The organism is Janthinobacterium sp. (assembly GCF_009923995.1).
Classification (GTDB): Bacteria; Pseudomonadota; Gammaproteobacteria; order Burkholderiales; family Burkholderiaceae_D; genus Janthinobacterium.
In genome coordinates this window covers 57,013-110,690 of sequence record NZ_RFSK01000013.1, presented here as the reverse complement: position 1 = coordinate 110,690, position 53,678 = coordinate 57,013, and the positions used below count along the sequence as shown (strand labels likewise).

Sequence of the window (53,678 nt, the reverse complement as noted above, 5' to 3'; positions counted from 1 at the left end):
ACACGCGCCTGATCTGCCACGTGCCCATCCGCACGGCGCCAGACTGCACGCTGCGCGTCTCGCTGCCCACGCGCAGCGTGCAGTCTGGCGCCGTGCGGATGGGCACGTGGCAGATCAGGCGCGTGTTGAGCATGCCCGTATGCGGCGCAATGTGCGTACCGGGCTTCAGCCGTGACCACAGGGCATTCGGCGCGCGGCCGGGAATCATCGGCATGGGCGCGAACGCCAGCGCCGCCATCGTCGCCGGGCAGCGGGCCGCATTGCCTGAAACTGCAGCGCCATCCTTCCAGAAGTAGAACGCACCCCACGCCGGATCACCCAGCAGAGGGTTGTTCGGCGCAGGCCGGTCCTGCGTAGCCGTGACATAGGGCGCGAACGTGTCCGCCGCCTCCTCGGCCACCACCGCGGCAAGCTCTGCCTGCATCGCGGGCAGCAGATCCAGCACGGCCTGCATCCAGCCAAACTCCGCCGGATCATAGAACCGCCGCTGCGGCAGACCGGGATAGTAAAACAGCGAGGGTTGCTGCAGATCGATCTCCCGCGTGCCGCGCAGCAGGCCGAGTGCCTCTTCCATCGCCGGAGAAAGCCCACCCGCCATCACCGCATCGAGATGGCGCCGAAACGACCCCTGAGCCTCGCTCATGAACGCCTGCGCGGCGGCTGCCATGCCTTCCATGCCGCGCGGAACGCCGCTTACCGGCGCCTGCGCCAGTGCCGTGGTGTAGAAGCTCGCCGCCGCGCGGTCGTCGCGCGCGCGCTGGCGCAGCTGCGCATGCAGCAGGGCCGGCGTGGCGTACACGGCGACGCTGCCGATGGCCTGTCCGCCCATCGTCACCGCGCGCCGCTGCACCAGCAGGCCGGCATCGCCGGGCGGCGCGGACAGCGTCTCGAAACCGCCCGCCGCAGTGCGGCGCAGGACCAGCGCCTCCTTGCCGATGCCCGGCGCCAGGGTGCTGGCCACCAGTTCGCCGTTGCCCAGGGTGCTGCGCATTATGGCCAGCATCTGCCGTTCATCGAGGTTCCACAGGGGCAGCTCGATGGCCACGGCCAGCTGGTCCGCGCTGAGGGACAGGCTGCGGTGCAGCTGCTGCCAGCGCTGGTCGCGTTCGGACTGGTAAAACAGCACGGCAAACACCAGCAGCAGCGCGGTGACGGCAAGGGTCAGGCCCACGCTGAGGGCCAGCACGACGGAGACGCGGTCCAGGCGCGCCCCCCGGTGCGCGTGCACGCTCATGCGTCCGTGCCTTGCGGCTCGCCGGCCAGCTGCGCCAGCAGGGCGCACAGCGGCTGGTACTGGTGCTGTTCCAGCATGGCGGCCAGATGCGCGGCCAGCTGCGGCCAGCGGGTGGCCACGCCGGCCAGCACGATGGCGCTGCGACGCAAATCGAGCGCCTGCACCGATTCGAGCAGCGCCTGCCGCTCGGCCGCGCCCAGGCGGCCCATCGCCTGCGCCAGGTCAAGGGCGGCGCCGGGCGCCCCTGGCGCGGAGGGTGCTTGCGCCTCGGCGCGCTGGAAGCGCAGGCCCAGCTGCTGCTCCAGCATGGCGAACAAGTGCTCCTGTTCGATCGGCTTGCGCAGGAAGCCGTCGGCGCCCGCCGCCAGCGCTTCCTGCTTTTCTTCCTCGAAGGCGGAGGCCGTCATGATCACGAGGCGCGGCTGCGCCAGATGCGCCTGGGCGCGCAGCCAGCGCGTCAGCGCCAGGCCATCCATGTCCGGCATGCGCCAGTCGCTGAGCACCATGTCGTAGCGCTGCGCCGCCAGCATGGCCTGCGCCGGCGCGCCGCCCGCCGCCTCGTGCAGCTGGAAACCGAGCGGCGCCAGCAGGCCGGCCAGCAGCTTGCGGCAATTCTCGTCATCGTCCACCAGCAGCACCATGCGTCCCCGCTGCGCGGGCGGCAGGCGCGCCACGCGGCCCGGCGCCACGGGCGCCGCGGCAGGCTGCAGCACGCGCGGCGCGCGCAACTCGAAGCGGAACACGGAACCTGCCCCCAGCGCCGACTCGACGCGCAGCTCGCCGCCCATCAGGCGCACGAATTCGCGCGAAATCGTCAGGCCCAGGCCCGTGCCCGCCTGCGCCACGGCGCTGTCGGCCTGCACGAATGGCTCGAAGATGCGTTCCAGGTCGGCCTCGGCGATGCCGCTGCCCGTATCGCGCACGGCGAACGCCAGCGCCACCTGGCCATCGTCCTGCGCCTGGCAGTGCAAGGCCAGGGTCACGCTGCCCTGCTCGATGAACTTGAGCGCGTTGGACAGCAGATTGAGCAGCACCTGGCGCAGCTTGGCGCCATCGAGGCGCACCAGCGGCGGCACGCCCGAGCGCTCCAGCCGCAGCGCGATGCCCTGGCCGCCGGAGCGCATGCGCACCATTTCCAGCACTTCGTCGAGCAAGCCGTTCAAGTCCACGGGTCCCGTTTGCAGCTGCATGCGGCCCGCCTCGATCTTCGACAGTTCCAGGATGTCATTGATCAGGGTCAGCAAGTGGTGGCCGGCGCGGTTGATGATGGCCAGGTTATGCTTTTCTTCCTCGAACATGCTGCTCGAATCGGCCATCATCTGCGAAAAGCCGATCACGGAATTCAAGGGCGTGCGCAATTCATGGCTCATGTTGGCGAGGAAGACGCTTTTCGCGCGGTTGGCCGATTCGGCCTCGGTGACGGCGACGGACAGGGCAGCCGTGCGCTGCTGCACCAGCTCTTCCAGGTGGTCGCGGTAGCCCAGCAGTTCCTGCTCGCTGTGCTTGCGCTCGGAAATGTCGACGATGCCGCTGCGCACCAGGCGCCGCCCTTCCATCGGCAGCTTGACCAGCCGTACCTCGCAGGGAAAGACGGTGCCGTCGGCGCGCCGCACGTTGCGCTCGACGAGGATGGGCTCGCCCAGCATGGCGCGGCGCAAATGCTCCTCCACCATCAGGCCCAGCGGCAAGGCGTCGGGCTGCTCCGCGCTGTACAGGTCGAACGGCCCCTTGCGCAGCAATTCCTCGCGCGACAGGCCCAGCATGCGCTGCGCGCTGCTGTTGGCGTCGATGAAGCGGTCCAGGTCCAGGTCGTAGACGACGATGGCTTCGGGGGCGTGCTCGACGAGGATGCGGAAGCGCTGTTCGCTTTCGCGCGCCTCGCTCTCGGCGCGGCGCAGGCGGCGCCGCTGCAGCAGCAAGGCGCTCAGCAGGCCGGCCATCACGATGAACACGGCGCCCACGGACAGCACGGCCACGCGGTGCTCATGCCACAGCTGCGGCGGACGGTTGACGAACAGGGTTTGCGGCGGCAGGCGGCTGACGTCGGCATCCCAGCGCTGCAATTGCTCCCAGTCATACATGGGCACGGGGCGTGCCGGCGGCAGCAGGGTCCCGGGCGCGCCGGGCGATTTGCCCGCCAGCAGCGCCAGCGACAGCTGCGCCACCTGCTGCGCGGCCCGTTCGATATGCAGGATGGAGCCGCCGAGGATGCCCTGGCCCACGCTGGCGTTGTACATGCCGAAGGCGGGCACGTTCGCCAGCCGCGCCAGCTGCCCCGCAAACTGCACGGGTGTGGCGAGGTTGCCGGCCACGTCGCGGTTGACATTGCCCGCCACCAGCAGCGTGTCGGCAGGCAGGTGCGCCACCTTCACGCGCATCTGCGCCAGGGTGAGGTGGTCGAGATACTCCATGGAAACTCGCCCCTGCCAGGCCAGCGCCGCCTGCTCCATGCTGCGCTTCAAGGCCTGGTCGGCCTCGCTGGCGCCGACGGCCATGACGATAGTCTTGGTATCGGGAAACAGCGCCATCGCCTGCGCCAGGGTACCGGGAAAGTCGACATTCGCCTTTTGCTGCCAGATGACGCCGGCACTGCCGGCCGGCAAGGCCTTGCCCGAGGTATTGATCGCCAGCACGGGCACGCCGCGCGCCAGAGGCGCCAGTTCCGTCAGCAGATAGTCGAGCGCCGGCTGCTGCATGGCAACGATCAGATCGGCCTTGCGCCCCATCATGTGAGTGTATCTTAATAGCAACAAATCGCGCATCTCGCCGCGCAGGGCCGGATCGCCCTGGGTATTGAGGCTCAGGTGCTCGACCATGACATTCTCGCTGGCCAGGCCGGCCGCCGTCATGGCCGCGACATAGGTGCGCGTGTACGATTCCACGCCGGCGCGGCCGTAATCGTAGGCGTTCAGGAAGAGCACGCGCTGGCTGCGCAGCGGCGGCGCGGCGGCGGACACCGGTGCGGCAACGGCGGCGGCGCACAATAGCCACAGCAATGCGCGGCGGCAGCGGCGCACCGCTGCCCTGCCCACCCCGCCGCCAGGCCGCAAGCCGCCCGGCACGTCACGCATCATTCGCCATGCCCATGCTCGCTTTCGCCTGTCATCCCGTGTCATCGATGCGCCGACTGCGCGGCCACCGACACTTACAAAAACATGATAACGTCAACTGGCGGGGCAAGTCTATTGCTTAGGGCAAACATTTGACAATACACCCGCCCGCCACCCATCGTTACGCAGCGGTGCCGCTGATGCCGAACAATTCCAGCTTCAGCCCTTTTATGCCAGCCGGCACGTAAATCGCAATCGCCTGTGCCTTGATCATGCTGTCATAGATACTGCCCTTGCTATCGATCGAAAAGTAGTATGTATTGGGCCGCACCGGCACTTCGGCGGGCACCTGGGCCATATGGCGCAACTCGGCACCGGGCAGCGCCCGGCCCAGCAAGAGTTCGATATTGTCCGGAGATGAAATCTTGAACTGCAAGGGCACCGTGGCGACCAGTTCCAGCGCCGGCATATCGGCATTGACCGCCAGACAGAGTTCGGTCTGACGGTCAATCCGCGTCGCATCGAGCACGCCGTGATAGTGGGTGTTTTGTTGCGCATCGTTGGACAGCGCAATCGGGAAGTAACGCGACAGGAGCACGGTATCGATCAGGTCACGAATGATGCCATCGAGCTTGCCAAACCCGGGAGCCGCGTCCTCGTGAGCATAGGCAGGCAAGTCACTCAGGGTGTATTTTTTTGAGAACGTCATCAAGCCACCGGCCAACGCCATCAGTTTTTCAAACAGATACACGGGGTGGTGGCGCCGGTAGCTGGCGCAATGACTGAGCATGGCGCTGGCGGTGCTCAAGGTATGGAGCATCCAGAACGAGGAAACATCGCCGCCATGAAATTCAACCGCATTGTTACCGGGCTGACGGTGCCGGCTGTACAAGGCTTCGATTTTCGCGCCCATGCGGTCGATCAGCGAATCGAGCATTTTCTGCAGTGCAGGCTCGGCGCTGATGCTCAGGCCGGGCGGGATGAAGGAGGTATCGATTTCAAAGCTGCCATTGCCGGCGCGGTACAGACGGATCACCGGAATGGCCAGGTAATCATTCAGGGGGTCCAGCTGCGACAGCAGATACACGCGTTTCTTGAGGTAAGCGACGTCTATGCTGACTGCCTCGCTGTACAGATCCGGGGTTTCGATATCCGCCTGGACATAGCGCGCGCCTGCGGAGCTCACATTGCCGCCATGTGCCTGCAAGGCGGGCAAGGCGGCATAAAAAGTGAAGCCATGTTCGCTGGAGGGCAGCTTGGACAGGTCAACCGCACTGGGCAAGACATCGCCAAGCGGCGCGTCGAAGAGCTCCCCGTCCTGAAAGACGAGCGACATGGTATCCGCCCGCAGGCTATTGTTGGCCAGTGCATCCGCATTCCAGCTGACGCCATGCACACCCCATAAATGGGGATTAATCAATGAAGCCAGACATTGCAGACGTGCTTCATGGTAGCGGTCCAGCTGCTGAAATTGCTGGGGGCCGATGGCCAGGCCTTCGGACCAGAGTAATTTGGATGGCAGTGTCATTGCGTTCTCCGTGTTGACCGTTGGAATCTTGCTGCCTTGCCAGTCTGATGTGGCCAGCATGGACGTCGTTGATGTTGCGCAGTAACGCTGTTCAATTATTTGCGCAAACGCAATTTACCTTTAGACAAACACCCGGATACTGAGCATTCCACCGCAAAAACACAGGAAAAGAGAGATGGAGGATTTGCTGCCGTATTTCGAGCGCGAGCTGGTGATGCTACGGCGGCATTGCCGTGAATTCTCCGAACGCTATCCGAGAATCGCCGGAAAATTACACATGTCCGGCGAATCTTGCGAGGATCCGCACGTCGAACACTTGATCGAATCGGTGGCCATGCTGGCGGCGCGCATTTCGAAACGGCTCGATGACGACTATCCGCAATTTACGGAAGCCCTGTTCGAAGCCCTGTTTCCGCATTATCTACGCCCCTTCCCATCGTGCAGCATCGTGCAGCAGCCCGCGCCAGCCGCCGGGGCGGGCGTCTTGCACCTCCCGGCCGGCAGCGAAATGGACGCAACGCCTGTGCGCGGCGTGCGCTGCCGCTTCAAGACTGTCTACGACATGACGACAGGAGCATCGGTAATAGAGCGCGTGGATTTCGATACGATGATCATGGCACCGCCAGGCGTCCGTGTGCCGGCATCAGCCAGCTCCTCGCTGAACATCGGTATCCGGCATCTCGACGCGGCGCCGGCATCACTGCGCGTTTTCATCGATGGCGAAGCTTCGTTTTCCGCCGCCTTGCGCGATGCCCTGTTCATGCATGCAGTCTGCGCTTTTGTGTCGATCGACGCGATGCCATGGATGGCATTGCCCGCCGTGCCTTTGACGCCCGTCGGTTTTGCCGACTCGGACGCATTGATACCCTTCGGTGCACGTTCCCAGCCGGCCTACCGTATTCTGAGCGAGTATTTTGCATATCCGGAAAAATTCAATTTCTTTGACATCGATATCGCGGTGCTGAGTGCTGTATTGCCGCCCGGGTGCCAGCGCTTTACCCTGCATCTGTGCATGGCTGGTTTGCGCCCCGACTCCGCTGCGGCGCGCATGCTGTCCAGCACTTGCAGCGAGAACTTAAGGCTGGGCTGCAGTCCGGCCGTCAATCTCTTCCGCCAGGAAGGCGTACCGATCTCAGTCACCCGGCAAAAGACCGACTATTCCGTGCTGCCCCACGCTACCCATGCCCATGGTTACGAAGTCGTCTCCGTCGATGCGGTGCGCTTGCTGCGCCAACGCGGCAGCGAAAGCACGCTGACTGAATTTCGCCCGCTGTACAGCCTGCGCCATGGCGAAGGCGCGGCGCAACAGGGCCATTACTGGATCATGCGCCACGATAGGGCTTTGGCCGCCTACAGCCCTGGTCATGAAAAGAAAATCACGCTGATCGATGGGGACTTCAATCCCTTGATCCATGAAAAGGCCAGCATGTCGCTGTCGCTGACATGCAGCAATCGCGATCTTCCCCTTGCGCTCAAATACGGCCAGCCACAGGGGGACTTGCAACCGTGCGGTGCCGGACCCGCGCTGCACATGCTGCGCCGCCCCAGCCGGACGCAACGCTTTTCAACGGGTGCAGGCTTGCACTGGCGCCTCATCTCGCACCTGGCGCTGAATCATCATGCACTGGTGCAGGAAGGCTTGCCGGCCCTGCGCGAAATGCTGACGCTGTATGACCTGTCCCAATCGGCAAGCTCGCAGCGCCAGATCAGCGGCATCGTCGCGCTGGCGCACTCGCCGACCACGACATGGTTGCGGCACAAGCGCGGCACCTCGCTGGCGCATGGCGTGGAGGTGCGCATCACGCTGGACGAGGAGGCGTTCGTCGGCAGCAGCATGCACTTGTTCGTGCAGCTTATCGATCATTTCCTGGGGCTGTATGTACAAATCAACAGCTTCATCGAACTGGTGGCGCTGTCACTGCAAAACGGAGAGGAGCTGATCCGATGCAAACCAAGAAGCGGACTGCAGAATCTGGTGTAATCCAGCACTTGCTGGCCGAGCCATATCGCTATCAGTTCGTGCAGGCAGTGCGCATTCTGCTGTGCTGGCTACATAGGCAGAACGTGCCCCATACTCAAGCCTTCAGCCAGGTGTTGCGCTTCAAGAACAGCTTGTCGTTGGTTTTTCCAGCCAGTGAAATCGAGGAACTCTCGCTCGACGAGAATGAACAACTGACCCTGATACCAACGTTCATGCGTTTTCTGGGCGTCGGCGGCACCCTGCCCCTGCACCACTCGGAACGCATCGCCGCCCACCGCTTGTCGGGCAAGGACGCTGGCGTCTCGGCCTTCATTGACATCTTTTCACACCGCATGGTTGCGCTGTATTACCAGGCGTGGGAAAAGTATCGCCTGGAATCGACGCTCCAGACCCAGGCAAAGGATACGCAACGCCCCCTGCTGACGGCAGTGGCCGGCATACGGCGCCATGCGCTGCCGCCGGGTGCGGAACCTGAAATCGTGACGCAGGACGTGGCGGCCTGGTACGCGGGTCTGCTGCGTTGCCGCCCCGTCTCCGCGCAAGCGATCGGCCCCGTGCTGGCCGAGTACTGCGGCGTGCCCGTCTCCCTGCAACAATTTGTCGGTGGCTGGGACTATCTGGAAAAAAATCGGCGCAGCCTGCTGGGCAATGTCAACTTTAGCCTGGCGCGCGGCGCAACCATAGGCCTGCGACTGTGGCGCCAGGACATGCGCGTCCGCCTGCACATCGGCCCGCTGGACCCTGCCGGTCTGCAACGCTTCCTGCCGCGCAGCGCCGGCGCGGCGGCACTGGCAACGATGCTGGCGCTGTTTGGCGCACCCGACTTGCAATATGAAGTGCGGCTGATACTGAGTCCGCCATGCATTTCCCCCTTGTTCCTGAGCGCTGTCCCGGCAGAAAGACGGCGCCTTGGCTGGACGACGTTCCTGCAGACGGCACAAGGCAAGGTCCGCGGCGCCGAAGTGCGTTATTTGCTGCAACTGGCTTGAGCAGTTCAACCCTGGAAAACGAGGCAGGCATGAAACATGCAGGACGCGGCGTCATCCGGCTCGGCGATGCAACCGATCACGGCGGCAAGGTTACCAGCGCATCGTCCGGCAGCACCGTCATGGGGAAGACGGCGGCGCTGGCCGACGATACAACCTTCTGCCCCAAGTGCAAGGGCAGCTTTCCCATCACGCCGGACGGCGCAGGCGCAAAACACATGGGCAAGCCGTACGCCTATGACGGCGATACCACGGCCTGCGGCGCCCGCCTGATCACATCCCTGTAACGGAGGCAGGCCATGCATGCAAGCATACAGGCGACGCTATCGGTCTTCGACCTTGCCGCGCAAGAACGGCGCCTGCTGAAGATCGACTTCCCCAATTGTGTATGCTCAGAATAAGGTTTTATGGACTTGGCCTCGCGACAAGGCGACGGCACTAGACAGTATTTATCTTCAGCCACCCAATGCGTGGTAGAGGCTAATCAATCCAAACTGGATAAATCCCGCAAACCTCCCTCGGAAAAAAGGTGGCGAAATAGAAAAAAACAATGCGGCGAATAAAAAACGCCGCAGAATTCTTATCCTCCATAGAGAAAAATTTCCATCCAAACACTTATGCAAGCTATTGCGCCTCACGAAATTTCTTGAGTTACGGAAAAGTCGTATTTAAATTAATTGACGGCCTTCACAGTGGCTCAAATGATCCCTGGAATAAATTCGAGCCGTTACCTGAAAAATGGAAACTACTTGAAGATGATGCCAAAGGGCAATTCTCGGTTCAGGCAGGAGGGAATATATTAAAATTAAGGCTACAGCCAGCCAGTGCACACGGTGATGGGACGGTACCGTCAGACCGTTCTGCCCGACATATTACAGGCACACTTTTCGTACATGGCATGGCAGAAGCGAATGGTTATGAACATCAGAACAGCTACGCCGACACAAATGTAATGGCATCCATGCTGTATTCCATCGTACAAATTGCCAAGACAGCAAAATGGGAGTAAGCCATGAATAATAAGACAAAGAAAATAATTTTCTTCGCAATCATAATTATTTCGATGACATTCCTTTCCACCTACGCGAAAAAAAACACAACCAAGGAAACCATAATGTCTGGACATATCAAACTTAGCAAGCGCCTGGAAACATTATTTTCCAAGACAAAACTTGTATGCTTTGGACGCTACGCAGTAGAAGTTCCTCAAGAAGCACAACTAATATCAGGAGGAACAATACTCCTTTCGGAAATTAAAACCATTCCAGGCGGAATAGAAGAAAAGAATGAACACATCAAAGAAGAAATTGAGAAGATAAGAAAAAATAACCGAACATCTGAAATTACATACAATGGAAAAGGTCCAGTAGAAAATAGTTGGCAACTTCAATACTATGATGGAGAATTTTCCAAGAAAGACGGACGCTTGACATTCAAGACATATATAATTAAAGAAAAATACATTTTTATTCTTGATGGATCAACAAGAAAAGGCGAAACAATAGCAGACTCCATAGAAAATCAAATGATTCGCGCTAATAATTTACGTTTGCGCAAAGAAAAAGAAGTTCCCAAGGAACCTGGCTATTGCGTCGAACAAGGCTTCATGAGCGACAACAAGTATGAGAGTCAGGAAATGGCAGATGCCGGCCTATATTTCCCCAGCTTGCCAGATGTGACATTTTCCATCACATCAAATAAAAATGCCTACGGCGATTATCCTCCTGCCGAATATGATGCAAAAGTACGCGGGAAATTATCATTGCTTGCCCGCATCCAGCAGGCGAAAGACCAGCAAGGCAAGAACTACCCTCCTCGTACTCTGCTACGCGAAGGCAAGCGTGACGTGCAGCACTGGCATGGCGAGGAATCGTTGATACGGCGTACCGATGGCGTGCATGATTTTGAATGGACGCTGGTGGGGACGCCGCGCGATGTCGCCTATCCAGCGGTGCTGGAAGCATCCATGTACACCAAAGTCGCCCACAACATGGTCGGCGCCGCCGACGCCGCGTCGCTGAGCGACGAGGAGGCCATCGCCTTGTGGGACAAGCTGTTGTCGGGCCTGAAGTTCCGGGTGAAGGTGCCGGGCGCGCCGCCGGGGTCCTACTATATCGATCCGGACCAGCCGGCACAGTGACGGCTGGACTAGCCCCTGCTGGCGCCCAGCCAGCCATTGCGCTAGCATGGCCTTTTGCCCGAAAGCTTGCATGCCCGTCACCCTGCGCCCCGCCCTGCCCTTAGACATAGCCGCCCTGTGGGCCTTGCGCACCGTGGCCGTGCGCGTCAGTTGCGCCACGCACTATGCGCCGGAGCAGATTGCCGCGTGGACGGCCTCGCCCGTGCCGGACGGCTATGCCGCCATGCTGGCAGCCGGCGGCGGCATCGTCGCGCTGCAGGACGGTGTCCTTGCCGGCTATGCCATGCTCGATGCGGACAAGCAGGAAGTCGATGCCGTGTTTGTCGATCCCGCGCGCGCGGGCCTCGGTATCGGCAAGCGCCTGCTGGCGGCGCTGGAGCAGTTGGCGCGACAGCGCGGCATGGGGCGCCTGCGCCTGTCCGCCTCGCTCAATGCCGTGCCGTTTTACCGGGCGGCAGGATTCGTGGCCTTGCGCGAGGAAGCATATGCCCACCCCAGCGGCATCAGCCTGGCCAGCGTGGCGATGGAAAAGGCGTTGACGCCCGCCTGAAGCTTCACTCGGGTACCGCGCCCGCCTCGGACTCGGCCAGGCATTGCTGCAGCTTCGCGATGAGGGCGCGCACCTCGTCGTCGCCCAGGTCCAGCGGGTCGCCGTGCGCGCCGACGGCGATCAGGCAGATGGCCGAGCCGTCATACCAGGCATCGAGGCGTTGTTCACTCATATTGTCCGGCCTCCTCTTTCAAATCAGCCAGCAAATCGCAAGGCGCAGCGACGCTGACGCTGCCTTGCGGCACGGGAAAGACGAAAGCCAGCTGGCCATTGCCCGTCATGCCGGGCAGCCACTTGTGCAGGAAATCGCCGAGCGCGATGGCGCGCGGCTGGAAATGTTCCCAGTCGCCGCTGGCGCACGCTTGGGCAAACGCCGCTTCCGGCCAGAACGGTATCGCCACCTTGCCCTCAAGCTGCGCCGTGGCCCAGCCCGCTTGGTACAAGCCCCACACTTCCTGCGTGTCGGCCACCTTGCGCACAAAGTAGGCATGGCGTTCGGCGCACGACAGCCCCGCCACTTGCTTGCACTTGTCAGGATGCATGGTTTTCCTCTTCCCATACCCGCAGCTGCGGCGCGCACCAGCCCGTCACCATGTCGAGGGCGTCCAGTATCGTGTCTTCCAGCGCCTCATCCTGCGTGGCGGCGCGCCGCTCCTGCAGCAAGGCGGCCACTTGCGCCGCCGTCACGCCGCTGGCGTGGTAGCGCAGCAGCATGGCGCGCAATGCGAGCAAGCCCGCCCTGGCGTCCAGCGCGGCCAGCAAGTCCCGGTCGATATCGGCGATGATGGTTTGCGGCATCTCAATCCGCCTCCCATTCGATGCCAGATGGCCGCGCGCCGCCCGTCCTGAAAAAGGCGAGCAAAGCCCGCTGGCACTGTTCCACGTCCACGCACCACGCTTCCGGATATTCATCCACCTGGCCATTGCTCAGCAGGTAGCTGCACGTCCCCTCCGCCTCTTCGTCGCCCAGCGAGTGAAAGCTCAGGTCGTCCTGTCCCGACAGATACATCAGCCAGGCATTGCCGCCATTGCGCAGCATGCACAGGGCCGGGCCCTGCTCCGCGTCCGTCGCCCGGGTCAGCCACAGCTCGCACTGGGCCAGGGTACGCGCCTCCTGCAGCGCCTGTTCCAGCGCCAGGATGTCATCAATCACGCGCGGCTCGCCATGCAGATTCAACTCCATGCTCATGCGTTTCCTCCGCTGAGGTCTATCGTGGCCAATGCCGTGCTCAGGTAGAGCTTGCCGCTGAGGTCTTTCAGCAGGCTGCTCTGGCGCAGGCGGTCCATCACGGGGCCTTTCACTTCGGCCAGGTTCAGGCTGATGCCGCGCTTGGCCAGCGTGCTGTTGAGCTCGATCAAGCCCAGCAGGGCCGTGCTGTCGATCTGGTTGACGGCCGACAAGACCAGCACCAGGTGGCGCGCCGTCGGATGTCCGCGCAGCTCCTCTTCCACCCGCTCGGTGACGGCTTCGACATTACCGAAGAACAGGCCCGCATCGATGCGCAGCAGCAGGACGTCGGGCAGGGTCTGCGCTTCGTAGCGCTCCACGTTGCGGAAGTGCTCGCTATTCGGGATACGCCCCAGCACGGCGATGTGCGGGCGGCTGGCGCGCCAGATCAGGGTGCCCATCGACAGCAGCACGCCGATGACCACGCCCGCCTCCACGCCCAGCACCAGCACGCCGGCCGTCGTCGCCAGCAGGGCCAGGGCGTCGCTGCGGTCGTAGCGCCACGACAGCTTCAAGGTATCCCAGTCCAGCAGGCTGGCGACGGCAAAGATGATGGTGGCCGCCAGCACGGGCAGCGGCAGCAGGGCCAGCCAGCCCGTGGGCGCCACCAGCGCCAGCGCCAGCAGGCCCGCCGTGATGATGCTGGCCAGCGGCGTATTCGCGCCCGCCTGGAAATTGACGGCGGAACGGGAAATGGAACCCGTCACGGGAAAGCCACCCGACAGCGCGCTGGCCACGTTGGCCGCGCCCAGGCCCAGCAGTTCGCGGTTGGTATGCAGCTTTTCACCGCGCTTCTGCGCCAGGGTCTGGGCGGCGGACATGCTCATCAGGAAGATGATGAAGGCGATCAGCAGCGCCGGCGACAGCAGGGTGCGCCAATGGGCGCTGGAGGTGGCCAGGTTCAGGCCCGGCAAGCCGCTGGGCACGTGGCCCGTCGTCTGCACGCCCAGGGCTTCCAGGCCGCAATAGGCCACGAGCATGATGCCCGTAATCACCAGCGCCATGGGCGCCAGGCGCGCGCCCACGTCGGCGGCCACCTTGTTCAGGCCGCAGCGCTGCAGCAACCGCGACAGGTAGCGCTTCGCCAGCCACAGGAAAACCAGGCTGGACAGTCCCAGGACGAGGCTGGGCACGTGCCAGTGGGGCCAGGTGGCGCCCAGCAAAGGCGTAATCTGGCCCCAGATGATCAATATCGCGGCGCCATTGCTGAAACCGCTGATCACGGGACGCGACAAAAAGCTGGCCATGAAGCCCAGGCGCAGCACGCCACACAGCAGCAGGACGAGGCCGCTGATGAAGGCCAGCTGGGCGGCCAGCACGATGTACAGGGAGGAACCGGGGTCGGCCAGCGGCGCCAGGGCGGCGGCCGTCATCAGCGACACGATGGCCATGGGCCCCACGGATTGCGTCATGCTGCTGCCGAACAGGGCGTACAGCACGGGCGGCAGGATGCTGGCATAGATGCCCACCACGGGCGGCAAGCCGGCCACCAGCGCGTAGGCCATGCCTTGCGGCACCATCATCATGGCGACAACGATACCGGCAGTGATGTCCCCGGCCAACAGAGGACGCCGGTATTGCCTGAGCCAGAGCAGCATGATGAAATCCCAAAATCTGAAAACCGAAGCCTATCATGCGACGAGGCCGGCTGACAGGGGGTACGTGGGCAGCGGCGCTCAGTCTTGCAGCAATTGCGCCTTCACGGCGTCGAGGATTTCCTGCGACAGCGCGCCGTCATCGACGGCGCGGGCCAGCACCATGGCGCCGACCATGGCGGCAAAGGTGGTGATGGCCTGCTGGCGCCGCGCTTCCGGCCTGCCGTCCGGCATCAAGTCTTCCAGCAGCGCAAACTGCTGCCGCGTCGCCTGCGCAAAGGCGGGACGCGCGCCAGGCGACACGCGTGCCACATCCACGCCCATGGCCGCCGCCGGGCAGCCCGTGCCGGGCGCGTCGCGGTGCCGGGTCGTCAGATAACTGTCGACAATGGCGGGCAGCGCGCCCTGCGGGTGGCTGGCGATCTTCGCGCGCCAGCCGTCCAGCGATTTCTCCAGCGCATGCTGGCACGCCTCGACCATCAGGTCTTCCTTGGAGGCAAAATGACCATAGAAGCCCCCGTGCGTCAGGCCCGCGTTCTTCATCAGGTCGGCCACGCCGATGCCGTCGTAGCCCTTTTCGCGGAACAGCCTGGCCGCCACGTCGACGATGCGTTCGCGGTTCAACGCCGCCTGTTCTCTGCTCACTTTCATGTCGCCTCCCACAATAATGTCAACCATCATATAACTTTCGCCCGGAATGTGCCACTCTGTTAGCAAGCGCACCGTTTGGCGCCCCTGCCGCGCCGATACTGGCTTGTCGTTTCCACGGAGGCCAGCATGAACGAGAACAAGGACCAGTCCTCAGGCAACTTGCAGCGCAGCATACAGCGCGAGCAGGATCAGCACGATCGGCAGCGCGATGCCGCCAAGCCAGCCGAACAGAAAAGCCGCCAGCCCGTGCAGACGAGCGCCCGCAGCCAGCCCGGCACGCCCCTGCCCGCCCAGCACCTGGACAAGCCCGGCATCGAGGCGCAGATGCAGCTCAAACCCCGCTTCCTGGCGCCCGACTATTGCGGCAGCGGCAAGCTGGCCGGCATGGTGGCCGTCATCACGGGCGGCGATTCGGGCATCGGCCGCGCCGTGGCGGTGCTGTACGCGCGCGAAGGGGCCGATGTCGCCATCATCTACCTGAACGAGCACGAGGATGCCAACGAAACGAAGCGCTACGTGGAAGCGGAAGGCCAGAGCTGTCTCTTGATTCCCGGCGACGTGCGCGACCAGCGCTTCTGCCAGGAAGCCGTCAGCCAGGTGATGGAACAATTCAGCCATATCGACGTGCTGGTAAACAACGCCGCCTTCCAGGAACACGCGGAATCCTTGCTCGACCTGAGCGAGGAGCGCTTCGACCTGACCATGAAAACCAATGTCTATGGCTACTTCCACATGGCCAAGGCCGTGCTGCCCCATTTGCAGCGGGGCGCGTCCATCATCAACACGGGTTCCGTGACGGGCTTGCAGGGGTCGAAACACTTGCTCGACTATTCCACCACCAAGGGCGCCATCCACGCGTTTACCATGGCGCTGGCCGGCAACTTGCTTGACAAGGGCATCCGCGTCAACGCCATCGCACCCGGCCCCGTATGGACGCCGCTCAACCCGGCCGACAAGTCGCCCGAGGACATCCGGCAATTCGGCGCGGACACGGACATGCGCCGCCCGGCCCAGCCCGAGGAATTGTCGCCCGCCTACGTCTTCCTCGCCTCGCCCGCCTGTTCCAGCTACATCACGGGCATCGTCCTGCCCGTCACCGGCAAGGTGGGGGAATAGGCGATGGCGCGCGCACTGTGGAAAGGCGCCATCAGCTTCGGCCTCGTGCACATCCCCGTCGAGCTGATTTCAGCCAGCCTCGACCATGAACTGGACCTGTCCATGCTGGATCGGCGCGACTTCGCCCCCATCGGCTACAAGCGCTACAACAAGCAGACGGGCAAGGAAGTGGAGTGGGACGACATCATCAAGGGCTATGAATACAAGACGGATGAATACGTGGTCCTGTCCGACGAAGATTTGCGGCAAGCCAACGTAAAGGCCACGCAGAGCATCGATATCCACGCCTTTGTCGACGCGGCGGAAGTGCCGCTGACTTTTTATGAACACCCGTATTACCTGCTGCCCGCCAGGGGCGGCGAGAAAGTCTACGCGCTGCTGCGCGAAACCCTGCGCAAGGCCAATAAAGTGGGCATCGCCAGCGTGGTCATGCGCACCAAGCAGCATCTGTGCGCGCTCGTCTGCGTCGCCGATGCCATCGTCCTGAACACCTTGCGCTATGCCGATGAAATCCGCCCCACGGACGACCTGGACTTGCCGGGCAACACGTTGAAGGCGGCCGGCATCAGCGACAAGGAACTCAGGATGGCCCTGTCCCTCGTGGAAGGCATGAGCGAAGCGTGGGCGCCGGCGCAATACCACGACAGCTATCGCGAAGACGTGCTGGCGCTGGTGAAGAAAAAGATCAAGGCGAAACAGACGAAGACGATCACGCCGCCCTCGCCGGAGCCGGAAGAAGAACGCGGCAGCAACGTGATCGATCTGGTGGCCCTGCTGCAGCAAAGCCTGGGCAAGCGGGTGCCCGCCGCGCCGCCGCGCAAGCGCGCGAGCGGGGCCGCACCACGCAAGACGGCCGCCGGCAAGCGCAAGGCCGCCTGAAGCGCGCATCCCGGCCAGTAATTACATAACAAAAATGCATTGACTTTGATCATGCTTCTCGCTACGTTATGCACACAGCCTGCCGCCCGGCAAGCCATGTCATGCGTGCGGGAAAAAATGGATGCCGATTTAGATCAGCTTATCCTCAGCGGCGCCCCTGGCGGCGTAGTCATCACGAGCGAAGACCATGCCGTCGTGCGCTGGACGGCGGGGGCGCAGCGGATTTTCGGCTATGCCAGCGACGAAGTGCTGGGCCGCAAGCTGTGGGAACTGATCTCGCCGCCGGGCCAGGCCGAGGCGGCCCCGCTCATCGCCGAGCAGCTGGCCCTGCACGGCAGCTACGACCGCGAATCGCTGCGGCGGCGCAAGGATGGCGAACTCATCTATGTCGACGTGGCGTGCCAGGCCGCCAGCGCCGCGCCGGACGGCCCCCGCTACCTGATTTCCACCATGAAGGACACGACCTTGCTGAAGGCGGCGCGCGACGCCCAGTTCGTCGACGCGCGCTACCGCGTGCTGTTCGAGTCGACGCCGGACAGCGTCATCATGGTCAACGCCACGGGCGCCATCGTCCTGGCCAACCAGCAGGCGCAGCGCCTGTTCGGCTATGCGGAAGGCGAACTCAGCGGCAGGCAGATCGACAGCCTGCTGCCGCAGCGCCTGCGCCATGCGCACGTGGGACACCGGGCGCGCTATTTCGACCAGCCGCGCACGCGCACCATGGGCGCCGACCTGGAATTGCTGGGTTTGCGCAAGGACAACGTCGAGTTCCCCGTGGAAATCAGCCTGTCGCCCATCCAGACGGAGATCGGCACCTTCGTCATCAGCGCCATCCGCGACGTCAGCGACCGCCGCCGGGCCGAGCAGAAGTTCCGCGGCCTGCTCGAATCGGCGCCGGACGCCATCGTCATCGTCAACGGCGATGGCGAGATCGTGCTCGTCAATTCGCAGACGGAGCGGCTGTTCGGCTATTCGCGGGCGGAGTTGCTCGGGCGCAACGTCGAAGTGCTGATCCCGGCCCGCTATGCGATGGAGCATCCGCGCCACCGCCAGGCCTTTTCCACGGCGCCGCGCGCCCGCTCCATGGGCGCGGGCCTGGAACTGTACGGCTTGCGCCGCGACGGCACCGAGTTTCCCGTGGAAATCAGCCTGTCGCCACTGGAAACGGATGAAGGCGTGCTCGTCTCGTCGGCCATCCGCGACATCACGGAACGCAAGCGCATCGAACACACGCTGAACGAACAGAAAATCGAACTCGAACGGGCCAGCCAGGCGAAGGACCGCTTTCTTACCAGCATGTCGCACGAACTGCGCACGCCGCTCAACGCCATCCTCGGCTTTGCCCAGCTGCTGGCCAACGAGGCGCTGCCCGCCACCGTGCCGCAAAAACGGGCCTTCGTGCAGAACATCGTCACCTCGGGCCGCCATCTGCTCACCCTGATCAATGAAATCCTCGACCTGGCGAAGATCGAATCGGGCAGCCTGAGCCTGTCGATGGAAGCCGTGGCGCTGCCCGCGCTGATCGAGGAAGTGCGCGTGATGGTGGAAGAACAGGCGCAGCAGCGCCAGATCCACCTGGCGTTCCCGCCCTGCGACCGGCTGATAGTCAGGGCCGACCATACGCGCCTCAAGCAAGTGCTGCTGAACCTGCTGTCGAATGCCATCAAGTACAACCGCCCGGCCGGCAGGGTGACGCTGGAAATTTCGCAGCCCCATGCGCAGCGCGTGCGCCTCGCCATCCGCGACACGGGCAAGGGCCTGGACGAGGCGCAGCTGGCGGAACTGTTCCAGCCGTTTAACCGCCTGGGCCAGGAAGCGGGCAGCGAGGAAGGCACGGGCATCGGCCTGGTCGTCACCAAGCGCCTCGTCGAGTTAATGGGAGGCAACATGGGCGTGCACAGCTGCGTCGGTGCGGGCAGCGTGTTCTGGATCGAACTCGACACCATGGCCGCACCGCCCGCCAGCATGCAGGCCGAGCTGGAAAACCTGCCCGTGCCGGCCGGCGAGGCGGAAAGCGAGACCGGCGGCCAGGCGCTGCTGCTGTACGTGGAAGACAACCCAGCCAGCCTGCGCCTGGTGGAAGACATCGTCAGCTTCCTGCCCCACCTGCGCATGATCTCGGCCACGGACGCGCGCCACGGCATCGCGCTGGCGCTGGAGCGCCGGCCCGACGTCATCTTGATGGATATCAACCTGCCCGGCATGAATGGCAACCAGGCGCAGCGCATCCTGCACAACGATGCGCGCACGGCGCACATCCCCGTCATCGCGCTGACGGCCAACGCCATGAAGGGCGACATCCGCCACGGCCTGGCCGCGGGCTTCTTCCGCTACCTGACCAAACCCGTCGAGATCGCCCTGCTCAATGCGGCCATCGACGAAGCGCTGCAGCTGGCGCGCGTGGCCCAGCCCTTCAAGCCGGCGGACTGAAACCGAGCTTCTTCATGGCCCCGTCGATGCCCCTGGCGCTGCGCGCATAGCCCGCCCATGGCGCGTTGCCCACGTCGAGACGGCCGTGCACGTTGCTCACGTTCCATTCGTCGCCCGCCTTCAGCTTGTCGAGCTCTTCCCAGGCCAGCGGCACGGAAATGCCCAGCCCGGAACGGGTGCGGGCCGACCACGCGCACACGGTGGTGGCGCCCCGGCCATTGCGCAGATAATCGATGAAGATCTTGCCGACCCGGTTGGCGGGCCCGCTTTTCAGCACGAAACGCTGCGGAATGTGCTGCGCCATGTGCGCCACGATGGCCTGTGAAAACGCCTTGACGGTGTCCCAGCCGTGTTTCGGGCGGATGGGCACGACCACGTGCAAGCCCTTGCCGCCGCTGGTTTTCAGCCAGGCGGGCAAGCCCAGCTCCGCCAGGAAGGCGCGCAGCAGCACGGCCGCCTCGCGGATGGCGGGCCAGGCCACGCCCTTGCCCGGGTCCAGGTCGAACACCAGGCGGTTCGGCGTGTCATAGGCGCTGGCCAGCGCGTTTTGCGTGTGGAACTCCACCACGTTCCACTGCGCCGCCGACAGCAGGCCCTGCATGGTCGCCACTTCCAGCAGGGGCGCATGCTGCGGGTCGAGCGCCGCATCGAGCTGCCGGACGCCGGGCATCGCCGAGGTATCCGCATGCTTCTGGAAGAACAGTTCACCGCCCACGCCGGCCGGCGCGCGCACGAGCGACACGGGCCGGCCCCGCAAATGCACGAGCATCAGCTTGCCTACCAGCGCGTAGTAGCGCACCAGGTCGATCTTCGTGGCGCCGCTGTCCCGGTCGATCACCCGGTCCGCATGGCTGACCTTGAAACTGGCGGGCAGGATGCCCTCCAGCGCCGATTCTTGCTTGTCTTGCATCTTGTTCTCCTTGGCAAGCGGCCGGGGCTGCTCGCGCACGATGGCAGCGGCCTGTTTATCCAGGCGCAAGCCAAGAAACACGGCATGGCGGATGGCGCCGCCGCTCGTCCACTGCGCAAAACCGACTTCGGCCACCAGCACCGGCCGCACCCACGAGGGCTGGCGCACGCCGCCCGCCTTGCCCGCGAACGGGCTCGTGGCCACGGCCAGCGCCGCGAGCCGGCGGCGCAGCCCGCGCAGGGTGGCATCGTCAAAGCCGCTGCCCACCTTGCCTGCATAGCGCAGCTTGCCGTCCCTGTCGTACACGCCCAGCAGCAGCGCACCGAAGCCTTCGCGCGCGCCCTGCGGCGCCGTATAGCCGCCGATGACGAATTCCTGCCGCTGTCCGCATTTGAGCTTGATCCAGTCGCCGGAGCGGCGCGCAGCGTAGGGCGAACCGCGCCGCTTGCCGATCACCCCTTCCAGCCCCAGCCGGCAAGCGTGGGCCAGCAGCTGCTGCGGCGGCGCATCGAGCGACGCGCTGAAGCGCACGAGGGGCGATGCCGGCAAGCGCTGCAGCAGCTGCTCCAGCAGCGCCCTGCGCGCCTCGACGGGTTGGCCCCGCAGGTCGTGGCCGTCGAAATACGGCACGTCGAACAGGTAATACACGATCTCGCTGGTGGCCTGCGCATCGAAGGCGCGCTGCAGGGCGCCGAAGTCCGGGTGGCCGCTGGCATCGTTGACGACGATTTCGCCGTCATACCAGCCAGGCGGCAAGCCCAGCTTTTCCAGCGCCTGGCGCAACTGCGGCAGTTTCGCCGTCCAGTCATTGCCATTGCGCGTGATTAAGGCAATATGCTCGCCATCGCAACGCGCAAGGATGCGGTAACCGTCGAATTTCACCTCGAAAATCCAGTCTTGCGCCTCCGGCGGCGGTGCATCGACAAGCGTGGCCAGCTGCGGCGCCAGGCTGGCGGGCAGCCTGGCGGCCGGCGCTGACGCCGGCTCCGCCCTCTTCCCGCGCTTGGGCATGGGCTTGTCCCTGACGCTGTCGGGGAACTCGTCGACGACAGAAAATGCCAGCGCCGGCCGGGCATAGTCGTCTTTTTCCTTGATCAGCAACCAGGCGGGCTGCTTTTCGCCCTTGCCCTTCATGCGCACGAGCACCCACTTGCCGTGCATCTTGTGGCCATGCAGGGTCAATTTCAGCTCGCCCGCCGCCAGCGCCTTGCGCGCGTCCGGCGTGGCCGGCTGCGGCTGCCACGTACCCTTGTCCCAGATGATGACCTTGCCCGCGCCATACTGTTTTTCGGGAATCGTGCCTTCAAAGGCCGCGTAGGACAGGGGATGGTCTTCCACCTGCACCGCCATGCGCCTGTCGCGCGGGTCGTAGCTGGGTCCTTTCGGCACGGCCCAGCTTTTCATCGTGCCGTCCAGTTCCAGGCGGAAGTCATAGTGCAGGCGGCTGGCCCAGTGCTTCTGGATGACGAAGGCAAGCGCCGCGCCTGCCGCCTCGCCGCCGCCGGCCGGCTCGGGCGTGATGGCGAAATCGCGTTTCGCGCGGTAGGTCTTCAAGGCGGCTTTCATGGCGGACCCATGCAATGACGATGGCATCGAGTCTAGGCCGCCGCCTGCCATGGCGCGGTACGCCAGCTAACAGAGCGGCGGGATGGCCCGCAGGCCCGCATGCACGCGGGCGTGACAACTAAATGTAAGTGTTTGTAATCGGCTGTCAACCTGATGACCTCACCGCGCGTTTTTGGCTCAGTGACAGGGGAAATGCATCTCCTGAACTACAACCCCACTTCTCGAGGAACTGCACCATGAAAAAAGTAATCGCTACTCTGATCGCCGGCTTGTTCGCTACCGCAGCCTTTGCTCAAACGCCAGCCGTGCCTGCCAAGGCCGAAGCCAAGCACACCAAGGAAGTGGCTAAAGCAGAAGCGAAAGAAACCAAGGCCGTCGTCAAAGCCGACGCGAAAGAAGCTGCCGTTGCCGCCGATGCCAAGGCTGATGTTGCCAGCGCCAAGGCCGACGCCGCCGCAACCAAGGCCAAAGCCCATCACAAGGCAAAAAAAGCCAAGGCCAAGGCTGACGAAGCCAAGACTGAAGCGACCGCCGCTGCAGCCAAGTAATTTCCCCGCGCGCCATTTTGGCGCCACGCAAAAAGACAGCTTCGGCTGTCTTTTTGCGTTTTCACGCCTGCATCACGCAGCAACAGCGCTTAACACGCCTGATTGTAAGAAAGTGTAAACAAGGTCAACTGTATGCTTCCCGGCCGCGTTTTCTGCTCAGTGACACGGGAATCATCCCGGCACCAACAGACACACCAGACAAACCACCACCGAGGACTGCACCATGAAAAACCGCCTTTTCAACCTGAGCGCCACCCTGATCGCCGGCCTGTTCGCTACCGCAGCCTTCGCCCAAACCCCTGCCGCCCCGGCAGCATCCGTTTCCGCCAAGGCGGAAGCGGCCCACACGAAAGCCGTCGTGAAAGCGGATGCCAAGGAAGCCCAAACGGCCGTGAAAGCGGACGCCAAAGAAGCCAAGGCTGTCGTTGCCGCGAAAACGGACGTGGCCAGCGCCAAGACGGAAGCGGCCGCCACCAAGGCCAAGGCCCACCACAAGGCCAAGCACACGAAAGCCAAGGCCGACGCCGCGCCAGCGCCTGCCGCCGTGAAGTAATCCAGCACATAAGCCAGCACACCACCTTCGACTGCCACTACCAAGGATTCCATCATGAAAAAAGTTATCGCCACCCTCATCGCCGGCCTGTTCGCTACCGCAGCCTTCGCCCAAACCCCTGCCGCTCCGGCAGCATCCGTTCCCGCCAAGGCGGAAGCGCACACAAAAGCTGTGGCCAAGGCGGAAGCGAAGGAGAGCAAGGCCGTGGTGAAAGCCGACGCCAAGGAAGCTGCCGTTGCCGCCGATGCGAAAGCCGATGTCGCCAGCGCCAAGGCCGACGCGAAAGCCAGCAAGGCCAAGGCCCATCACAAGGCAAGCAAGGCGAAGGCCAAGGCCGACGCGGCCAAAGTGGAAGCGACGGCCCCGGCCAAGTAATCCGCCCCTTGCACCCAAGAACAAAAGACAGCTTCGGCTGTCTTTTGTGTTTTGCGCCGTGCATGCGCTGTCCACCGGCAAGCGGCCGGCATGTAAAAGCAGGTAAAGAAACGAAAAACAACGCTTTTCGGTCACAAAAAATTTGCCTTCCAGGCTGGCGCCACAATAGAATTGAGAATTATTCTCATTCTCATTCATATTTCAGGAGCCGTTTCATGCCAGGTCGTGCCGTTCCCTCTTCCCATCCCGCGCTGCCGCTGCGCCCGCTGGCCCTGGCCATTTCACTGGCGCTCGGCGCCGGCATGGCGCACGGCGCCGACAGCGTTCCGGCCGATGCCGCCGCCGACGATGCACCCGTGATGCAGACCATCGTCGTGACGGGCAGCAGCGACGCGAACGCCTACACGGCGCGCAAGAGCAGTTCGGCCAGCAAGTTCGACCTGTCGCTGCGCGACACGCCGCAAGCCGTCTCCGTCGTCACGCGCGCGCAGATGGACGATTTCAGGCTCGATAACGCCAGCAAGGTGCTGGCGCAAACGACGGGCGTGACGGTGGAAGCGGTGGAAACGGACCGCACCTATTACACGGCGCGCGGCTACGACATCACCAATTTCCAGTTCGACGGCGTAGGCATTCCTTTCGTCTTCGGCAACGTGATGGGCGACCTCGATACGGCGCTGTTCGAGCGCGTCGACGTCGTGCGCGGCGCGAACGGCCTGATTTCCTCCACCGGCAATCCATCGGCCACCGTCAATTTCGTGCGCAAGCGCCCGACCGCCGGCCTGGCCGCTTCGGCCGGCGTCACCGCGGGCTCGTGGAACACGCGCCGCCTCGACGCCGACGTGTCCACGCCGCTCAGCGCCGATGGCAAGGTGGCGGCGCGCTTCGTCGTGGCGCACGAGGAAGGCGATTCCTACTTGGACCGCTATTCGCCGCGCAAGGACGTCGCCTACGCCATCGTCGAGGCAAAACTGACGCCGGACACCACCCTGACCGTGGGCCACAGCTACCAGGGCAGCGTGGCCAGGGGCGGCATGTGGGGCGCCCTGCCCGTCGCCTACGCGGACGGCACGCCCACCGACTACCCGATTTCCACCTCGACCTCGGCCGACTGGTCGCGCTGGAGCATCATCAACAACAGCACCTTCGCCGAACTGGCGCACCAGTTCAATGCCGACTGGCGCGTGACGGCCACCGCCACCTACAACCGTTCCACCTCCGACTCGAAGCTGTTCTACGTCTACGGCACGCCGGACAAGGCCACGGGCGACGGCCTGTTCAGCTATCCGTCGCGCTATGCCTCGGCCAACAAGCAGCGCCTGCTCGATGTGGGCGCGACGGGCGCGTTCACGCTGGCCGGGCGCCGGCACGACCTGAGCATGGGCCTGGCCTGGTCGAAATCCACCCTTGACGACGTTTCCTACTATGGCCGCGGCATCGGTACGGCCCTGCCGAACGGCACAGCGTTCGACGGCTCCTATCCGGAACCGCTGTTCGACGCATCGACCGATGGCAGCGCCTACAAGGACGAACGCAAGAACGCCTACCTGGCCGCCCGCTTCAACCTGGCCGACAACGCCAAGCTGCTGGCCGGCGTCAACACCGTCAAGGCCGACAGCTCGGGCAGCGCGTATGGCGTCAGCCAGGCCAAGTCGCAAAGCGACACCACGCCCTACGTGGGCCTGGTCTACGACATTGGCCGCCATGTTTCGGCCTACGGCAGCTACACGGAGATCTTCAACCCGCAGAGCAGCATCGACCGCACGGGCCAGACCCTGGCGGCGGCCACCGGCAAGAGCCTGGAAGCGGGCCTGAAAAGCGACTGGTTCGACGGCCGCCTGAACCTGTCCGGCGCCCTGTTCAAGACGCGCCAGAAGAACGTGGCAGAAGCGGCCGGCACCACGCCCGACTTCAAGACCTTCTACAAGGGCGTCGACTCCGACTCGCAGGGCATCGAGCTCGATGCCTCGGGCGAACTGGCGAAGGGCTGGCAGGCGAACGCCGGCTATTCGCAGCTGCGCATCAAGGGCGACGACGGCAAGAATGCGCGCACCTTCATCCCGCGCAAGCAGTTCCACCTCGCCACCACCTATCACGTGCCGACCCTGCCCAGGCTGAAGGTGGGCGCCAGCCTGGCCTGGCAGGACGCCATCTACAACCGGATCGACGACAGCACCACCCTGCACCAGGGCGCGTATGCGCAACTGGGCCTGATGGCCAGCTACGACATCAGCCGCAACGTCAGCCTGTCGCTAAACCTGAACAACGTGACGGACAAGAAGCACTTGACCAGCCTGTACTGGACCCAGTCGCTGTACGCGGCGGGCCGCAACGGCAGCGCCACCCTGAGCTGGAAATACTAGGGAGCCGCCATGCGACTGCGTCCTCCCATGGTCATGCTGCACCGCTGGTTCGGCCTGGCGGCGGCACTCTTCCTGTTCGTGTCCGGCCTGACGGGCGCCGTCATCTCATGGGACCACGAGCTCGATGCCTGGCTCAATCCGCAGCTGTTCCAGGCCGCCAGCGGCGCGCATGCGGGAGCGGCAAAACCGGGCCTGGAACTGGCGCGCCAGCTCGAGGCGCAGGACCCGCGCCTGCGCGTCAACTACACGCTCACGGCGCTTGAACCCGGCCACACGGCGCTGCTCTCCGTCGAAGGCCGGCCGGATGCCGCCACGGGAAAAGCCTTTGAACCGGGCTTCAACCAGGTGGCCGTCGATCCCGTCACGGGCGCCATCCAGGGCACGCGCCAGTGGGGCGCCGTCTCGCTGACGCGCGAAAACCTGCTGCCCTTCCTGTACAAGCTGCACTACACCATGCACATCCCCGATGGCTGGGGCATCGAGCTGGGCGTCTGGTTCATGGGCATCATCGGCATCGTGTGGGCCGCCGACTGCTTCATCGCCCTGTACCTGTCCTTTCCGAACTGGCGCAGCTGGCGCAAGTCGCTGGCCTTCCGCTGGCGCGAAGGGGGCCACAAGCTGAACTTCGACCTGCACCGCTCGGGCGGCGTGTGGGTCTGGTTGCTGCTGCTGGTGCTGGCCCTTACTTCCGTGTCGATGAATTTGCCAACCCAGGTGATGCGCCCCCTGGTGGCGCAGTTTTCCACCCTCAGCCCGAACGCCTTCGACAGTCGCACGCCGCAGCCGCCCGGCAAGCCCATCGAGCCGCTGCTGACGCGCGAGCAGGCCGTGGCGCTGGCGAAGACGGAGGCCGCAAGGCGCGGCTGGACGCTGCCGGCCGGCGGCGTGTTTTACTCGTCCGCCTACGGCCTGTATGGCGTGGGCTTTTTCGAGGCGGACAACGACCATGGCGATGGTGGCCTGGGCAATGCGTGGCTGTACTTCGATGGCCGCGACGGCACGCCTGCCGGCGGCGTGGTGCCCGGCACGGGCAGCGCGGGCGACATCTTCCTGCAGGCGCAGTTCCCCCTGCATTCGGGACGCATCCTCGGCCTGCCCGGGCGCATCCTGATGTCCGCCATGGGACTGGTGGTGGCCATGCTGAGCGCGACGGGATTGATCATCTGGCTGCGCAAGCGCCGTGCGCGCGTGCGGCAGGCAAGCAAAACGGGGCGGCAGGACGGGCCGGCGCGCGCGCTTCATGCAAACCTCAGCAAATAGGCAGGGCAAAACGCCACAAGACGGCGCGAATGGGCGACACTTGCAGTCCGACCATCGCCACGAAAGCTGTCCATGCGCCGCCTGTCCCTGTCATTGCTCGCCCCCCTCTTCCTGTCCTGCGCCGCCCTGGCGCAGGACGCGCCCCCCGCCTCCATTGAGCAAATCCTGCAAGCCCAGGACGGCGACAGCCATGGCGACCTGCGCGCCGTCGTCGTGCTGCGCGACGGCGCCATCGTGGCCGAGCGCTATTACAACGGCGAGACTGCCGACACCCTGCACGACATCCGCTCGGCCGGCAAGAGCATCACCGCCCTGCTGGTGGGCGCGGCCGTGGCGCAGGGCCGGCTGGCCACCGGCAGGACGGTGGGCGACTACTGGCCGGAGGTGGCAAACAGCCCGGCCGGCAAGGTCGTGCTCGACGACCTGCTGACCATGCGTTCGGGCCTGGCCGCCTTCGATGAGGACGAACACTCGCCGGGCAACGAGGACAAGCTCGATGAAGCACCCGATCCTGCTGCCTTCGTGCGCGGCGTGCCTGCCGCCACGGCGCCGGGCAGCGTGTACAGATATAACTCGCTGGGATCGTACATCGCCGGGCGCGTGGTGGAGAACGCCAGCGGCGCGCGCCTCGATGATTTTGCCGCGAAGGCCCTGTTCGCGCCACTGGGCATCACCCGCTGGAGCTGGGGCCGCGACGTAGCCGGCCATGCCAAGGGCCAGGGCAATCTGTCGCTGCGTGCGCGCGACACGGCGAACATCGGGCAGATGGTGCTGGACGACGGCATGTTCGCCGGCCAGCGCATGATCGACGCCGCCTGGCTGCGCGCCGCGCTGGCGCCCCGCGTGGCCATCGGCGCCGTGGACCGCTACGCGGACAGCTACGGCTATTTCTGGTATGCGAAGACGCAGGACGTCGCGGGCAAGCCGCTTGCCGTGCATTTCGCCTCGGGCAATGGCGGCAACAAGATCTATGTCATTCCCGCGCGCCGCATGGTGGTGAGCGTCGCTTCCAGCGCCTACGGCAAGGGCTACGGGCAGCGCCGCTCGGAAGACATCCTGAAAGCCATCCTGACGGCGGATACGCGGTAGTTGTAAGCGTTTGTAATGGTCGTCAACGCAAGCGTTCGGGGCCGCGTTTTATGCTCAGTGACACGGGAATCATCCCGGCACCAACAGACACACCAGACAAACCACCACTGAGGACTGCACCATGAAAAAAGTTATCGCAACCCTGATCGCCGGCCTGTTCGCAACCGCTGCCTTTGCTCAAACGCCGGCAGCTCCAGCGGCCTCGGTTCCCGCCAAAGTGGAAGCGGCCCACACCAAGGCCGTCGTGAAAGCGGACGCCAAGGAAGCGCAAACGGCCGTGAAAGCGGACGCGAAAGAAGCCAAGGCTGTCGTCGCCGCGAAAACGGAAGTCGCCAGCGCGAAAACGGAAGCCGCCGCCACCAAGGCCAAGGCCCACCACACGGCGAAAAAAACCAAGGCCAAGGCAGATGCGAAACTGGCGTCGGCCACCGCTGAAGCGGCTCCAGCCAAGTAATCCAGTCCGTCAGTACCCGAATTTACCAGTCACTTCACCTTATAGGATTTCATCATGAAAAAAGTTATCGCTACCCTGATCGCCAGCCTGTTCGCCACCGCCGCTTTCGCCCAGGCGCCAGCCGCTCCTGCCGCACCGGCAGCTCCTGCCGCCGCCGTCGCGCCGGCAGCCAAGGCTGAAGCACCAGCCGCGCCAGCCGCCGTCAAGCCTGCCGCGCACAAGAAAGCCAAGCATCACAAGGCGAAGAAGGCAGCACCGGCAACGCCAGCAGCTCCAGCCGCAGCGGCAGCTTCCGCGCCAGCAGCAGCGCCAGCCAAGTAAGCGGCGCCGCGCAGGCAAAAAAGACAGGGGCTTCCCTGTCTTTTTTTTCGCCCGCTGTTGCCTTATTTCGGCATCAGCACCGTGTCAATGACATTGATCACGCCATTCGATTGATATACGTCATAGGTGCTGATGTTGGCGCTATTGCCGCTTTCATCCATGACCACGATGTTATGCATGCCGTTCATGGCGAACATCAGCTTGCCGCCGCTGGCCGTGGGCAGGGTCGCCCTGCCGTCATGCATGCGGATTTCCTTCGCCAGGGCCTTGAAGTCGTAGGTGCCGGGCACGACGTGGTAGGTAAGGATTTTCGTCAGGGTGGCCTTGTTTTCCGGTTTCACCAGGGTGTCGACGGTGCCGGCTGGCAACTTGCCGAAGGCCGCATTCGTCGGCGCAAACACGGTAAACGGGCCCTTGCCTTTCAGGGTGTCGACCAGGCCGGCCGCCTTGACGGCGGCGACCAGGGTCGTGTGGTCGGCCGAATTGACGGCGTTGTCGACGATGTCCTTGCTGGGATACATGCTCTGGCCGCCCACCATGGTGCTCATGTCGGCGGCGAAGGGAGCGCTGGCGGCCAGCATGGACGTGACAAACAGTGCTGCGGGAAAAAAGGTGCGCATGATGGTATCTCCTGGATGACTGCGTTTGCGTGATTGCAGGAGTATTTACGCGGCCTTTGCGCAAACGGATTCAACGCGTTGAAAACAAAAAAACGGCGCAGTGCAATCGCACGGCGCCGTTTTGACGATGTTCCTTGCCGCGGGCCGGGAATGCCGGCCCGCGGTGCCGGAAATCAGTTGGCCGCCACCTGCGGCTCCGTCTCGCCCCAGCCGCCGCCCAGGGCGCGGATCAGCGCCACCGTGGTGACGGCGCGGTTGCCGCGCAACTGCACGGCATTGCGCTCGATGGTCGCCAGGTTACGCTGCGCGTCGAGCAGATCGAGATAGCTGGAACGGCCCGCGTCGTACAGCTTCTGCGCCAGGTCGGCCGAACGGCGCGCCGAGACAACGGCTTCGTCGATCTGCTGCGTCTGGCCCGACAGGATGCGCAGGCCGGCCAGGTTGTCTTCCACCTCGGCGAAGGCCACCAGCACGCTCTGGCGATACGTCGCCACCGACTCTTCCAGCTGCGCTTCGCTGCGCGTCACAGCAGCCTTGTTGCGGCCGCCATCTATGATGGGCATCGACATCAGGGCGCCCAGCAGCCAGGAACGGCTGCTCCACTTGAAGATGTCCGAGAAGGTGTCGGACGCGCCGCCGCCGGAGGCGTTCAGCGTCAGCGCCGGGAACATGGCCGATTTGGCCACGCCGATGCGCGCATTCGACGCTTCCATGGTGCGCTGCGCCGATGCGATGTCGGGACGGCGCTCCAGCAATGACGACGGCATGCCGGCCGGGATCACGGGCAGGAAGGCGCTGTCTTCCAGCGGATTGGCCGCCGCCGTGAAACTGGCGGCAGGTTTGCCCAGCAGGACGGCCAGCGCATGCTCGCCGGTGGCGCGCTGGCGCTGCAGGCCGATGGCTTCGGCGCGCGCCGTCGACAGCTCCGTGCGGGCACGGGACAGGTCGAATTCGCCGATATCGCCCAGGTCATAGCGGCGCTGGTTCACGTGCACGCTTTCTTCGCGCAGGCGCACCGTCTGGGCCAGGGTCGCCAGTTCGGCGTCCGTGGCGCGCAGCTGGAAGTAGGTCTGCGCCACATCCGCCTGCAGGGACAGCAGCACGGAACGGTAGGTCGCTTCCACGGCCAGCGCATCGCTGCGCGAGGCGCTCACGTTCGAAGCCACCCTGCCGAACAGGTCCACTTCATAGCTGGCCGTCAGGTTGGCCTGGTAGACGTTGCCGGCGGCGACCGGCGCGCCGTTCGGCAAACCCAGCGAGATGGCGGAGGCGCGGTTGCGCTGCGCGCCCACGTTCACGCCCACTTGCGGGATGCGGTCCGCTTCGGCGATGCCGGCAATCGCCCTCGCCTGCCTGACGCGGGCGGCGGCCACGGCCAGGTTGGCATTGGCCTGCGTGGCTTCGCCGATCAGGCTTGTGAGAGCCGGATCATTGAAGGCCAGCCACCACTCACCGCGCGCCTGGCGCTCGGCGGGCACGCCCTGCTTCCAGCGCGTGCCGTCGGCTGCCGTCTGCACGGCAGGCGCTTGCGCTTCCTTGAACGCCGTGGGCGTCTCGATCTGCGGCTGCTTGAACTCGGGCGCCGCGCAGGCGGCCAGCAGCACGGCCGCTGCCATGGCCGTCAAGGCCGTGCGCAGGACGGTGACCCGTGTAGTTGCGTTGGTTTTCAATATATATCTCCTTCCAGGTCCAGCGCTGGCGCGGCGACAGGCTTGGCGGCAGCGGCGGCTGGTTTTTTCTCAAAACGCTGCGCCAGGGTGCGCAGCAGTACATAGAACACGGGCGTCAGGAACAGGCCGAAGAAGGTCACGCCCAGCATGCCGGCGAACACCGCCACGCCCATGGCATGGCGCATTTCCGAACCGGCCCCGTGCGAGAACACGAGAGGCACCACGCCCATGATGAAGGCGATCGACGTCATCAAAATCGGACGCAGGCGCAGACGGCATGCTTCCAGCGCCGCTTGCACGACGCTGCGGCCATGGTCTTCCAGTTCGCGGGCAAATTCCACGATCAGGATGGCATTCTTCGACGCCAGCCCCACCAGCACGAACAGCGCGATCTGCGTGAACACATTGTTGTCGCCACCGGTCAATTTGACGCCGAGCAGCGCGCACAGGATGGACATCGGCACGATCAGGATCACGGCCAGCGGCAGGGTCCAGCTTTCGTACTGGGCGGCGAGCACGAGGAACACCAGCAGCACGCACAGCGGGAAGACATAGATCATCGTATTGCCGGACAAGATGTCCTGGTAGGTCAGCTCCGTCCATTCAAACGAAATCCCCTGCGGCAGCACTTCCTTGGCGATGCGTTCCAGCGCGGCTTGCGCCTGGCCGCTCGACACGCCAGGGGCGGCGCCGCCGTTGAAATCGGCCGCGGAATAGGCGTTGTAGCGCTGGACGCGGTCCGGACCATAGGTATCCTTGACGCGCATCAACGACGACAGCGGGATCATTTCGCCTTTGTCATTGCGCACCTTCAGCTGCGCGATATCCTGGGCATGCGAACGGAACGCGGCATCGGCCTGCACGCGCACCTGGTAGGTGCGGCCAAACTGGTTGAAGTCGTTCACGTACAGCGAACCGAGGTTGATCTGCAAGGTCTGGTAGATGGTTTGCAGCTGCACGCCCATCTGCTTGGCCTTCACGCGGTCGACGTCGGCGAACAGCTGCGGCACGTTGATCTGGTAGCCCGAGAACACGCCCGCCAGTTCCGGCGTCTGGTATGCCTTGGCGGCCAGTGCCTGCGTGGCGTTGTACAGCGCGTCGTAACCGAGGTTGCCGCGGTCTTCGATCATCATCTTGAAGCCGCCGATGGTACCGAGGCCGTTGACGGGCGGTGGCGGGAAGACCATGATGAAGGCGTCCTGGATGCCGCCCAGGCGCTTGTTGATCTCGGCCGCGATGGCGCCGCCCGACAATTCCTTGCTGGTGCGTTCATCGAACGGTTTCAGGGTGGCGAAGACGATGCCCGAGTTCGGCGCATTGGTGAAGTCGTTGATCGACAGGCCAGGGAAGGCGATGGTCGATTCGACGCCTGGCACCGACTTGATCACGTCCGACATGCGGCGCACGACATCTTCCGTGCGGTCCAGCGAGGCGGCGTCGGGCAATTGCGCAAAGCCCACCAGGTACTGCTTGTCCTGGCCCGGCACGAAACCGGCCGGCACGGCCTTGAAGGTGAAGATGGCGGCGACGACCAGCAGCGCATACACGCCCAGCGAAGCGCTCTTGCGGCCCAGCACGCCCTTCACGCCCGCTTCATAGCGGTGCGAAGCGCGGCCGAAGAAGCGGTTGAACCAGGCGAAGAAGCGGCCGAAGACCTTGTCCATGCCGCGCGTCAGCGCGTCTTTCGGCGCATCGTGCGGTTTCAGCAGGGCGGCCGACAGGGCTGGCGCCAGGGTCAGCGAGCTGAATGCCGAGATCACGGTCGAAATGGCGATCGTCAGCGCGAACTGGCGATAGAACTCGCCGGACAAACCTGGCACGAAGGCGATCGGCACGAACACGGCGCACAGCACCAGGGCGATGGCGACGATGGGACCGCTCACCTCTTTCATGGCCTGGATGGTGGCGTCGCGCGGCGACAAGCCTTCCTCGATATTGCGCTCGACGTTTTCCACCACCACGATGGCATCATCGACGACGATACCGATGGCCAGCACGAGGCCGAACAGCGACAGGGTGTTGATCGAGAAGCCAAAGCCCAGCATCACGGCAAAGGTGCCCACGATGGAGACGGGAACGGCCAGCAGCGGGATGATGGAGGCGCGCCAGGTTTGCAGGAAGATGATCACCACCAGCACCACCAGGGCGATCGCCTCGAGCAGTGTATGGATCACGGCTTCGATGGACGAGCGCACGAACTGCGTCGGGTCATATTCGATGCGGTATTCCACGCCTTGCGGGAAGTCCTTTTTCAGTTCTTCCATCTTGGCGCGCACGTCGGACGACAATTGCAGCGCGTTGGCATTCGGCGCTTCGAAAACACCCATGCCGACGGCCGGATTGTTGTTCAGCAGCGAACGCAGCGAGTAGCTGTTGGCGCCCATTTCCACGCGCGCCACGTCCTTCAGGTGCGTGACGGCGCCGTCGGCATTGGTGCGCACGATGATGGCGCCGAATTCCTCCGGCGTCTGCAGACGGCCCTGGGTATTGACGGTCAGCTGGAAGTCCGAGTTCTTCGCCGGCGACGCGCCGATGACACCTGCAGCCACCTGCACGTTCTGCTCGCGGATGGCGTCGACGACGTCATTGGCCGTCATGCCACGCGCCGCTACCTTTTGCGGGTCGAGCCAGATGCGCATGGCGTAGTCGCCCGCGCCGAAGATCTGGATGTCGCCCATGCCGGGCAGACGGGCCAGCTGGTCCTTGACGTTCAGCACGGCGTAGTTACGCAGATACATGTCGTCATAGCGCTTGTTCGGCGAAACCAGGTGCACCACCATGGTCAGGTTGGGCGACGATTTGACCGTCGTCACGCCGATCTGGCGCACTTCCTCGGGCAGACGCGGCAAGGCGCGCTGCACGCGGTTCTGCACCTGCGTCTCGGCCTGCTCGACGTTGGTGCCGATCTTGAAGGTCACGGTCAGCATCATCGCGCCATCGGAGGTGTTTTGCGAGGACATGTAGAGCATGTTCTCGACGCCGTTGATCTGCTCCTCGAGCGGCGCAGCCACGGTTTCGGCGATCACTTTCGGGTTGGCGCCCGGGTATTGCGCGCGCACCACCACGGACGGCGGCACGACGTCGGGATATTCGGAGATGGGCAGGCCGAAAATCGACAGCAGCCCGGCCACGAATATGACGATCGACAGCACCGCCGCGAAAATCGGCTTGTCGATGAAAAAGCGGGAAAAATTCATGTTTATTCCTTGGAAGTCGATGCCGCTTTGGCGGCGATCTTGGCGTCTTTTACTTCAGGTTTGGCTGGGGCGACCGGCGCCGTCGGGTCGAAGTCCATGGCCACCATCTGCGGCGTGACGGGCGCGCCGGGGCGCACGCGCTGCAAGCCGTTGACGACCACTTTTTCGCCCGCCTTCAAGCCTTCGCGCACCACGCGCAGGCCGTCCGAATTCGGGCCCAGCTTGACGGCGCGGTATTCGGCCTTGTTATCGGCACCCACCACGTAGACGTATTTGCGGCTCTGGTCCGTGCCGACGGCGCGGTCGGAGATCAGCAGCGCCGTGCTTTGCGCGTGCGGGCCATTGCCGCCGTCGAGCTGGACGCGAGCGAACAGGCCCGGCACCAGCTGGCGGTCCGTGTTGGCGAAGGTGGCGCGCATGCGCACGCTGCCCGTGGCCGGATCGAGCTGGTTGTCGACGAATTCCAGCTTGCCTTCATGCGGGAAGCCCGTTTCGTTGGCCAGGCCCACCTTGACGGTGACGGGCGTGCCCTTTTGCGCCGTGCCGGCCACGCGCAGGTAGGTATCTTCATCGCCGTCGAAGCTGGCGTAAATGCGGTCCGTCGACACCACGGACGTGAGGATGGCGGACGCGTCGATCAGGTTGCCGACGGTGATTTCCGCCTTGCTGACACGGCCGCTGATCGGCGCCTGCACCTGCGTGTACGACAGGTTCAGCCTGGCCGCTTCATAGGCCGCCTGCGCCGAACGGACGTTGGCGTCCAGCTCTTTCAGGCCCGACGCCTTTTCATCGAATTCGCGCTGGGCGATGGCTTTTTCGGCCAGCAGCTTTTCAGCGCGCGACAGTTCCAGCTTGGCCAGTTCCGCCTTGGCGCGGGCGGATGCGGCCGTGCCTTCGGCGCGCGACACTTCGGCCTGGAACGGACGCGGATCGATGACGAACAGCACGTCGCCTTTCTTGACTTCGCTGCCCGGCTTGAAGTTGACGGCCGTGATGAAGCCGCCGACCCGCGAGCGGATTTCCACGCGCTCGATCGCTTCCAGGCGGCCCGAGAATTCCTGCGTTTCCGTGATCTGTCTTTCCACCACGGCAGCCGCCGAGATGGGGGGGCCGCCGGCGGCGGGCGCGTCGGGCACCTTGCTATTGGCCGAATCGCAGCCGGCCAGGCTCACGGCTACCAGTCCTGCCAGCGCCAGCGAGGCAGCCAGGGGCTTGAGCAGAGTGGAAAATTGTTGAACGTTTTTCATTTTATTTCCCTGTTTTATGAAAATTTCTAATGGTATGGGCGGCAGGAAGCAACCCAGCTTAAAAAGTGAATGGTGGTGCCATGGCGCCCGACGGCGCTCGATCAAAGGTAAACAGGCCGCCTGCGGGATAAAAGCAGACGGGGACGACGAAGCCGGCTGTGCGAATGCACAACGCAGACAGAAAGGGAGTTACAATGAGAATCTACACTCGACAGTGTAACAACCAAAACTCGAAAAGTAAACTGGTTGGTGTAAGTTTTTTTGCAGTGCCGCAAATGGCGGCTTTATGACTCGGGTTCCTGCCCCAGTCCGGCGACGAAACTGCTAATTTCGCTCAATACCTGCACCTTGCACGCACACTCGTTGCGGGCGCTGGCGTCCTGCAGCGGCGCGGCGGCCATGCGCCGCACGGTGGTCTTGATGCCGCAGGCGATCAATTTGCTGCCGTATTGTTCAGCCTCGTCGCGCAATGGGTCGTCTTCGCTGGACAGGATGAGCGCCGGCGGCAGGTTCTTCAGGCGGCTCGACTGCAATGGCGACGCGTACGGGTGGCTGCGGTCGGCGGCATTCGGCAGGTAGCCGCGGTAGGCGGCGGCGCACTGGTCGGCCACTTCCGCCAGGTCCGGGCAGCTCGGCAAGGTACGCATCGAGCACGTCGACAGGCCGGGATCGAGCATGGGCATGATCAGCACCTGGCCCGCGAGGGGCGGTCCGCCCCGGTCGCGCGACATCATGGCGCATACGGCGGCCAGGTTGGCGCCGGCTTCGATGCCCGACACCACCATCTGCCTGCCCGTCCAGCCCAGCTTGGACTTGTTCTTCTTCGCCCACAGCAGCACGGCATGCGCATCTTCCACGGCGGCGGGGAAAGGCCGCACCTTCGCCAGCGTGTAGTTCGCGGCCAGCACCACGTGGTCGGGGTTGCTCAGCACGAGACAGCGCAGGAAGTCGTCCGCGTCGTCCAGGTCGCCGTCGACAAAGCCGCCGCCATGGAAGAAGACCATCAGGTTCGGCTGCCTGGCGCCCGGCACGCCGGCCGTGTAGACGCGCGCGCCCAGCGCATCCTGCGCGCCCTGCACCTGGATGTCGCGGATCTTCAGCGCCTGGCCAGGTGCCAGTTCGGCTGCGGCGTCGGCAAACGTCATTGCGCCACCACGGGCTGCACGGCAGCATCGAGCACCGCATCGTTCAGGCACAGCAGGGTGCCGCCCACTTCATGGGTCAGGGCGCTATAACCGCTGGCTTCGCTTTGCGCCGCCAGTGAATACGCATCCGTCGATACCATCGCGGCCAGAGCCAGTACACTCGCTACCAGGGCGAATACTGCAAAGTTTCCATTCCGATGACCCATGATTTTTCTCCTGTGAACTTCCTGCGGCAATCAGATTTATGCTGCAGTACAACAACTATAGACTTGATCTACAATCTGATAAAGAGTGCAATGACGAATTGATTGTTCAGGATTCTGAATAATCGCGCTGAAAGTGATAGGAATTCAAGTGAACAAGCTGCAAGCCATGGAAGTTTTCATCCAAGTCGTCGATGCGGGCGGCTTTACGCGCGCGGCGGAAAACATGCAGCTGCCGAAAGCCACCGTCTCGACCCTGATCCAGTCGCTGGAAACGAGCTTGTCGGTTAAATTGCTCAACCGCACCACGCGCCACGTCAGCATCACGTCCGACGGCGCCGCGTATTACGAACGCTGCGTGCGCATCCTGTCGGACGTACGCGAAGCGGAGGAATCGCTGTCGCGCACCCGCCTGAGCCCCAGCGGACGGCTGCGCGTGGACGCGCCCACGGCCCTGGCCAGCGAACTGATCATCCCTGCCCTGCCCGACTTCTTTGCCCGCTACCCGGACATCTCGCTGGAGCTGGGCTGCAGCGACCGCCCCGTCGACCTGATCGAGGAAGGCGTGGACTGCGCCGTGCGCGGCGGCGAACTGGGCGATCTGAACCTGATCGCGCGCCGGGTCGGCGTGCTGCATTTCATGACCTGCGCCGCGCCCGGCTACCTGGCGCGGCACGGCACGCCGCTGCACCCGAACGACCTGGCGCAGCACCGGGGCGTGAATTTCTTCTCCGCCAAGACGGGCAAGACCTTCGACTGGGATTTCACGCGCGCGGGCGAGCGCATCCAGATCGCCATGCCCAGCCATATCGCCCTGAACGACTCGAACGCCTACACGGCCGCAGGCCTGGCGGGCCTGGGCATCGTGCAAATGACGCATTTCATGCTTGCGCCCCTCATAGAACAGGGCAAAATGGTGGAATTGCTGGGCGAATGGGAATCCGACCCCCTGCCCATCCACGTGATCTATCCGCCCAACCGCCACCTGTCCGCCAAGGTGCGTGTGTTTGTCGAATGGGTCGCCGACATGTTTACCAACCACCCGGCCACGCAGCTGAAGGGCAAGAGCAGCCTGCCCAGCGCGCGTGCCACCCTGACCGAGGCCCAGCCATGACCGCAGCAAGCCCATCGCCGCATCGCATCGTCTTTCTCGACCGCGACAGCCTGATCGCCACCGTACGCCCGCCCGCCTTCGCCCACCGCTGGCAGGAATACCCGCACACGCGGGGCAGCGAAGAGACCGTTTCCCGTTTGCAAGGCGCCACCATCGCCATCACGAATAAAGTGCCCCTGCGCGCGGCCGAGCTGGACCAGCTGCCGGACTTGCAAATGATCGCCGTGGCCGCCACCGGCACGGACATCCTCGACCTGGCCGCCTGCCGCGCGCGGGGCATCGTCGTGGCGAATATCCGCGACTACGCGCGCGCCACCGTGCCCGAGCATACGCTGGCCCTGATGCTGGCCCTGCGCCGCCAGCTCATCGCCTACCGCGCGGATGTGGAAGCGGGCCTGTGGCAGGCGTCCGACCGCTTCTGCCTGTTCGGCCACCCCATCCGCGACCTGGCGGGCAGCCGCCTGGGCCTGCTCGGCTATGGCGCGCTGGGCAAGTCCGTGGCCCACCTGGGGCGCGCCTTCGGCATGCAGGTGATCGTGCACAACCGCTCGCCCATCGCCGAGGAAGATGTGCAGGAAGTGGGCTTCGACGACTTGCTGGCCACGTCCGACGTGCTGAGCCTGCACCTGCCCCTGACGGACAAGACGCGCCACATCATCGGGGAGAAAGAGCTGGCCCGCATGCAGCCCACGTCGCTGCTGATCAACACGGCGCGGGGCGGCCTCGTCGACGAGGCGGCGCTGGCCCGGGCATTGACCGACGGCGTCATCGCCGGCGCCGGCTTCGACGTGCTCTCCAAGGAGCCGCCGCCGCCCGACAACCCGCTGTTGAACTTGCGCTTGCCCAACTTCATCCTCACGCCCCACACGGCCTGGGCCAGCGGCGAAGCCATGCAGAAGCTGGCCGATATCCTCATCGGCAACGTGGAAGCGTTCGAACGGGGAGCGCCGACGAACGTGGTGGCATGAGCGTCCTGCGCGACCTCGATGCACTGCTGCGCGGCGACGACGATGCATACGACCGCCTCGACCTGTTCCTCGAAGCGGACGAGCTGATCGGGCAACTGCAAACGGCCGACGTGCCTGCGCTGCTAACCCTGTGGCAACAGCGCGATCTATCCTGGCAGCGGCGTTTCACGCAAGCGAGCAGCAACATCGACGGCGCCATCCTGCGCGCCCTGCTGGCCGGTTTGCTGCAGATCAAGGAGGCGCCCCACGGCGTGCTGGAACTGATGACGCGCCTGCCGCCCACAGCGGATGCCTCCCCGCTCTGCGAGGCGCTGCTCGATTACGCCGAGCACGCCTGGCATGCGAACCCGGCGCGGCACCGGCAGATCCACATGAGCTGCTGGAGCTGCGGGCTGTCCGGCCGGCTGTTGAAGCGGCTGGGGCTGGCTTCCTGGAAGGATGCGGGGCTGTAGGAACTATGGCGCGGCGGGCCGCTCGAAGCTGAACCCCGGCGCATATGCGTGATAGCCGTCGAAATCGCCCTTGCCGATGGCCGCGCCGGCGCTGCGGGCGATCGCATACGCCATGCCGAAGTGAAAATAGAAATTCGGCAGAATGTACAGATTCAGATACTCGTCGGCGGGCAAGGCGATGTCGGCGAAGCCGGCGCGGTCGCGACAGAGGCGATCGGGCGGCCCGTCAAAGCGCCCGGCGGGGATGGCATGGAGGTAACGCATGGTCTGCGCAAGCTGTTCCTGCAGGCTGGCGGCCGCGCTGAAATCGGGCACGTCCAGTCCCGCCAGCGGGCAGCAGCCGCGCAGGGCGAAGCCCGCCGCCGCGCGCACCTGCTGGGCGAACGGCAGCATGTCCGGGTGCAGCCGCGCCGCCAGCAGTGGCGGCGCAGTGCCGGTCTTGTCGAGCATGGCGGAAAGCTGCGCCAGGGAGCGGCAAAAGACGGTGACGGGGTGGCAGTGCATCATTTCCTGCGGCAAGAGTTAAGAGGACAGGAGTGTGCCACAGCAACGCCACCTCGCGGCCGTCCTGGCGCCGGTGCTTGCCGGCCAATGCCAAGACGACCGCATGCGCCGCCATGGCGCACTTGGTCCTGGCGCCGGGGCAAGCGCTTCATGGAAGCGCGGCGATGCGCGCATACAGCCAGAAATTGCCGGATCTGCCACGGATCTGCCGGTAGCTGCGCAGATAGCCTTCGCGCTGGAAGGCGCAGCGCCCGAGCACGCGGATCGAGCGTGCGTTGCTCTCCAGCACGGTCGCCTGGATACGCAGGAAGCCCAGGTGCCGGAAACCCCAGTCCACGACGGCGTGCACGAGGGCGGTGGCCACGCCCTGCCCCCACACGGCGGGTGCCAGGTCGTAGGCGATTTCCGCCGTGCGATGCTGCGGGGAAATGGCATTGAAGCCGATGGTGCCCACCAGCCGGCCGCCGTCGCGCAGCACGACGGCCAGGCGGATCGACGACGCTGGCAGGGCCGATGCGTAGTCATCGACATTGGCCTGCAAGTCATCGGCGCTGCGCAAGGCCCAGCTCGTGTGCTCCACGACGACGGGATCGGACAAATAGGCGTACCAGGCGGGCACGTCGGCGCGCGCCAGGTGGCGGAGCGTTACCAGCGGGTGCTTGAAAGCGGGCAAGTCAGCGGGCGTCATCGCGCCGCCCAGCCATGGCGTACGCCCCATCCTGGCGCCCCGCTTCCCATTCGCGCCGCAGCAAGCCGTACAGGGCCGAATCGCTGACCTCGCCGCCCACGATCCAGCGTTCCGGCAGATAGCCTTCCTGTTTGAAGCCCTGGCGCTCCAGGGCACTGGCCGAGCCGGCGTTGCGCGGGTCGATGTCCGCTTCCAGCCGGTTCAGGTCGCGCTCGACAAACGCGTACTCGATCAGCGCCGACAGCGCTTCGTGCATATAGCCCTTGCCCCAGTGGGGACGCGCCAGCGCGTAGCCGATCTCGGCGCGGCGGTTCTGGCGGTGCACGGAAAACAGGGTGCAGCTGCCCAGGTACTCCCCCGTCGCCGCCAGTTCGACGGCGAAGCGGAAGAATTCCTCCTGCTCGAAGGCGGCCGCATCCTCGGTGATCTGGCGCGCGGCGCGGCCCGCCTCTTCCCACGGCGGTTCGCTGAAATAGCGCATGACTTCGGGATCGGCATGCATGGCGAACAGGGCGGCTTCGTCGGATGGCTGCGGCTTGCGCAGGATCAGGCGGGCGGTGGTGATGGTCTTGCTGTAGGTCATGACACTCCAGTCTGGCGGCAATCGGGCGACACTGATTATTCCATGCAACTATAACGATGTGGCAACTTTGTGGCACAGCTTTTCATGTAGTATGGCAATATTCCTCACCATGTCAATGATGCAACTTCATGATGCGCCTATGGATGCAGTAAACAATCCCGCCCACTCCGACGCCGGCGCGCTGCCGCCGGAGAGCCACGCCGGCCGCAGGCGGCCCGTGATCGTCTGGGCCAGTGCGGCTTTTTTCTGCATGTGCGCCCTGCTGCTGGGCATGACGGTGTGGATCGTCTGGTCGTCACGCGAGGTGCGCTTGCGCGAAGCGAAGGCGACGACGGAAAACATGGCGCGCACCCTGGCCACGCAAGCCTACATGGAACTGGAAATCGCCGATGTGATGCTGGAAAACATCGTCGAGCAGATGCGCCGCGCGGGTGGCAATGCGGGCACGGGCGAGCGGCTGCAAGCCCACGTGGAGCAGCTGACCAGGAATATCGGGGAAATTACCGGCGTCTTCATCTTCGACCGCCACGGAGACTGGCTGGCCGCATCGTCCGGCGCCCAGGCGGATGGCAACAATGCCGACCGCGATTATTTCCACTATCACAAGACGCACGCGCAGCGGGGCAGCCATATCGGCGCGCCCGTGCGCAGCAAGTCGAGCGGGCAATGGATCTTGCCCGTGTCGCGCCGGGTGGAGTCGGCGGACGGCGCCTTTGCCGGCGTGGTGCTGGTCACCCTGGGCCTGGCATCGTTCGAACGCATCTATGACAGTCTCAACCTTGGCAATGCGGGCACGGCCTTCTTCGCCCTCGATGACGGCAGGCTGATCTACCGGCGGCCGTTCCAGAGCGAGGTCATCGGCATGGATATCTCGTCGGGCGCCATCCTGCGCGCCTACCGCGAACACGGCCCCGTCGGCACGGCCATGATGACGGCCAAGGTGGACGAGGTCGAGCGCCTGTACAGCTATCGCCACCTGGAGCGCTTTCCCGTCATCGTGGCGGCAGGTTTATCGAAGGAAGATATTTTCGCCGAATGGCAGCGGCTGAGCACGCAAATCGTGCTGGCGTCGCTGGCGGCAGGCGCCGCGCTGCTGTTCCTGTTCCGCAAGGTGATGCGGCAGATCGCCGTCCGCGACCGTATCGAGGCCAGCCTGCGCCAGGCCACGACACAATTGCAGCACGCCAATGCCGACCTGGCGGCGCGGGCGGCGCAGGACGGCCTGACGGGACTGGCGAACCGCCGCAGCTTCGACGAAACGCTGGCGCAGGAACTCAACCGCGCCCGGCGCAATGGCCAGCTGCTGTCGCTGATCATGCTGGACGTGGATTTCTTTAAAAAATTTAATGACCAGTACGGCCACGTGGCCGGCGACGCCTGCCTGCAGGCGGTGGCCGGCGCCGTGGCGCGCAGCGTGGGCCGCACGGAAGACCTGGCGGCGCGCTACGGCGGCGAGGAATTTGCCGTGATCCTGCCCGGCACCGGCACCGCCGGCGCGCTGGACGTCGCCGAAGCCATCCGCGCGGCGGTGGTGGCCCTGCAGATACCGCACGCGGCCAGCGCCATCGACGTCGTCACCGTCAGCCTGGGCGCCGCCACGCTCGAGCCGGACCTGGGCCGGCACGCGGACGCCAAGGAACTGATACGCCAGGCCGACGCCTTGCTGTACCAGTCGAAAAACAGCGGGCGCAACCGCGTCACCATCCACACACCTGCGGCATGAGGCCGATCATTTCCATGCCAAGAATCCATATCACCTTGCCGGTGGCCCTCGCCGCGCTGGCCGTCTGGCTGGTCCTGACCCTGGGCGTGCGCTGGTTCGCAGCGGCCGGCAATCCAGGCGTGGAGGCAGCCGTGAGCAGCGGCATCGGCATGTCGTGGGCGTTGGCCGCGCTGTTCTCGCTGGCGCTGGTGCTGGCATCGGACCAGCGCCGCGCGGCCGGGCTGTATGCGCCGCAGCCCCTGAAGACCTTCTGGCTGGTCTGGCCGCCCCTGCTGTATGCCCTGCTGATGCTGCTGCTGGCCTGGGCCGGCGGCTGGCCGATGCCGCGCGTGCTGCTGATGGTGGCCTGCAATGCGGCCCTGGTGGCCATCTCGGAAGAATTGATGTTCCGTGGCATATTACTGCAAGGCATGCTGGAGCGGTATGCACTGTGGCCGGCCGTGCTGATGTGCTCGGCACTGTTCGGCGTGGTGCACACCACCAACGGCCTGGCCACGGGCGACGTCAGCGGCGCCCTGTGGCAAGCCGTGGCCGCCGCCTTGCAGGGTGTCGGCTATGCGGCCATCCGCCTGCGCACCCGCTCCGTCTGGCCCATGGTGCTCGTGCATGGACTGTGGGACTTCGCGCTGGTGACGGCCACCTTGCCGCACCCGGCCGAAGACGGCGCATCCATCCTGCCGTATGCCGCCCTGCTGGCCGTGCTGCCCCTGTGCCTGTACGGCGTCTACCTGCTGCGCCCCAGCCAGCGCGCCGCCGTGACGCTGTCCGATGCGGCCGCATAGCGCAACAGGCATGGTTAGCTCACGCCACCAGCGTGACGTGGCTAGATTTTTTTGATTTGTTGAAGGAGTTGCATGGCATTTTTTTCACGTGATTACGAAGTCTTCCTGCTGCTGGCCGCGCCCGATGCCGCGCCGCTGTGGGCGTCGGCGCAATGGACGCCGTTCGCCGCCAGCTTCGATGGCATCGTCGCGCAGGCGGGAACGCGGGGCAAGGCGGGCGTGCGCAGCCACCAGTACAATCCCAAGGGCAAGCCGCTCGCCTTTGGCCGCCTGGGCTGGGACGACAAATCGCATGCGAAGTGGACGCACACGGCGGCCACGACCGAGGCGCGCTTCATGAGCCTGGAAGCATGGGCGCCCACATGGACCACCTGCGAAAACGAAGATCAGGCGCCCGATGTGTTCCTCGCCCTGGCCAACGAAGCGCTGCTGGGCCGCGCGGACAAACCCTTGCGGTTCGGCCAGCGCCTCGTGTGCGCCATCGCCACGGACTTGGGGCCGGAAACGGCCGCCGCCGTGCACGCGTCGCTGGCGCAGCTGGCCAGGCAGCAAGACGCCGTCGTCTTCGCCCGCGCGCAACGCCAGTGGGGCCACGCCTCGCCCTACGGCGGCTTCACGGGCGCCATCCAGGACATGCTGATCGGCGGCCTGTTCCGGCAAGACGACCCGCATGCGCTGCCGCTCGATGCGCACGCCTTCCGCGACGCGTGGACCCTGCTCGACACGCATTGACAAGGCCCCGCCGGCATGGCATCGTTCTCCCATGCAATCACCATTCCCGCCCCTGTCCTCCATTATTGCCGCCATTCCAACGATGGTGGCTGGCCAGGAATAAGATTGCCAAAGCCGCCCGGAAGGCGGCTTTGATCTGCAGCAAACAGTCAAAACGTCTCGCGGGCTTTACTTCCCTTTCAAGCGAGCGACCATGCCCCCTGCCTCCAGCACCTCCCCCACCCTGCACCTCGCGTGCGGCAAGATTGCCTCCGGCAAATCCACCCTGACCGCCCGCCTTGCGCAGATGCCCAGAACCGTGCGCATCAGCGAAGACAGCCTGCTGGCGCAGCTGTATCCGGGCCAGATCGCCAGCCTGGCCGACTACGCGGCCTGCGCGGCGCGGCTGCGCGCGGCCGTCGCCCCTCTGGCCCTGCAGATGCTGCAGGCGGGCGTGTCCGTCGTGCTCGATTTCCCCGCGAATACGCCGGCCAGCCGCGCCTGGATGCGCGACCTGTTCCAGCAGGCGGACGTGCCGCACGTGCTGCACTACCTCGACGTGCCCGACGCGGAATGCAAGGCGCGCTTGCGCCAGCGCAATGCCAGCGGACTGCACCCGTTCTCCACCAGCGACGCGCAATTTGATGCCATCACGCGCCACTTCGTGCCGCCCGACGCGTCGGAAGGTTTTGATATCGTGCGGATTGCCGCTTAAAACGTTCCCGGCAGCAGGATCTTCTTGTCCACCTGCTGCAGGTCGCGCAAGCCGCAGAAAGCCATCGTCAAATCCAGTTCGTTGCGGATGATGTCCAGGCATTTCGTCACGCCCGGGCCGCCCATGGCGCCCAGGCCGTACAGGAACGGGCGGCCGATGTACACGCCCCTTGCTCCCAGCGCCACGGCCTTGATCACGTCCTGGCCCGAGCGGATGCCGCCGTCCATGTGGACTTCGATCTGGCTGCCGACGGCTTCGACGATGGCGGGCAAGGCTTCGATCGACGATTGCGCGCCATCGAGCTGGCGTCCGCCGTGGTTCGAGACGATCAGCGCATCGGCGCCGCTGGCGACGGCCAGGCGCGCATCTTCCGCGTCCATGATGCCCTTGATGATGAGTTTGCCGCCCCAGCGCTGCTTGATCCATTCCACGTCCGCCCACGACAGGCTGAGGTCGAACTGCTGCTGCGTCCAGGCCGACAGGGACGACATGTCGGAGACGGACGTGGCGTGGCCGACGATGTTGCCGAAGCCCCGGCGTTTCGTGCCCAGCATGCCCGCCACCCAGCGCGGCTTGGTGGCCATGTTGATGATGTTGGGAATGGTCAGTTTCGGCGGCGCCGACAGGCCGTTGCGCAAGTCCTTGTGGCGCTGGCCCAGCACCTGCAGGTCCAGGGTCAGCACGAGCGCGCCGCACTTGGCCGCCTTGGCGCGGTCGATCAGGCGGTTGATGAATTCGCGGTCCTTCATCACGTACAGCTGGAACCAGAACGGTTTCGTCGTGTTGGCCGCCACGTCCTCGATCGAGCAGATGCTCATGGTCGACAGGGTGAAGGGCACGCCGAAGCGCTCGGCCGCCTGGGCCGCGAGGATTTCCCCATCCGCATGCTGCATGCCCGTCAAGCCCGTGGGCGACAGGGCCACCGGCATCGACACGGCCTGCCCGACCATGGTCGAGGCCAGGCTGCGGTTTTCCAGGTTGACGGCGACGCGCTGGCGGAATTTGATTTTGGCGAAATCGCTGTTGTTGGCGCGGTAGGTCGATTCCGTCCAGGAGCCGGAATCGGCGTAGTCGTAAAACATGCGCGGCACCCGTTTCTGGGCCAGCACGCGCAAGTCTTCGATGCAGGTGATGATACTCATGCGTTTCCTCGGTCGATGGCAAGTCAGTCCATGATCGTGCATTTGCCCCCGCTTGTCTATCCGGCAGGCAATGCCGCCGGACGATGCCGCCGGACCGCCTCCACGCCTACCAGCTGCGCGCGCCGAGGATTTTCTCGCCCAGTTCGCTCAACTGCGCCTGCGGGTAGCGCAGCTTTTCCTTCTCCTCGGGGTCGCCGGGAAACGCGTAGCCCTGCGGCGCGCTGCGCTCGCGCCAGCGTTGCACGCGCCAGTCGCGCAAGGATTGATTGTCTTGCTGCGCGGGCGTGAAGGAAATGTACTGCGCCAGGCGCACCTGGTCCGTCGACGTGTTCGGGCGGATGCCGTGCGCCAGCAGGCTGTTAAAGATCAACAACTCCCCTTTCTTCATGGCGATGAATTCCATCGGGTACGGCACGGTCGCCAGGTCCGGCTGCCACGGGTTGCGGTCCTGCGGCACGCTCTTGCGCCAGGCCAGCAAATTCTTGAACAATTCCGGATAGCATTGAAAGCCGCCGCTCTCGGGCGAGGTGTCGGACAGGGCCAGCACGCCCTGCACGTTGACGGGCAGCGGGTCCAGCGTGGTGTCCGCATCCCAGTGGATGAAGCCGCCAAACTTGCGCTTGCCCTTGTTGGGCGTGTTCAGGTTGGCCCGGTCGATGGTCACCCACAGGTCTTGACGGTCCCAGATATCGACGAAGGCGTCAACCACGCGCGGCGTCTGGCGGTTATCCCACAGGACCTGATTGTGGTAGGCCTCGACCATGCCGGAACCGTTGAGCTCCTGCATCGCGTGTTCGCGCAGCTGCTCGCGGTTCCACGTGGCGGGGTCATGCTCGTCCAGGCCCTGAAATTCCCACAGGAAATCGGTAGTGCGGCGCACCTGCTCGGGAGTAACCGCATCCTTGACGATGACGTAGCCATAGGTTTGCCAGTGCAGGAAATCGCTGGCGGACAGCACGCGCAGGGGCAGCTGCTTGCGGATGTCGCGCAACTGGGTCTGTTCCGTGTAGGCCACGGACGGGTTGCCGGGACGGTCTTCGCCGTAGTGGTATTTGTCTTGCATCGCTGTCTCCTGGTGGTGATGGGATGAGAGCGATTGTGCGATGCCGGTGCCGGGCAAACTACGCCGTTGGCGGCCAATACTGATACTATCCTGACTATTCCAACGTTCACAACGTCACGATGACGCCTTTATTCGAACAAGTCACGATACCGCCCGGCCACTCCTGGGGCTTGCTGTGGCGCGAACTCGACACCATTCCCTTCATCTGGCACTACCACCCGCAATTCGAGCTGACCCTGACGGTGAATGCCCGTGGACAGCGCTACATCGGCGACCACGTGGGCGACTTCGAGCCGGGCGACCTGGTGCTGCTGGGGCCGAATCTGCCGCACACGTGGTCCGCCAGCGAGCGCATCGACGGCGCGCAGCCCATGCTGGCCGTCGTCGTGTGGTTTTCGCCGGAATGGCTGGCGCAGCTGGCGGCGTGCTTTCCCGAGCTGCACAGCTTGCGGCAACTGGCGGCGCGCGCCGGCCCTGCCCTGCATTTTTCGCCGGAAACGAGCGCGCGCTGCGCGGCCAGGCTGCTGCAGCTCAATGCCCTGGCCGTGCCGCAGCGCCTGCCGCTGCTGCTCGACGTGCTGCTGGAGCTGGCCGGCGACAGGGGCGCGCAGCCGCTGGCCTCGCAAGCGCAGGCGCCGGTGCAGGCCGACGGGCAGCACAAGCGCATGGCCGGCGTGTTCGACTTCATGCATGCGCACTTCCGGGAAGAAATCGCACTGGAGACCCTGGCGCAGCGGGCGGCCCTGTCGCTGGGCGCCTTCCACCGCTGCTTCAAGCGCCACGCGCATTGCACGCCGGGCGAATACCTGCTGCGGCTGCGCATCGGCCGCGCCTGCCAACAGCTGATCGAGAGCAATCTGGCCATCGCCGTCATCGCGCAGGAGGCGGGCTACCGCAACCTGGCGCATTTCAACCGCCAGTTCCGCGCCGCCAGGCAGCTCACGCCGCGCGCGTTTCGCCAGCAGTACCGGCGCGGCCCGACAGGCGCGGCATAAAACCTTTCGGAAACGAAAAAGGGGACCAGATTTTACGATCTGATCCCCGATATTCTGGTGCGGCTGGCAGGAATTGAACCCACGACCCCTTGGTTCGTAGCCAAGTACTCTATCCAGCTGAGCTACAGCCGCCTAAGACACGATTATAGCAGGGCTTTGCAGAATGGCAAAGGGCGTGGCGGCGATATTTCACAGTTGATGCGGACCAACTGCCTGGGCGCACCGCGCACACCGCCTGCGCGGTGCGAAAAAGTACTTCTTTTACATTTAAATAAAACAACGTTATTTAATGATGTTATATTTAAGATAATTAAATAAATTTCAGCCGTCCCACTCCCGCCACCAGAGGAAATCATGCGCCCTGCCTGTTCGACTTTCGCCTTCGCCACCTTTGCCGCCCTCGCCCTGACGCCGGCCGTGCATGCCCAGACCATGATGAGCATCAGCGCCCTGCAAGGCGATCCGGCGCCGCCGCCCGTGGTGTTCATCTCGGATACGGGCCGCGAGGGCCTGTTTTACCTGTCCGGCACGGGTACCGCCGCCGACACCGACGGTGCCACGACCATCCTCAGCGGCAACAAACTGTACAAGCGTTCGTACAGCGGCGCCCTGCACGCCAAGTGGTTCGGCCTGTCGGAAGCGTCGGCCAACAATACCCCTGCCGTCACGGCCGCCATCGGCAGGCTGAAATCCGGCCAGGAACTGGTGATCGATGCAGGCGAATACAGATTCCAGGGTGCGCTGCGCCTGCCTGCGAACAAACGCATCCGCCTGACGTCGCTGGGCACCCTGTACTTCGGGCCTGGCGACGGCATCATCGTGGAAAATACCCATGATGTGTATTTGGAAAAAATCGTCGGCCGGAGCTGGACCAGCGCCACGCCCGATTACAGCACCTACAGCGGCTCCGGCGTCACCCTGCTCAACGCCTCGAATGCCAACCTCAACGCTCGCTGGATCGAGGGATTCAGGAATGGCATCAAGGTCACGGGCGACGGCACCGCCAAGGGATCGCAGTACAACAAGGTGCAATTCAATTACCTGTACCAGAACGCGGTGGGTATCTACCTGACGACGGAAAGCACGGGCAGCCAGAACTGGGTCAATGAAAACACCTTCACGGGTGGCCGCATCGCGGGCGAAACAGGCTTGCGCGCCGAGAAGGGCCCGAACCAGACGGATTATTTCAACGGCAACAAGTTCTATAACATCGGCTTTGAAAGCCTGCTCAACGGCATAGACGCCGACCATTTCAGCCACAACACGATCATTGCGCCCCGCTTCGAGCAGGTGCAATACGGCATCAACCTGAAATCGAATACCTACAGCAATACCATTATCAGCAGCAGCATTTACGAAGGCAGCTTTGTCGGCGGCGGCGTGCAGGGCAATGCAGGAAAGTACACGACCGTGCTGGGTACCCTGCTGACGACGGGAGGCATGATGTCGGGAGCGCTGAGCATCTCGAACCAGGAAGGGAAATTTCTTTCGGTCAACAGGGACCCCAGCCACAGCGCCAACAGCGAAACGCTGGGCAAGATCCTGAGCCTGTCGAACCTGGTGAATGTCGTGCCGTAAGGACAGCACGCGCGGCAATGCAAAAAGCCCGGAGAGCGGACTCTCCGGGCTTTTCATTTACTGCTGATACTGGTGCGGCTGGCAGGAATTGAACCCACGACCCCTTGGTTCGTAGCCAAGTACTCTATCCAGCTGAGCTACAGCCGCAAAACTTCTACAACATTCCATCGACTACATGGAGGTGCAACTTTTTACAACATAACCAGGCAAAGCCTGATTTTCAGTATTCTGGTGCGGCTGGCAGGAATTGAACCCACGACCCCTTGGTTCGTAGCCAAGTACTCTATCCAGCTGAGCTACAGCCGCGCAGGCAAACATTATAGCGTATTCATTTCGCTTTGAAAAGTTCGATTTTTCAATCGCTTAGCTGACTTTGCAGAATACCGCCCCGCATGATCCGCTACCTTTTCACCGCCAAAAAGCTGACGCCTTTATCGATGGACACAGCTGCTTTCACAGTGGCATCCAGCGAATCGAGAAGTTGCTGTCTCGAAAGAAGCGGGATTATAGGGACTGCTTTCGCGCCTGTCCAGTGCTATCTGCAGGCGCCGGAAAAACACGCGGCCGGCACGCGGGCCGCCAGCGCGCAAGCGTGCGGTGGCAGCCTGCCGCTTGGAGCTACAATACTACCCAGGTACACGGTGCTGGCGCGGGCACCCGGCGGACGGGAATCCTCCATCTTGGCCGGTGCGCGGCCCGCCAGTGACGCGACCGCGACGCGCCGCCCCGGCCGGGGATGGCAGACCACCGGGAAGCGGCAGCCCAGGTGGCAGACTAACTGTTGCAGGATTTCCGATGGCCAAGCATGAACGCAAGCAAGACCTGCTGCCCCCATCCGGGCCGCTGAGCCTGTCAGGCGAGCATCTCGCCAGCCTGCTTGAGGGCATTACCGACGGCTTTTGCCTGCTCGACCGCGACTGGACCATCCGCTATATCAACACGCGCGGCGCCGACATGCTGGCGCCGCAGCGCCCGCCAGGGGCCAGCCTGGCCGGCAGCAGCCTGTGGCAAGCCTGCCCCGGCCTGCAGGGCAGCGAGCTGGAATCGCACTACCGGCGCGCCATGGCGCAGCAGCAAGGCAGCAGCTTCGAGCTGTTGTACCCGCCCCTGGGACGCTGGCTGGAAGTGCGCATCTTCCCTTCCAGCGACGGCCTGACCACATATATCCAGGACATCAGCCAGCGCAAGGCGGCCGAGGACAGCCTGCGCCAGAGTGAGGAAGACTTGCGCGCGCTGGCCAATTCCATTCCGCAACTGGCCTGGATCGCCAGCTTCGACGGCACCATGGCCTGGTACAACCAGCGCTGGCACGACTACACGGGCACCACCGCCGAGCAGATGGCGGGCGACGGCTGGAGCATCGCCTACGATGCGCAGCACCTGCCGCAGATGCTGCAGGGCTGGAAGGCCGCCCTGCATGACGGCGCGCCCTTCGAGATGGAATTTCCCATCCGCGGCGCCGACGGCCAGTACCGCTGGTTCCTGACGCGCGCCAATCCCGTGCGCGACCGAGGCGGCCAGCTGCTGCGCTGGTTTGGCACGAGCACCGACGTCGACCAGGTCAAGCGGGCGCAGGAAGCCCTGCGCGACGAAACCCGCGTGCTAGAGCTGCTCAACAATACGGGCGCCGCCCTGGCCGGCACCCTGGACCTGCCCTCCCTGCTGCAGGAAACCGTCGATGCGGCCACGCGCATCAGCGGCGCGCGCTTCGGCGCCTTCTTTTACCATGACGACGAGCAGGCAACGCACCGGGCGCGCGCCGTGAGCGGCATCAGCCTGCGCCAGGCCGACGCCATCGCCGCGGAGCTGCGCCAGGGGCCGGCCATGCGCCGGAATGACTTGCTGGCGGCGCCCGACGGCCACGCCGGCGCCGCCCCGCCCCTGCGCAGCTGCCTGAGCCTGCCTGTCAGCTCGCGCTCGGGCTACCTGCTGGGCCGCCTGCTGCTGGGCCACCCGCAGGCGGGCATGTTCAGCGCGCGCAGCGAACGCATCGTCGCGGCCATCGCCGCCCAGGCCGCCGTCGCGCTGGACAATACGCGCCTGTATGCGGCCGCCACGCGGGCCGCCGAGGAGCGCAAGGTATTGCTCGACAGCGAACGCGAGGCGCGCGCCGAAGCCGAGCGCACGAACCAGCTGAAGGACGATTTCCTCGCCACCCTGTCGCACGAGCTGCGCACGCCGCTGTCGGCCATCCTGGGCTGGGCCCAGGTGCTGCGGCGCGGCACGCGCGACGAGGCCGACCTGCACCGGGGCCTGCAAAGCATCGAGCGCAATGCGCGCGCGCAGGCGCAGCTGATCGAGGACTTGCTCGACATGAGCCGCATCACGTCCGACAAGGTGCTGCTCGACCTGCAAGCCCTCGTGCCGGCCACCGTCATCGCCTCGGCCATCGAAACCCTGCGCCCGGCGGCCGACGCCAAGCACATCACCATCCTCTGCGACGTCGCCAGCGATGCGGGCAGCATCACGGGCGATCCCAGCCGCATCCAGCAAGTCATCTGGAACCTGCTGTCGAATGCCCTGAAATTCACGCCCCAGGGAGGCCGCGTGGAGATCGGCGTGCGCCGCGACGGCACGCGCCTGGCCATCACGGTGGCCGACAACGGCATCGGCATCCGGAAAGACTTCCTGCCCCACGTCTTCGACCGCTTCCGCCAGGCCGATGCCTCGACCACGCGCAAGCATGGCGGCCTGGGGCTGGGGCTGGCCATCGTCAAGCACCTGGTGGAACAGCATGGCGGCACGGTAACGGCCAGCAGCGGCGGCGACATGCAGGGCGCCAGCTTCACGGTGCGCCTGCCGCTCACTCCGCCCGCCGCGGCACGCCTCCCGGGCCAGGCGGCGCCCGCGGCCAGCGACTTGCGCGGCATCAAGGTGCTGTTGGTGGACGACGAGGCCGACGCGCGCGAGCTGACGGAACGCATCCTGCGCGACCACCATGCCGAAGTGCATGGCGCCGGCAGCGCGGCGCAGGCGCTGGCCCTGCTGGCGACGGTGCAGCCGCACGTGCTGGTGAGCGACATCGGCATGCCCGGCATGGACGGTTTCGACCTGCTGGCGCAGATACGCGCCGGGGCGGCCGGCGCCCTGCCGGCGCTGGCGCTGACGGCCTTCGCGCGGCCGCAGGACCGCCAGCAGGCGCTCGACAGCGGCTTCCAGGCCTGGATCTCGAAACCGCTGGACCCGGCCGAACTGCTGGCCGCCGTGGCCAGCCTGGCGGCCCCACACCTGGCCGCCGCAGCCCCTTGACTGCCGTACAAAAGATGATGCAAGGAAATACATTACTCAGGACAAAATGATCATTTCCATGGGTTGGCCTTCCTACTTTCAGACGCGGCACTGTCCTACAAGCAACTTCACTGAAGTTTGCTACACTGAAATGCAGAAGCACACCTGCATGGCAGGGTGCCGACAATCGGCCCTGGCTGCCAGGAATGGCAGAAGCGAGTTCATGCGCTGTTGTGCGCCCTATCTTGTTGCAAGGCGCTACTATCCTGTCGAGCCGTCGCCAGCCCATTACCTGCGGTAGAAGCCAGCGTTGCATAGACCGTATAACCGAGACCCTACATGCCCAGCCAAGATGAGATTTTGAAAGCCAAAATTTTGGTCGTCGACGATTCCCCCGACAATGTCGACCTGATGCTGGAAATCCTGCGCGATGCCGGTTATACCAACGTCACGGCCACCATGCGCCCGGCCCAGGTCTGCCCCCTGCACCAGGAACATTGCTACGACCTGATCCTGCTGGACTTGCAAATGCCGGAACTCAAT

The 53,678-nt window shown here is 64.5% G+C and carries 49 protein-coding genes and 3 tRNA genes (1 of these 52 running past the window's edge); 28 read left to right on the top strand and 24 right to left on the bottom strand.

From position 1 onward, the window contains the following. From EBS11_RS09500 to tssK, 3 genes are all read right to left on the bottom strand, one after another. Positions 1-1,234: aspartyl/asparaginyl beta-hydroxylase domain-containing protein (locus tag EBS11_RS09500; protein WP_290602276.1), on the bottom strand; the 1,234-nt coding region annotated here is incomplete at its 3' end. Continuing rightward, positions 1,231-4,308, bottom strand: a complete 3,078-nt coding sequence (locus tag EBS11_RS09495) for a PAS domain-containing hybrid sensor histidine kinase/response regulator (protein ID WP_290602274.1) — start codon at positions 4,306-4,308, stop codon at positions 1,231-1,233. The genes EBS11_RS09495 and EBS11_RS09500, both read right to left, overlap by 4 nt. A 157-nt stretch (positions 4,309-4,465) precedes the next feature. After that, positions 4,466-5,812 (bottom strand): type VI secretion system baseplate subunit TssK, encoded by a 1,347-nt coding sequence (tssK, locus tag EBS11_RS09490; RefSeq protein ID WP_290602272.1) that lies wholly within the window; start codon positions 5,810-5,812, stop codon positions 4,466-4,468. A 175-nt stretch (positions 5,813-5,987) separates the two neighbouring features. On the opposite strand from tssK, the gene tssF reads away from it, so the two are divergent. From tssF to EBS11_RS09460, 6 genes are all read left to right on the top strand, one after another. Further along, entirely contained in the window at positions 5,988-7,793 is a 1,806-nt protein-coding gene (tssF, locus tag EBS11_RS09485; protein WP_290602271.1) for a type VI secretion system baseplate subunit TssF, read from the top strand. Then, entirely contained in the window at positions 7,757-8,782 is a 1,026-nt protein-coding gene (gene tssG, locus EBS11_RS09480; protein ID WP_290602270.1) for a type VI secretion system baseplate subunit TssG, read from the top strand. The genes tssF and tssG overlap by 37 nt, the downstream gene beginning before the upstream one ends. A 29-nt stretch (positions 8,783-8,811) precedes the next feature. Further along, the gene (locus EBS11_RS09475; protein ID WP_290602286.1) at positions 8,812-9,066 is read left to right on the top strand and encodes a PAAR domain-containing protein; all 255 of its coding nucleotides are present in this window, start codon (positions 8,812-8,814) and stop codon (positions 9,064-9,066) included. 263 nt (positions 9,067-9,329) lie between these two features. Then, positions 9,330-9,788 carry a hypothetical protein gene (locus EBS11_RS09470; RefSeq protein ID WP_290602268.1) on the top strand — a complete coding sequence of 153 codons (459 nt, stop codon included), beginning with the start codon at positions 9,330-9,332 and terminating at the stop codon, positions 9,786-9,788. Positions 9,789-9,791: 3 nt separating this feature from the next. Next, on the top strand, positions 9,792-10,919 hold the full coding sequence (locus EBS11_RS09465; RefSeq protein ID WP_290602267.1) for a T6SS immunity protein Tli4 family protein: 1,128 nt from the start codon (positions 9,792-9,794) through the stop codon (positions 10,917-10,919). Between the two features lie 70 nt (positions 10,920-10,989). After that, a complete protein-coding gene (locus tag EBS11_RS09460) occupies positions 10,990-11,469 on the top strand; it encodes a GNAT family N-acetyltransferase (protein ID WP_290602265.1) in 480 nt (159 codons plus the stop codon). A 4-nt stretch (positions 11,470-11,473) separates the two neighbouring features. Here EBS11_RS09460 and EBS11_RS09455 read toward each other — a convergent pair whose 3' ends face one another. The 6 genes from EBS11_RS09455 to EBS11_RS09430 form a co-directional block, all read right to left on the bottom strand. Next, positions 11,474-11,641, bottom strand: a complete 168-nt coding sequence (locus EBS11_RS09455; protein ID WP_290602264.1) for a hypothetical protein — start codon at positions 11,639-11,641, stop codon at positions 11,474-11,476. Further along, positions 11,634-12,011: a DUF2750 domain-containing protein gene (locus EBS11_RS09450; RefSeq protein ID WP_290602263.1), complete on the bottom strand. Its 378-nt coding sequence runs from the start codon at positions 12,009-12,011 to the stop codon at positions 11,634-11,636. Before EBS11_RS09450 ends, EBS11_RS09455 begins: the two co-directional genes overlap by 8 nt. Then, positions 12,001-12,267 carry a hypothetical protein gene (locus tag EBS11_RS09445; RefSeq protein ID WP_290602262.1) on the bottom strand — a complete coding sequence of 89 codons (267 nt, stop codon included), beginning with the start codon at positions 12,265-12,267 and terminating at the stop codon, positions 12,001-12,003. The genes EBS11_RS09450 and EBS11_RS09445 overlap by 11 nt, the downstream gene beginning before the upstream one ends. A gap of 1 nt (position 12,268) precedes the next feature. Further along, complete coding sequence (locus tag EBS11_RS09440) at positions 12,269-12,652, bottom strand: Imm1 family immunity protein (RefSeq protein WP_290602260.1); 384 nt, start codon at positions 12,650-12,652, stop codon at positions 12,269-12,271. A gap of 2 nt (positions 12,653-12,654) precedes the next feature. Further along, positions 12,655-14,295 (bottom strand): sulfate permease, encoded by a 1,641-nt coding sequence (sulP, locus tag EBS11_RS09435; RefSeq protein WP_290602258.1) that lies wholly within the window; start codon positions 14,293-14,295, stop codon positions 12,655-12,657. A 78-nt stretch (positions 14,296-14,373) separates the two neighbouring features. Further along, complete coding sequence (locus EBS11_RS09430) at positions 14,374-14,943, bottom strand: TetR/AcrR family transcriptional regulator (RefSeq protein ID WP_290602257.1); 570 nt, start codon at positions 14,941-14,943, stop codon at positions 14,374-14,376. A 126-nt stretch (positions 14,944-15,069) separates the two neighbouring features. On the opposite strand from EBS11_RS09430, the gene EBS11_RS09425 reads away from it, so the two are divergent. From EBS11_RS09425 to EBS11_RS09415, 3 genes are all read left to right on the top strand, one after another. Continuing rightward, positions 15,070-16,059, top strand: a complete 990-nt coding sequence (locus EBS11_RS09425; RefSeq protein ID WP_290602255.1) for an SDR family oxidoreductase — start codon at positions 15,070-15,072, stop codon at positions 16,057-16,059. A gap of 3 nt (positions 16,060-16,062) precedes the next feature. After that, positions 16,063-16,938 carry a Ku protein gene (locus EBS11_RS09420; RefSeq protein ID WP_290602253.1) on the top strand — a complete coding sequence of 292 codons (876 nt, stop codon included), beginning with the start codon at positions 16,063-16,065 and terminating at the stop codon, positions 16,936-16,938. A 117-nt stretch (positions 16,939-17,055) separates the two neighbouring features. Beyond that, positions 17,056-19,368: a PAS domain S-box protein gene (locus tag EBS11_RS09415; protein ID WP_290602252.1), complete on the top strand. Its 2,313-nt coding sequence runs from the start codon at positions 17,056-17,058 to the stop codon at positions 19,366-19,368. On the opposite strand, the gene ligD is transcribed toward EBS11_RS09415, so the two are convergent. Further along, on the bottom strand, positions 19,352-21,844 hold the full coding sequence (gene ligD, locus EBS11_RS09410) for a DNA ligase D (RefSeq protein ID WP_290602250.1): 2,493 nt from the start codon (positions 21,842-21,844) through the stop codon (positions 19,352-19,354). The two genes, EBS11_RS09415 and ligD, sit on opposite strands and share 17 nt — an antisense overlap. Positions 21,845-22,080: 236 nt before the next feature. On the opposite strand from ligD, the gene EBS11_RS09405 reads away from it, so the two are divergent. From EBS11_RS09405 to EBS11_RS09370, 8 genes are all read left to right on the top strand, one after another. Continuing rightward, on the top strand, positions 22,081-22,392 hold the full coding sequence (locus tag EBS11_RS09405; protein WP_077406305.1) for a hypothetical protein: 312 nt from the start codon (positions 22,081-22,083) through the stop codon (positions 22,390-22,392). A gap of 223 nt (positions 22,393-22,615) precedes the next feature. Beyond that, the gene (locus EBS11_RS09400; RefSeq protein WP_290602249.1) at positions 22,616-22,945 is read left to right on the top strand and encodes a hypothetical protein; all 330 of its coding nucleotides are present in this window, start codon (positions 22,616-22,618) and stop codon (positions 22,943-22,945) included. A 54-nt stretch (positions 22,946-22,999) separates the two neighbouring features. Continuing rightward, positions 23,000-23,320 (top strand): hypothetical protein, encoded by a 321-nt coding sequence (locus tag EBS11_RS09395; RefSeq protein ID WP_290602248.1) that lies wholly within the window; start codon positions 23,000-23,002, stop codon positions 23,318-23,320. Positions 23,321-23,535: 215 nt separating this feature from the next. Continuing rightward, complete coding sequence (locus EBS11_RS09390) at positions 23,536-25,683, top strand: TonB-dependent siderophore receptor (RefSeq protein WP_290602246.1); 2,148 nt, start codon at positions 23,536-23,538, stop codon at positions 25,681-25,683. A 15-nt stretch (positions 25,684-25,698) separates the two neighbouring features. Beyond that, positions 25,699-26,943 carry a PepSY-associated TM helix domain-containing protein gene (locus EBS11_RS09385; protein WP_290602284.1) on the top strand — a complete coding sequence of 415 codons (1,245 nt, stop codon included), beginning with the start codon at positions 25,699-25,701 and terminating at the stop codon, positions 26,941-26,943. Positions 26,944-27,015: 72 nt separating this feature from the next. Then, the gene (locus EBS11_RS09380; RefSeq protein ID WP_290602245.1) at positions 27,016-28,032 is read left to right on the top strand and encodes a serine hydrolase domain-containing protein; all 1,017 of its coding nucleotides are present in this window, start codon (positions 27,016-27,018) and stop codon (positions 28,030-28,032) included. 121 nt (positions 28,033-28,153) lie between these two features. Then, a complete protein-coding gene (locus EBS11_RS09375) occupies positions 28,154-28,486 on the top strand; it encodes a hypothetical protein (RefSeq protein WP_290602244.1) in 333 nt (110 codons plus the stop codon). A gap of 54 nt (positions 28,487-28,540) precedes the next feature. After that, entirely contained in the window at positions 28,541-28,807 is a 267-nt protein-coding gene (locus EBS11_RS09370; protein ID WP_290602243.1) for a hypothetical protein, read from the top strand. A gap of 62 nt (positions 28,808-28,869) precedes the next feature. Here EBS11_RS09370 and EBS11_RS09365 read toward each other — a convergent pair whose 3' ends face one another. From EBS11_RS09365 to EBS11_RS09340, 6 genes are all read right to left on the bottom strand, one after another. Next, positions 28,870-29,427, bottom strand: coding sequence for a fasciclin domain-containing protein (locus tag EBS11_RS09365; RefSeq protein ID WP_290602242.1), 558 nt, complete (start codon positions 29,425-29,427; stop codon positions 28,870-28,872). 173 nt (positions 29,428-29,600) lie between these two features. Further along, positions 29,601-31,043, bottom strand: a complete 1,443-nt coding sequence (locus tag EBS11_RS09360; protein WP_290602282.1) for an efflux transporter outer membrane subunit — start codon at positions 31,041-31,043, stop codon at positions 29,601-29,603. A gap of 50 nt (positions 31,044-31,093) precedes the next feature. After that, positions 31,094-34,294, bottom strand: coding sequence for an efflux RND transporter permease subunit (locus EBS11_RS09355; protein WP_290602240.1), 3,201 nt, complete (start codon positions 34,292-34,294; stop codon positions 31,094-31,096). A gap of 2 nt (positions 34,295-34,296) precedes the next feature. Next, complete coding sequence (locus tag EBS11_RS09350; RefSeq protein WP_290602239.1) at positions 34,297-35,541, bottom strand: efflux RND transporter periplasmic adaptor subunit; 1,245 nt, start codon at positions 35,539-35,541, stop codon at positions 34,297-34,299. 284 nt (positions 35,542-35,825) lie between these two features. Further along, positions 35,826-36,686: an alpha/beta hydrolase gene (locus EBS11_RS09345; RefSeq protein WP_290602238.1), complete on the bottom strand. Its 861-nt coding sequence runs from the start codon at positions 36,684-36,686 to the stop codon at positions 35,826-35,828. Beyond that, positions 36,683-36,892, bottom strand: a complete 210-nt coding sequence (locus EBS11_RS09340; protein ID WP_290602237.1) for a hypothetical protein — start codon at positions 36,890-36,892, stop codon at positions 36,683-36,685. The genes EBS11_RS09345 and EBS11_RS09340 overlap by 4 nt, the downstream gene beginning before the upstream one ends. A 148-nt stretch (positions 36,893-37,040) precedes the next feature. On the opposite strand from EBS11_RS09340, the gene EBS11_RS09335 reads away from it, so the two are divergent. From EBS11_RS09335 to EBS11_RS09325, 3 genes are read left to right on the top strand one after another with little or no spacing between them, the layout of a single operon-like run. Further along, positions 37,041-38,003, top strand: coding sequence for a LysR family transcriptional regulator (locus EBS11_RS09335; RefSeq protein WP_290602236.1), 963 nt, complete (start codon positions 37,041-37,043; stop codon positions 38,001-38,003). Beyond that, positions 38,000-38,971 carry a D-2-hydroxyacid dehydrogenase gene (locus EBS11_RS09330; RefSeq protein ID WP_290602235.1) on the top strand — a complete coding sequence of 324 codons (972 nt, stop codon included), beginning with the start codon at positions 38,000-38,002 and terminating at the stop codon, positions 38,969-38,971. Before EBS11_RS09335 ends, EBS11_RS09330 begins: the two co-directional genes overlap by 4 nt. Further along, entirely contained in the window at positions 38,968-39,423 is a 456-nt protein-coding gene (locus EBS11_RS09325; protein ID WP_290602234.1) for a hypothetical protein, read from the top strand. Before EBS11_RS09330 ends, EBS11_RS09325 begins: the two co-directional genes overlap by 4 nt. Positions 39,424-39,426: 3 nt before the next feature. Here EBS11_RS09325 and EBS11_RS09320 read toward each other — a convergent pair whose 3' ends face one another. The 3 genes from EBS11_RS09320 to EBS11_RS09310 form a co-directional block, all read right to left on the bottom strand. After that, on the bottom strand, positions 39,427-39,930 hold the full coding sequence (locus EBS11_RS09320; RefSeq protein ID WP_290602233.1) for a DUF1993 domain-containing protein: 504 nt from the start codon (positions 39,928-39,930) through the stop codon (positions 39,427-39,429). 145 nt (positions 39,931-40,075) lie between these two features. Further along, positions 40,076-40,615, bottom strand: coding sequence for a GNAT family protein (locus EBS11_RS09315; protein WP_290602232.1), 540 nt, complete (start codon positions 40,613-40,615; stop codon positions 40,076-40,078). After that, positions 40,602-41,198, bottom strand: a complete 597-nt coding sequence (locus tag EBS11_RS09310) for a GNAT family N-acetyltransferase (protein WP_290602231.1) — start codon at positions 41,196-41,198, stop codon at positions 40,602-40,604. Before EBS11_RS09310 ends, EBS11_RS09315 begins: the two co-directional genes overlap by 14 nt. Before the next feature lie 139 nt (positions 41,199-41,337). Here EBS11_RS09310 and EBS11_RS09305 point away from each other — a divergent pair, with 139 nt between their 5' ends. From EBS11_RS09305 to EBS11_RS09290, 4 genes are all read left to right on the top strand, one after another. Continuing rightward, complete coding sequence (locus EBS11_RS09305) at positions 41,338-42,921, top strand: sensor domain-containing diguanylate cyclase (RefSeq protein WP_290602230.1); 1,584 nt, start codon at positions 41,338-41,340, stop codon at positions 42,919-42,921. Positions 42,922-42,935: 14 nt separating this feature from the next. Next, positions 42,936-43,703: a CPBP family intramembrane glutamic endopeptidase gene (locus tag EBS11_RS09300; RefSeq protein WP_290602229.1), complete on the top strand. Its 768-nt coding sequence runs from the start codon at positions 42,936-42,938 to the stop codon at positions 43,701-43,703. Between the two features lie 72 nt (positions 43,704-43,775). After that, complete coding sequence (locus tag EBS11_RS09295) at positions 43,776-44,435, top strand: hypothetical protein (protein ID WP_290602228.1); 660 nt, start codon at positions 43,776-43,778, stop codon at positions 44,433-44,435. Between the two features lie 193 nt (positions 44,436-44,628). After that, positions 44,629-45,129 (top strand): ATP-binding protein, encoded by a 501-nt coding sequence (locus EBS11_RS09290; RefSeq protein WP_290602227.1) that lies wholly within the window; start codon positions 44,629-44,631, stop codon positions 45,127-45,129. Here EBS11_RS09290 and EBS11_RS09285 read toward each other — a convergent pair. Beyond that, a complete protein-coding gene (locus EBS11_RS09285) occupies positions 45,126-46,271 on the bottom strand; it encodes an alpha-hydroxy acid oxidase (RefSeq protein ID WP_290602226.1) in 1,146 nt (381 codons plus the stop codon). The genes EBS11_RS09290 and EBS11_RS09285 overlap by 4 nt on opposite strands. A 106-nt stretch (positions 46,272-46,377) precedes the next feature. Next, positions 46,378-47,334, bottom strand: coding sequence for a phytanoyl-CoA dioxygenase family protein (locus EBS11_RS09280; RefSeq protein ID WP_290602224.1), 957 nt, complete (start codon positions 47,332-47,334; stop codon positions 46,378-46,380). Between the two features lie 119 nt (positions 47,335-47,453). Here EBS11_RS09280 and EBS11_RS09275 point away from each other — a divergent pair, with 119 nt between their 5' ends. Then, positions 47,454-48,329, top strand: coding sequence for an AraC family transcriptional regulator (locus EBS11_RS09275; protein WP_290602223.1), 876 nt, complete (start codon positions 47,454-47,456; stop codon positions 48,327-48,329). 55 nt (positions 48,330-48,384) lie between these two features. On the opposite strand, the gene EBS11_RS09270 is transcribed toward EBS11_RS09275, so the two are convergent. Further along, a tRNA-Arg gene (locus tag EBS11_RS09270) sits at positions 48,385-48,461 on the bottom strand. Between the two features lie 222 nt (positions 48,462-48,683). Between EBS11_RS09270 and EBS11_RS09265 the strand changes: the two genes are divergently transcribed. After that, positions 48,684-49,907, top strand: coding sequence for a NosD domain-containing protein (locus EBS11_RS09265; protein ID WP_290602221.1), 1,224 nt, complete (start codon positions 48,684-48,686; stop codon positions 49,905-49,907). 70 nt (positions 49,908-49,977) lie between these two features. Here the strand turns inward: EBS11_RS09265 and EBS11_RS09260 are convergent. Together EBS11_RS09260 and EBS11_RS09255 are read right to left on the bottom strand one after the other, a co-directional pair. Further along, positions 49,978-50,054, bottom strand: a tRNA-Arg gene (locus EBS11_RS09260). Between the two features lie 82 nt (positions 50,055-50,136). Further along, a tRNA-Arg gene (locus EBS11_RS09255) sits at positions 50,137-50,213 on the bottom strand. 489 nt (positions 50,214-50,702) lie between these two features. Here EBS11_RS09255 and EBS11_RS09250 point away from each other — a divergent pair. Then, positions 50,703-53,156, top strand: a complete 2,454-nt coding sequence (locus EBS11_RS09250; protein ID WP_290602219.1) for an ATP-binding protein — start codon at positions 50,703-50,705, stop codon at positions 53,154-53,156. A 318-nt stretch (positions 53,157-53,474) separates the two neighbouring features. After that, positions 53,475-53,678: the 5' portion of a diguanylate cyclase gene (locus EBS11_RS09245; protein ID WP_290602217.1), read on the top strand. 780 nt of this gene lie beyond the right edge of the window; the window shows 204 of its 984 coding nt (coding positions 1-204); the start codon lies at positions 53,475-53,477; the stop codon falls past the right edge of the window.

Coding starts and splice junctions, on each gene's coding strand:
- EBS11_RS09405 (WP_077406305.1), top strand. CDS start 22,081: ATGAAAAAAGTAATCGCTACTCTGATCGCCGGCTTGTTCGCTACCGCA.
- EBS11_RS09450 (WP_290602263.1), bottom strand. CDS start 12,011: ATGCATCCTGACAAGTGCAAGCAAGTGGCGGGGCTGTCGTGCGCCGAA.
- EBS11_RS09250 (WP_290602219.1), top strand. CDS start 50,703: ATGGCCAAGCATGAACGCAAGCAAGACCTGCTGCCCCCATCCGGGCCG.
- EBS11_RS09425 (WP_290602255.1), top strand. CDS start 15,070: ATGAACGAGAACAAGGACCAGTCCTCAGGCAACTTGCAGCGCAGCATA.
- EBS11_RS09285 (WP_290602226.1), bottom strand. CDS start 46,271: ATGAGTATCATCACCTGCATCGAAGACTTGCGCGTGCTGGCCCAGAAA.
- EBS11_RS09390 (WP_290602246.1), top strand. CDS start 23,536: ATGCCAGGTCGTGCCGTTCCCTCTTCCCATCCCGCGCTGCCGCTGCGC.
- sulP (WP_290602258.1), bottom strand. CDS start 14,295: ATGCTGCTCTGGCTCAGGCAATACCGGCGTCCTCTGTTGGCCGGGGAC.
- EBS11_RS09300 (WP_290602229.1), top strand. CDS start 42,936: ATGCCAAGAATCCATATCACCTTGCCGGTGGCCCTCGCCGCGCTGGCC.
- EBS11_RS09420 (WP_290602253.1), top strand. CDS start 16,063: ATGGCGCGCGCACTGTGGAAAGGCGCCATCAGCTTCGGCCTCGTGCAC.
- EBS11_RS09460 (WP_290602265.1), top strand. CDS start 10,990: ATGCCCGTCACCCTGCGCCCCGCCCTGCCCTTAGACATAGCCGCCCTG.
- EBS11_RS09340 (WP_290602237.1), bottom strand. CDS start 36,892: ATGGGTCATCGGAATGGAAACTTTGCAGTATTCGCCCTGGTAGCGAGT.
- ligD (WP_290602250.1), bottom strand. CDS start 21,844: ATGAAAGCCGCCTTGAAGACCTACCGCGCGAAACGCGATTTCGCCATC.
- EBS11_RS09345 (WP_290602238.1), bottom strand. CDS start 36,686: ATGACGTTTGCCGACGCCGCAGCCGAACTGGCACCTGGCCAGGCGCTG.
- EBS11_RS09475 (WP_290602286.1), top strand. CDS start 8,812: ATGAAACATGCAGGACGCGGCGTCATCCGGCTCGGCGATGCAACCGAT.
- EBS11_RS09380 (WP_290602245.1), top strand. CDS start 27,016: ATGCGCCGCCTGTCCCTGTCATTGCTCGCCCCCCTCTTCCTGTCCTGC.
- EBS11_RS09400 (WP_290602249.1), top strand. CDS start 22,616: ATGAAAAACCGCCTTTTCAACCTGAGCGCCACCCTGATCGCCGGCCTG.
- EBS11_RS09295 (WP_290602228.1), top strand. CDS start 43,776: ATGGCATTTTTTTCACGTGATTACGAAGTCTTCCTGCTGCTGGCCGCG.
- tssF (WP_290602271.1), top strand. CDS start 5,988: ATGGAGGATTTGCTGCCGTATTTCGAGCGCGAGCTGGTGATGCTACGG.
- EBS11_RS09325 (WP_290602234.1), top strand. CDS start 38,968: ATGAGCGTCCTGCGCGACCTCGATGCACTGCTGCGCGGCGACGACGAT.
- EBS11_RS09495 (WP_290602274.1), bottom strand. CDS start 4,308: ATGATGCGTGACGTGCCGGGCGGCTTGCGGCCTGGCGGCGGGGTGGGC.
- EBS11_RS09465 (WP_290602267.1), top strand. CDS start 9,792: ATGAATAATAAGACAAAGAAAATAATTTTCTTCGCAATCATAATTATT.
- EBS11_RS09320 (WP_290602233.1), bottom strand. CDS start 39,930: ATGATGCACTGCCACCCCGTCACCGTCTTTTGCCGCTCCCTGGCGCAG.
- tssK (WP_290602272.1), bottom strand. CDS start 5,812: ATGACACTGCCATCCAAATTACTCTGGTCCGAAGGCCTGGCCATCGGC.
- tssG (WP_290602270.1), top strand. CDS start 7,757: ATGCAAACCAAGAAGCGGACTGCAGAATCTGGTGTAATCCAGCACTTG.
- EBS11_RS09330 (WP_290602235.1), top strand. CDS start 38,000: ATGACCGCAGCAAGCCCATCGCCGCATCGCATCGTCTTTCTCGACCGC.
- EBS11_RS09290 (WP_290602227.1), top strand. CDS start 44,629: ATGCCCCCTGCCTCCAGCACCTCCCCCACCCTGCACCTCGCGTGCGGC.
- EBS11_RS09310 (WP_290602231.1), bottom strand. CDS start 41,198: ATGACCTACAGCAAGACCATCACCACCGCCCGCCTGATCCTGCGCAAG.
- EBS11_RS09355 (WP_290602240.1), bottom strand. CDS start 34,294: ATGAATTTTTCCCGCTTTTTCATCGACAAGCCGATTTTCGCGGCGGTG.
- EBS11_RS09440 (WP_290602260.1), bottom strand. CDS start 12,652: ATGGAGTTGAATCTGCATGGCGAGCCGCGCGTGATTGATGACATCCTG.
- EBS11_RS09315 (WP_290602232.1), bottom strand. CDS start 40,615: ATGACGCCCGCTGACTTGCCCGCTTTCAAGCACCCGCTGGTAACGCTC.
- EBS11_RS09360 (WP_290602282.1), bottom strand. CDS start 31,043: ATGGCAGCGGCCGTGCTGCTGGCCGCCTGCGCGGCGCCCGAGTTCAAG.
- EBS11_RS09280 (WP_290602224.1), bottom strand. CDS start 47,334: ATGCAAGACAAATACCACTACGGCGAAGACCGTCCCGGCAACCCGTCC.
- EBS11_RS09455 (WP_290602264.1), bottom strand. CDS start 11,641: ATGAGTGAACAACGCCTCGATGCCTGGTATGACGGCTCGGCCATCTGC.
- EBS11_RS09395 (WP_290602248.1), top strand. CDS start 23,000: ATGAAAAAAGTTATCGCCACCCTCATCGCCGGCCTGTTCGCTACCGCA.
- EBS11_RS09415 (WP_290602252.1), top strand. CDS start 17,056: ATGGATGCCGATTTAGATCAGCTTATCCTCAGCGGCGCCCCTGGCGGC.
- EBS11_RS09430 (WP_290602257.1), bottom strand. CDS start 14,943: ATGAAAGTGAGCAGAGAACAGGCGGCGTTGAACCGCGAACGCATCGTC.
- EBS11_RS09370 (WP_290602243.1), top strand. CDS start 28,541: ATGAAAAAAGTTATCGCTACCCTGATCGCCAGCCTGTTCGCCACCGCC.
- EBS11_RS09275 (WP_290602223.1), top strand. CDS start 47,454: ATGACGCCTTTATTCGAACAAGTCACGATACCGCCCGGCCACTCCTGG.
- EBS11_RS09470 (WP_290602268.1), top strand. CDS start 9,330: ATGCGGCGAATAAAAAACGCCGCAGAATTCTTATCCTCCATAGAGAAA.
- EBS11_RS09265 (WP_290602221.1), top strand. CDS start 48,684: ATGCGCCCTGCCTGTTCGACTTTCGCCTTCGCCACCTTTGCCGCCCTC.
- EBS11_RS09375 (WP_290602244.1), top strand. CDS start 28,154: ATGAAAAAAGTTATCGCAACCCTGATCGCCGGCCTGTTCGCAACCGCT.
- EBS11_RS09350 (WP_290602239.1), bottom strand. CDS start 35,541: ATGAAAAACGTTCAACAATTTTCCACTCTGCTCAAGCCCCTGGCTGCC.
- EBS11_RS09305 (WP_290602230.1), top strand. CDS start 41,338: ATGGATGCAGTAAACAATCCCGCCCACTCCGACGCCGGCGCGCTGCCG.
- EBS11_RS09365 (WP_290602242.1), bottom strand. CDS start 29,427: ATGCGCACCTTTTTTCCCGCAGCACTGTTTGTCACGTCCATGCTGGCC.
- EBS11_RS09445 (WP_290602262.1), bottom strand. CDS start 12,267: ATGCCGCAAACCATCATCGCCGATATCGACCGGGACTTGCTGGCCGCG.